Below are 51,365 nucleotides of genomic sequence, written 5' to 3' on the forward strand. Positions count from 1 at the left end.
ATCCAGCGGGTGACGCGTTGTGCAGCAGGCCATGTCGGCGAGCGGATTTTATGACCGGAATGGGGTCGATTCCAGAATGGCAGGAATTTTTCTCTAAGGGGGCAAAGCCGCCGTGCAGCTTTCAGGATCGCACAGCAGCCCCGCTCATGACCGAGAATGGGTGGTTTGCTGCCGGTTTGATCAAGCGTCGATCCTGCTTGATGGTTGCCGGATTAAGTTCTCCAGTGCATTGGAAATGCTTGCATAGGAGGTTGCCTGATGCGCCGGTCAACGAAGCTGGTTGTTGCGCTCGTCGTCTTCGTTGCTGCTGGCTGGGCTCTGGCCCTTCAGGCGGAGGAACAGCCGGTCGCTACGGGTGAACTGGACATCCGAGAGACCGCGGGCAGGGACGCGCAGGGTTCTTTCTATCTACGTTACTCTTTCCCAGAAGCCATCGGAGAGGGCGACACGATCTACTTGCCGGACCGCTGGGGCGAAGCCGATGGGCTCAGCGCATTGATCGCCTTAGATCAACGGCTTTCGTCGTCTTGGCGACGAATCTCGAATGAGCAGCTAAGAGCATTAAAAGCAACTCAGCGACTAAATTATATTATAGCACCCTCACCACTTTCGAAAGCTTCCGACTTCCGCGTTCCCGTTAGCGGAAAAAAATGGTCATTTGCGTTCGGTCCTGCGATTATTTTGCCGCAAGCGCCTGTAGGTCGCTATAAGGTCGTTGCTGATCCAGCGCTATTTTCAAACATCCTTCCAAGACGCTCGATCCTGATTGCGAATAATCAACTGTCTGACTCTTTCTTTTTGATCGGGGAAGGTCTTCACTATGAAGATACACGCCTGCCAAGCGGTCAGTTGGTTCGGACAGCATGGGCAACTGGCCTAACGCCAGCGCAGGTTTCCTCGTTCAAGATCATTGGCGAAGCGATCCAAGATATTATAGCTGTGACGGGAACATGGCCGGATGTTTACTCAGTTGCACTAGTTCCATTCATTCGGCCTGATCTCGCGTCAGCATTCCAAGGCACCGCCGTGAGGGACGGTATGGCAATAATGCTTTCTGGAGATAGCAAGCTAACGGACCATCGCCTAGCACTATACCATGAGGTCGCTCATCAAATCACTGGCTACGAGCTAGGCACGTTAGGAAGCAACGGCGTTTCTGAAGCAAATTACTGGTTCTACGAGGGCATAACCGATGCCATCGCTAGAATCGTTCTTTTCGAGAGGGGACGGATATCTGAGGGCGATTATCGCGAGGGTTGGACTAAAGTTCTGCAGTCGTTCGACGAGGCAAATGAAGAATTTGCAATTAATTCAGGTTCTGAACCCGGCGAACGAGGCGTAGTTCCGGCTTACTACCAGTATTGGCGTGGGGCACTAATCGGTCTGGATCTTCATTTTCGTATACAACAAACTCGGCAGCAAAAGGATGGCCTTCTTTTTGCAATTAGGCGAGCCGCCGAGATAAATCCCTCAAGATCACCGATAGAAAAATTTTATGAAGCGCTCGATGAGATCGATCCCTCGTTGAGGCTTACGGTAGACGGTGATTTGGCAGACGTTCGCCAATTGAACATCGTTGGTAATCCCGCCTTTTCCGGCTGTTTGAAGATCAACACTACTACCCAGCCTAAATATGAGCTGGGCTTTGAATTTAGCACACAATCTGACGGAACATTCCGCATCGAGAAGGTGTCCGACGGATCGGCTGCTAACAGGATGGGGCTACGTAAGGGGATGGTCGTCACCAAGATCTTGCAATCTTCAGGGGGGAACCCCAACAAACAGACGATTTTCGAGATCTCGAATGCTGGCAGGCCCACTGTCTTACAGTTCTATCCTCGCACGGAGAAGCAGTATGTTTCCCGCTATTTCGATTCATGTAGGGCGATATAGATATACAGGGGCGGGGTGCAGTCTTTTGGCAATTGTCGGCCTGTTCCCGCACCGGACTCTAGCATCCCCATCCATTCAAGTGCGTGCAATCGCGTGGGAGCTGAACCGCGCGATTGCCAGCAGGGCCAGAGGCAACGGGAAGTCGCACAAACAATTCGGAGATATGGTCGCCACGATCAGGCAGCGCTGGTCGGAAACATTTTTGCCAAAGGAAATTCGTCCAGAAAGGGGTCGGAACCTGAAGGGCAGAAATTTTTCAGGACGGAGGCGAAGCCGCCATGCCGGCTTCGGGATTGCGCATTTGCTCCGCTCACAGCCGTAGATGGGTGGAAAGGCGATTGGCCGCAATATCTACCCGATATGACCGCTGCGCACACACCTTCATGTCCGCCATCTGCATCGCCGCAACCGTCATCTTCTGGCTACCACAATGAGTCCTGAGCCTAGCAGAAGCGATGAGGGGTTATAGGCCTGCATGCGTATAACCTCTTGCAGGAGGAAGACGATGGATCTCGAAAACATTCTCTCGCGGCTGGTTGCTTTATCCGTGCCAGATTTGTCCGCAATCGACGGCGCTACCTTGGCCACGCAGGCGCGTGTTGAGGCACTCCAGTCGCGCAGGGCACTTGGGGCAGCGATGGTCGCCGCGCTTGGCATTGGAGTGGCCGGCGGGATGCAGATTCCTGCTCAGGCGGAAACGTCGCTGATTGCCTTTGGCCCGGCACCTTCGCTGACGCCTCTGATAGCGCTGGGCAAGCAATGACTTTACGCCGCCTATTGATCGCTGCCGTGTCGGTGGTCGCACTCGCGCTGGTGGGCGTGTGGATCGGACGCATAATGCAGCCTGCACCGCATCATGGCGGGGCAGAGTTGCATGCGCTGATGCATGATGGACTTGACCTTGATCCGGCGCAGGAACGGTCACTCGGCTTGCTGGAACGTGATTTCGCCGCCAAGCGCGAGGCCTTGGAAGCGCGTTTGAAAGCTGACAACTCCCGGCTTGCGGATGCTATTGCCGCTGAACACCAGTATGGTCCACGTGTGTCCGCAGCGGTTGATGCGTCCCACGTGGCGATGGGCGAACTGCAAAAGGCGACGCTGGAGCACGTCTTTGCGATGCGCGCGATCTTGCGCCCTGATCAGCAGGCCAAGTTCGATGCGGCAGTCGCTAAGAGCCTTGCGCAACCGGGCAAGTGAACAGCGATAATCCAGACGCGGCGCTGGTGCGCGGGGTGCTGGCCGCTGATGCGCAAGCGGCACGCGCGCTGGTGGAGCGGCACCGGGAGGCGGTCTACCGCCTCGCCCGCAGCGCGACGGGCGACCCAGAGGAAGCATTCGACATCACGCAAGAGGCCTTTGTCGCTGCCTTCGGCGCGTTGTCGCGCTACGATCCGGCGCGACCTTTCTGCGGGTGGATCGCGGCCATCGCGCTCAACAAGTGCCGCGACTGGGCACGGCGGCGCGCGGTGCGGCGATTTCTCGGCCTGCCGATGGCCGACAATGCGGCGGATTGGATCGCCGATGACGCTCCCTCGCCCGAGACGCATGCGGCAAGCCGGCAGGAACTTGTCGTCACCGCCCGCGCCCTTGCAGACCTGCCGTCTTCATTGAAAGACGTGCTGATCCTGCGCACGATCGAAGGTATGAGCCAGCAGGAAACCGCCGAAGCCCTTGGAATCAGCGCCAAGGCGGTAGAGACCCGGCTGTATCGCGCACGGCAGAAATTGTTGGAGATGGTGAGGGGTGAGCCGCGCTCCCGCGTATAAGAGACATGACCGCACCGCTTGTCACCCGTCGTCGCCTGCTTGCCGGAGCCGGTGCCGCTTCCGCTTTTGCCGCGTTGCCCGCTTGGGCGCAGGGCGATTCGATGCACAAGATACGCGGCGGCGCACCGATCCGCGTTGGCTTTGACGAGGTGTCGGGCGCGGTGATCGATCTTGCCGTGGGGCACGGCCCGCGCGTGGTTCAGGGTCGCAAAGGGCACGGCGTTGCGGTCAACGGGAGTGTGCCCGGCCCCCTGGTGAAAATGAAGGAAGGCACCAATGTCCGCCTCAATGTCACCAATCATCTTGACGAAGATACCTCAATCCACTGGCATGGGCTGCTCGTGCCGTTCCACATGGACGGTGTGCCGGGGATTAGCTTTCCCGGGATTAAGCCGGGACAGACCTTCACCTATGAATTCCCGGTCAGACAGGCGGGCACCCATTGGTATCACAGTCATTCGGGCTTGCAGGAACAGCAAGGGCATTACGGCCCGCTGATCATTGATCCGGCTGGCGATGAGCCGGCAGAATATGACCGCGACTTCATCCTGCTCCTGAGCGAGTTCACTCCGCTGCACCCGCACAAGGTCATGGACCGGCTGCGCAAAGGCGAAGGCTATTTCAACTACCAGCAGACCAGCTGGGCGGATGACTACCCGCTGACCGCTGAGGACCGGCGGATGTGGGCGCACATGCGCATGCCGGCGACCGATATCGCAGATGTGACAGGATCCACCTACACCTACCTAGCCAACGGGCGCGGGCCGAAGGAGGGGCTGGAATACCTGTTCAATCCGGGCGAACGCGTCCGCCTGCGTGTCATCAACGGCTCGGCCATGACCTTCTTCAACCTGCGCATCCCCGGCCTGCCGATGACGGTGATTGCCGCCGATGGCCAGAACGTGAAGCCGGTCGAAGTCGACGAATTCCAGATCGGCACAGCGGAAACCTACGATGTTATCATCGAGCCCCGCTCCGAGGCCTATACGATCGTCGCGGAAAGCATGGATCGTTCCGGAATGGCGCTCGCTACCCTAGCCAGCCGCCCCGGTGCGCGCGCCTCTATCCCGCCACCAAGGAAGCCACCGTTGCTCGACATGGGCGACATGGGGATGAACCACGGCGATATGGGTGGCAGTCACAGCATGGACGGCATGAAGATGCGTGACACGCTACTGCTGCCCCCCGATGTAAAGATCGGGCCCGGGATCGACATGGTTTCCATGGCGCCGGTAGACAAGCTCGGCGACCCCGGCCTGGGCCTGCGCGATGTGGATCACCGCGTTCTGAATTACCGGATGCTGTCGGCGCTTGAGCCCAACCGCGACACCCGCCGCCCGTCGCGTCTGCTCGAACTGCACCTGACCGGCAATATGGAACGCTACATGTGGTCGTTCGACGGCCAGATGTATTCCGCCGTCAGCGACGTGCCGATCCGCTTTGCATGGGACGAGCGGGTGCGGGTCAAACTCGTCAACAACACCATGATGGCGCACCCGATACATCTGCACGGGATGTTCTTCGAGCTGGTCAACGGCGAGGATGCCGCGCACCAGCCGCGCAAGAACGTCGTGATCGTCCAGCCCGGCGCAAGCGCACAGTTCGATCTGACCGCCAACGAGCCGGGCGACTGGGCGTTTCACTGCCATCTGCTGTATCACATGCACGGCGGGATGATGCAGACCGTGACCGTCATGGGGCCGGAGTAGGCCTCGTGAAGACCGCTCTGTCACTCGTCGCCCTGCTGGCGGCAGCGCCGCTCGCAGCGCAAGACCTGCACGCCGGTCATGACATGGACGGCATGGGTGAACCGGAGCAGCCAGCCTCTCCTGGCCCGGCGATGGAGATGCCCCCGCCGCCAGCCGCAGGCAGCGGACCCACGCGCGCAGCCGATGCCATCTGGGGCGCGGATGCCATGCAGGCCTCGCGCGAGGATCTGCGCCGCACCCACGGCGATTTCCCCGTGTTCTGGTTTCAGGGCGACCGGCTGGAAGCGCAGGTGCGCGAGGGTGAAGACGTCTATCTGTGGGACATTCAGGGCTATTACGGCGGCCCGACCGAACGGCTGTGGTTCAAGTCCGAAGGCGAAGGCACATTCGGCGAAAATCCCGAAGATGCCGAGGTGCAGGCACTTTATGCCAAGGCCTTCGCGCCCTTCTGGGACGTGCAGGCGGGCGTCCGGCACGACATCGGCGGGCCGGACACCACCCATGCGGTGCTCGGCGTGCAGGGCCTTGCGCCCTATCTGTTCGAGATCGACACCGCGCTGTTCCTGTCGCATCGCGGCGATCTTACGGCACGCCTTGAAGCCGAGATCGACCAGCGCATCACCCAGCGCCTGATCCTGCAGCCACGCATCGAGGTGAACCTTTCAGCGCAGACCATTCCCGAATTGGGCATCGGCGCCGGGCTTGACCAGATCGAGGCCGGCGCGCGGCTGCGTTACGAAATCCGCCGTGAATTCGCGCCCTATATCGGCATCGAGCAGTCATGGCGCACCGGGCGCAGCGCGACACTGGCCCGCGCTCGCGGCGAAGACCCGTCTGTCACCAGCTTTGTCGCCGGTATCCGTTTTTGGTTCTGATCACATCGAAGGACACATCACCCATGCGCATTCTTGCTTTTCTCGCTGGCATTGCCCTCTCGTCACTCGCTCCCACGGCTCTGTTGGCCCATGTCGAACTGACAGCGTCTACTCCGGCTGCAGGCACTGAAACGAAGGCCCCCAAGGAGATCACCCTGACCTTCAGCAAAGCCGTGGACCCGTCCAGCGCCGCTGTCAGTATCGTCATGACGGCTATGCCCGGTATGGCGAACCACGGTGAAATGGTGATCCGCAACTTCACCGCTAACTGGTCGGACGAGGGCAAGACCATGACCCTTGCGCTCAAGAAGCCACTGCCCACTGGCACCTACGAAGTCCGCTGGCAGGCCGCTGCTGCCGACGGCCATGGAATGAGCGGCACCGTCGTCTTCGACGTGAGGTAAGCGCCGCTGAACGAATGTGGAAGCGGCCAGCTGGAGGCTGGACCAGCGATATAAGTGGTATGGTTTCACCCCCCGTTCGCGCCCGCGGATCAGCGCCCTCCCCTGCCCGTATTCGGCCCTTGCAGCGGGATTCGTCGCGTGTCACCGCTGGTGCAAACGCCCCTACCGGCGTGTTCCAACCCGCGGTTTTCTGCGTTTTGCGGGTGAACGGAAAAGTGGACTCGCATCCTATCCTCTGAACCACGGCAAAGAGCGATGCCGTCGATCGTCACAACCTTCCCGCGCCTCTGAAAAAAGCGAGAAAGGTGCTCTACTCCCACGTCTGAAAAGGATAGCCCGTGCTCCGGCCGTCAGCGGGTTCCTTAGTAATCGCCTAACACACCCTACGCCTCAGGCCTGCTTGAGCGGCTTGGACGCCCTTGCCTTTCGCGGTGCACGCAAGCGGGCGGGAAGTAGCGTTACCGGGAAAGGATCGAGGTGGTCGGTAACGTTGGGGATCGCCTTGGCAGCCTTCCGCAGCAATGCCATATGCGCTTTCGAATAACGCCCCTCGGTTTCGCTCGACAGTTTGTGGCCAGCGAAGTCCGCTCTCAATTCAGGCATCACTTCGGCGCCCTTCATTGCGTTGATCACGGTGTGCCTGAAGGATTGCGTAGCCTGGCCCGATTTCAGGAACGGCAAAGCTCGCGCAATCTTTGTCCAGATCGTATTGTAGTAGGCATCTCCCAAGGCGCCCTTCCCGCTCTCTGGCATAAGTTCAGGGAACAGCATGGTTTCGCCTGCGTTGCGCAATGCTGTGACGTAATCCGGGAGACCTAGACGCATGAGTTCGCTCGCGAAAGGCAATCTGCGGGCCGAGGTGATCGTCTTGAGGCGCCGGATTTCTGTGGGCCTGACGTTGAACTGCCAATGGCCCTCGACCACCTCGATATCATCCAGCATGAGCCCGCAGATTTCCTCGCGCCGCATGCCGGTATACCAGCCGATCAGGGGAACAAAATACCACGCGCTGTGGACGATGAGGTCACCGGGCTGCATCCGGCGGGTCAGGGATTTGGATCCCGTCCAGGGCGGAAGGCTGAACAGCATCCGGCCCTGATCTTCGGTGTAAGCGTCGCGCTGGTCGCGGGCGTTGCGATCGTCGTTTTCGATGAATGCGCTGTAGTCGAGTGGGCTCAGGGGATGGTGCTTTTCGAACCAGGTGGTGAGCTGGCGCAGGAAGCCCCAATGGCGGTTGGTCGTGCTGAGGCCGAGCCCAAGCTGATCCCTTGTCAGCGCGCCGGTAGGCATCTCGACAGTCCCGCCTTGAGCCTTACGCTTCGCAGCCTTGCCAATGGCCGCCTCACCCTTCCTGACACGTTCCGCAGTTTCCTCCACGATCTGCCAGATCGTCATTTCGCGGTGCTTGGGCGATTTGCGGAACGAGGGGCCATGCAGCGCCTCGAAGCAGTTGTTGAGCTGGACGAGATGATCATGGGTGACGGAGACCAGGGGCTGGCCGTCCATAATTTGCTCGAGCAAGAGCGCAGGAAGCCTGAACTGCTCCCGGGTCTTGTTCGTCCAGGGTTCCCCGCTCTTCCGGCGGGACTTGCCATCCTTCCCGCCGGTGCGCGGGTTATGCTCGAAGAATTTCTCCACCGCTTCGGTTGGCCTCAATATCGACCATGGCCCCGCGACGATAGGTGCAGCAGGCGGTTGCGGAGGGTTCGGTGCCGCCGCGTATGAATGGGGATGCGCCGGCTGCTCGTAGCCCGCCACAGGAACCGGTGCGTAGGCGGCACCGGGATTGCTCAAAACCTTCCTGAACTCCCGGATCGCCTCGATGCGCGCCTGATTGACGACCTTACGGGCCATCACCTCGCGCAAGGCCGACTGTTCCACGCCGATCTCGGCAAGGCGAGCGATGGCGGCTTCCTCGGCGCCGTCCTGCGTGATCGAGGCAGCGAGATCCGACCACGCCATGACCACGATCGGCTCATCATCGGCATCGGGATCGACACGGGCGACGAGGAAATCCTCGACCCTGCCCTTGGTGGCTCCGTCCATTGCTGCCAGCTCGCTTGCGCCGAGCCGGAGCGAGAGCGCCTGGTCGATGTCCTCATGGTCCTGCGGCGGGAGGATATGGAGCTGGGCATGCATCACCTCGAGCCGATCGCGCTCGACCAGCATCTGGCGGCGGAAGATCTCCGCGCGCTGTGCGGCGGTCAGTCCGTCGGTCGCAATCTTGGCGGTCATGTTCATCGCGAGCCGTTCACAGATCAGGGTCATGGCCGGGGCGAGCAAAGCTGCCCGCTTCCGGCTCGTGGTCTTGAGCGAGAAGCGTAACCGAAAAGGCTTATCAGGGCCTAAACGTATGGATCTGCGGAAGTAATAGGTTCCCTGCTTGCGGGTAACGTTTTGAATGCGGCACATGGCCGTGGTCTCCTACCGTGGCACCCTGCCGTGGCACCCTGTCGTGGTGCTTTGGCCGGATTTGGTTGCAAGAAACTCGTATTTTCAGGTATTTGGATCATTCCTGGCTGGGGATCCTTCCGCCCCAGCCACGAATATCTTCAGATCCAAACAACATGACAGACATGGGGTTCTCTTCGAACGAGAACCTTTTGACGCCCTGTCTTGGCTGCGCTTCGGGCGCTGCGATGTCGGTATGCTCGACATTGCCGGATGCTTCGATCAAGGTCTGTCCGATGAAATCCTTGTCGCACACCCAGCCACGTCCTTGGCGCCTTCTGCCATGGCTGGCCGTTGCGCTGGGCGGGGTCGCTGCACCGGGTGTGGCCTTGCTGATGCTGGCGGATAAGGCTGCCCCTGCGCCGCTGGCATCGGTCGGCGGCCCGATTGTGGCTATCGGACTGATGGGGGCAGGGATGATCGCGGCGGCGGCTGCCGGACGGCTGTGGTTTGGCGTGCTGCTCGCTCTGCTGACCGGCGCTGGCCTCACCGTGAGTGCGATAGCGCTGGGCATGCCGGGCCCACCTGCCCTTCTTTCGACCGCACTTGCCGCAATCATCGCAGCCATCAGCTTCGCTGCGCGGGGCGCGCTGTTTGCCCGCAGCGCCGCTGGCAAAGGCTGGTGGGTCGCCGTGGCAGTGGTCGCGGGCGAGGCGGCGGTACTGGTCACCGCATCGGCCATGCCGGGTGCGTTGCCCGACTGGCTGCTGGCGCTGTTGCCCGCACAATGGGCCAGTGCCGCGATCCAGACGTCGCTCGCTGGCGGCGGCCCCGCGGCGGCAAATTCGGAACTCCTCGCTCTTGCTGGCACAGCGGCGGCAACGATGCTGGTGGCCCGGTTGTGGCCGCGCCGTTGGCCTTACCTGATCATGTTCAGCGTGTGGCTGGGCCTATCCGCGCTAGTCTGGCACAGCCCCGCCCCGGTTATGCCCAACGATGATGAGGTTATCTTCGGGGCCCAAGCTATCCCGCTGTCCCAACGGAAAGGCAGTTCGGTATGGACAGTGGCATGGCCCGGCTGATCCTGTTCAACAAACCTTTCGGTGTCCTGTCACAGTTCACCGATCGCGGTTCGGAGACGGTGCGGGCAACCCTGTCGGACTACATCGCTGCTAAGGGCGTTTATCCCGCTGGCCGGCTTGACCGCGACAGCGAAGGTCTGCTGTTGCTGTGCGACGACGGGAGGTTGCAGGCCCGGATTTCCGATCCGAAGTTCAAGCTGCCCAAAACCTATCTGGTGCAAGTCGAAGGCGATCCGCTGGAGCAGGATCTCGAACCCTTGCGCAGAGGGGTCCGCCTCAAGGATGGCATGACCCTACCTGCCGATGTCAGACGCATCGACGCGCCTGATCTTTGGCCGCGCAACCCGCCGATCCGCGAGCGCAAGTCCGTTCCCGATTGCTGGCTGAAAATCACTCTACGCGAAGGCCGCAACCGGCAGGTACGGCGGATGACGGCAGCGGTCGGCTTGCCCACCTTGCGGCTGGTCAGGTGGTCGATCGGGGACTGGGAAGTCGCGGGGATAGCGCCGGGCGCGTTCGAAGAAACCTCGGCCTAGTCCGCGTCAGCGTCTTCACAATCGAAGGCGAGGCTGCCTTCGTTGAACAGCGCAGTGATCAGTTCCAGCGTTGCGGGTGAAACCTCGGGAGCCGCATTCAATCCCGCTTCGGCGCAGATTGCCTGCGCGAAATCTGCTGCATCGTCGCTGCACAAGAAGCAGTGCCCGTCAGCGAACAGCATCACCGATGACGCTGTTTCGCGAACGAAAGAGAACCGGCTGGCAGGGTTGCGGATCAGTGGCCAGCCTGCTGCCAGCCACTGACGGATATGGTCGGTTTGCGCTGGCTCGTCGGGCCGCCAGTCAATTTCGGGGTTCTTGGGCGCGGTGTTGTATTGGCCGAACCAGCGTGCAAACCGGCTGCGGTCTTGCAGCATATCAGCGATCATGGCTTGCAGCCGCGTGAGCGCTTCCGCGCTGATTTCGCCGGGATTGTCCTGCTTGGCCAGATGCGGATCGGCATAGCGATCGCTGTCCGACAGATCGGCTGCCATGTCATCGGCCCAGGCCTCGATCAACTCGCTGCGCGAGGGTGCCCTAAAGCCGATCGAATAGGTCATGCAATCATCCCCGATTGCCGTGCCGCGATGAGCCACGCGCGGCGGCACATAGAGGATATCGCCGGGCTCGAGGATCCATTCATCGGTCGGCTGGAAATCAGCCAGCAGGCGCAGTCCGTCATGTGGCAGCAAGGCAGTGTCATCATCGCACAGAGCGCCGACTTCCCAGCGCCTCCGGCCCAGCCCCTGCACCAGAAACACATCATAGTGATCGAAATGCGCGCCAACCCCGCCGCCATCGACCGCATAGCTGACCATCACATCATCGACGCGCCAGTTGGGCACAAAGCGGAACTGGTCGAGCAACGCGGAAACTGTGGGAAGATGATGGTCGACCGATTGCACCAGCAGAGTCCAGGGATCGCGACCGGCAGCGGCAAAGCGGTTTTCCGCCACGGGGCCATGTTCCAGTTCCCACGCTTGTTCGCGGCGCGTGATGATGCGCGATTCGACTAGCGGTTCACACGCGAGCCCCGCCAGTTCGTCAGGCTCGACCGGGTTGACCCATGATGCCCACGCAGACCTGATCAGCAACGGCTTTTGCTGCCAGTAATCTTTCAGGAACGTCGCAATATCGAAGTTCTGAAGCTGCATCCCCGCAGATATCACTTGCGGTTTTTGCGCGCAGCATAACGCGCGTCGCGGGCAGCCTTTTTCTCTTCTTCGGTGCGTTCCGGCGGGGTCGCTTTTTCCAGTTCGCGCTTGGCCTCGGCCTTCTTTTCATCGGCCAGTCGCTGCTTTTCCTCACGCGCGGCGCGGGCCTTTGCCGCCTTGGCCTCGGCCTGTGCTTCGCGTTCCACCCGCCGCGCCGCACGCTCGGCCAGTTCGGCCGCGTCGGGCTGCGGCGCTGCCTTCAGCTTTGCCAGAGCCTTTTCCTTGGCCTGCAACGAAGCCGCTGCGCGGTCCTGAAAGCTCGGCGCCTTGTAGCCTTTCATGTGTAATTACTCCTGCCGGGGTGCGGTTCGCAGCGCGGCTTTTATTGTGTGATAGCCGGAAAACCTGCCGCAGCGGGTTTGTTGGGCCAAGGGGCGGCCGGTCACGCCCGCGCCTTTATCGGTCGCGGGTCAGGCTCATTCAGCAAGCCCCCTAGATTATTGCGGCGCCAATCAACAGACCCGATTTCACACCTGGGCACATTTGCGCGCTTTACGACCTTTCCGGACCGTCCTGATTGCAACGCCAAACCCGCTCGCGGCAACTACAGTTCGAGCGGGCCGTGCTGGATCTGCGGCAGCACATGGCGGGCAAACAGGTCGGCTTCCTGTGCGTGGGGGTAGCCTGACAGGATGAAGGCCTCGATCCCTTCGGCCTGATAGGCGCGCAGCTTGGCCAGCACCTGATCGGGCGTGCCAACGATAGCCGCGCCGCAGCCGGAACGCGCGCGGCCAATGCCGGTCCACAGGTTCTCTTCGACAAAACCGTCACCATCCGCCGCGCCGCGCAATTCCTGCTGGCGCTGGACGCCGTAGTTCTTGGCATCGAGCGATTTCTCGCGGATTGCCCGGCCGGCCTCGTCATCCAGCTTCGACAGCAAGCGATCGGCATAGGCGCGCGCCTCGTCCTCGGTTTCGCGCACGATCACGTGGGCGCGGTATCCGAACTTGAGCGAGCGTCCGTGATTGGCTGCCCGTGCCTTGAGGTCGGCGATATTGTCGCGCACCTTGTCCATCGTATCGGGCCACATCAGGTAAACATCCGCCGCCTCCGCCGCACATTCGCGGGCTTCGTGGCTGAGGCCGCCGAAGTAGAACGGCGGGCACTTGCCCGACAGGGTAGTGATGCGCGGCGGATCGAGCTTGAGCTTGTAGAACTCGCCATCGAAATCGAGATGCTCGCCATTGAGCAGCGTCCGCACGATCTTCATGATCTCGGTACCGCGCCGATAACGCGGACCGCTTTCGATTTTTTCACCGGGCATGTCGGATGAGATGATGTTGACGTTGAGACGCCCGCCCGTCCCCGCCGCGTTAGGCCCCAGGATGCGATCGAGCGTCGCGATCCGGCGCGCCAGCTGCGGCGGCCAGTCCTCGCCCATGCGGGTTGCCCACAGCAGCTTGATGCGCTTGACCTGCGTTGCCACGGCAGCGGCGAAGATCGTGGTATCGACGCCCAGTTGATAGCCCGAAGGCAGCAGGATATTGTCGAACCCGCCCTCCTCGGCGCGCATCACGATGTTGCGGCAATGCTCCCAGCTTGACGCCAGATAGGGATCGGGCACGCCGAGAAATTCGTAGTCATCGTCGCACAGCGCGGAGAACCACGCGATTTCGCATTGTTGCTGGTCAGTCATGGCTTCGTTCCCATCCCGATTTCCGTTCGCCCTGAGCTTGTCGAAGGGCTGTTCTTTCTTCTTCCCACCCGCGCATCCTTAAGAAGGACGGTAGTTGGTCTTTGGCCCGCTTCGCGTCCGACAAGCTCAGCACGAACAGGTGTTTTCCTTCACGGCAAGGGCACGCCCCGCGCGGCCACCAGCACCGCGTACCAATCCTGCCGCGTCCAGCGCACCTTGAGCGCCTGCGCCCCTTCCGCAATCCGGTCTGCGTTCTGCGAGCCGATGATCGGGACAATCCCGGCAGGATGCGCCATCAGCCAGCTGTAAGCGGCAACTGTGCGCGACACCCCCTGCGCTCCGGCGACGACATCCAGCGCGGCGGCTACGGCCTTGTCCCGCGCGGTCTCCGGCGCTGCGAGCCTGCCGCCACCCAAGGGCGACCATGCCATCGGTATCAGCCCCAACAGCATCGCCTGATCGAGCTCTCCGTTCTCGAAGCAGTCGATCCTGAGCGGGCTGATCTCCGGCTGGGTTGTCGCCAGCTTGGTGCCGAGAAAATGGTTCAGCGCCGCCGTCTGGGCCTGCGTGAAGTTCGACACGCCCAGCGTCCGCACCTTGCCGCTCGCGACCGCATCGTCGAGCACCCGCGCCACCTCTTGCGGATGGGCGAGGATGTCGGGACGATGGATCTGCCACAGATCAACACTGTCCACTTTCAGGCGGGCGAGCGAAGCGTCGATTGCCTTGCGCAGGTAATCCGCGCTCTGGTCATAAGGCAGCGGCGGCAGGATGCCGCCCTTGGTCGCCAGAACCATCCGGTCACGCAACGAAGCGTCAGCAGCCAGCACCTCACCAAGCAGCGCCTCGGCATCGCCGAACCCGCCCTGCCCGTCAAAGCCGTAGATATCGGCAGTATCGAGAAAGGTAATCCCGGCATCCAGCGCCGCGTGCACCAGATCGGCCGCATCGGCAGCGGTACGGCCATTTTCGGCCAACCGCCACATTCCCCAGGCCAGCGGCGATACAGCTATACCGCTTGCGCCCAGTGTGCGGGTAGCTGGCGGGAGGGGCAGTTCACTCATCAATTGTTCCTCTTCGGGGGGCTCTGTTGGGAGGGGCGACCGAGGCGCGCTCCACAAGGTCGTGGGGCAGGCGTTTGTGGGTGATGTCCCCGCCTGCGATCAGGATTTGGGTGGCTGTGCGCGCCAGATCGGCCATCGGCTGACGGATCGTGGTCAGCGGCGGCCAGACGGTGCGGGCAAGAGTGGTATCATCGAAACCCGCCACTGACAGTTCGGCGGGCACATTGATCCCGCGATCATGCGCCACTGCGAGCACGCCTGCGGCCATGTCATCATTCGAAGCGAAGATTGCAGTCGGGCGCCCGGGCTGGTCGAGCAGCGCCCGCGCGCCCGCCACGCCCGAATCGAAATCGAATTCGCCATCGACCACCATCTGCGGCTCGAACGGAATGCCTACCCGGTCGAGCGCGCGGCGGTATCCGAACAACCGGTCGTCCGACGCCATGTGGTTGGTGTGGCCCTTGATGAACCCGATCCGGCGGTGCCCGGCGTTGATCAGATGCGTTGTCATGTCATCGGCGGCCTGCGCGTCGTCCATGAACACGCTGGAGGTGAGCGCGTGGTTCGTACCCGGCGAGATGCGCACGAAAGGGACATCCATCCCCTCAAGCGCGCGCAGCACCGGGTCGCAATCGGTGACGGGGGAGGACAGGATGATGCCATCGACATGGGTCTCGCTCACCAGCCCCCGCACTTGGTCGCCAACGCGCGGATCAGCGACATCGACCGGCTGCGCCAGCAAGCGGATACCGTTTTCCTGGCACACCTCCCAGCAGCCCTTCTGGATCTGGAACATGTAATAGGGGCTGTGATTGTCGTAGATCAGCGCGATCTGGTTTGACTTTGCGCCCGACAGGATGCGCGCCGCGACCGAGGGGCGATAATCGAGATCGGCCATCGCCGCTTCGATCTTCTCGCGCAGTTCCTTGCTGACATAGGGGTGGCCATTGAGCACCCGGCTGACGGTTTTCACCGCAACCCCGGCGCGGGCGGCGACGTCCTTGATATTGGCGCGGCTCATGCAGCGAATTCCGCGAACAGGGGCGCAAAGGTGCTGTGAGCAAGGAAAAATACGGGCGGCTGGCCGACGGGCGCCGGGACATCATACCAGCCGGGGGCGTAATCTTGCCCGCTCCACATATGCCGCCACGCGCCTTGCGGCAAATAAACCCTGCGCATCACCGCCCCCGCTTCGATCACTGGTGCCACCATCACATCGGCACCATAGAGGTATTGATCCTGAATGGTGAAGGTCTCGCAGTCGTCCGGGTGGTGCAGGAACAATGCGCGCTGTGCCGGGAGACCGCTCACTTGCGCCTCGGTGACAAGATGCTTCACATAGGGTGCGAGCGCGGCGTAGACCCGGCTCCAGCGCACGAAACCGTCGATCAACTCGCTGGAGGAGTCGATCTGGAGGTTGTCGTCGGGCCGGTTGCCTTCGTGGGTGCGGAATACGGGGGAAAAGGCACCCAGTTCATACCAGCGCAGCAGCAGTTCGGGGGTGCGGATGTTGCCGAATAAACTCGTGTAGCCGCCCACGTCGGAGTGGCTGAAAGCATTGCCGACAAGGCCGGACGACAGCGCAGCGGTGATCACCGTGCCGATCCCGTCATGACGTGAAAAGTCCACCGACTGGTCTCCAGCCCACAAGAGCGGACAATGCGCCTGCACGCCCGTATGGCCCGCCCGCATGAACCACAGCACATCGCCCGTGCGGCCGCGCGAGGCGACGGCGCGCGCGTTGACCTCGGCCCAGCGCACTGGCCAGCGGTTGTGTTCCTGCATCGGATCGCCATCGAACAGTCGCAAATCGGTCGGCAGATATTCGCCGAAATCGGCCATCCACCCGTCGAGCCCGAAATCGAGCATCCGCTTGCCGATGACTTCCTCGGCGAACCAGTCGCAGGCATCGGGATTGGTGAAATCGACGACACCAGCGTGAAATTCGCCGAAATCGACAAGATAAGGGGTGTCGCTATCGGGGTTCTGGGCGAAATAACCCTGAGCCGCAGCCTCGGCGTACAGTGGGCCGTCCACCGCGAGGTAGGGGTTCACATATCCCAGAAACCGGATGCCTCGCGCCTTCAGGGCGGCAATGCGGCCGGGCAGATCGGGGTAGCGATCCGCGTTCCACTGCCAATCCCAGAACAAGCGACGGCCAAAGCTGGTTTCACGAATGCCGACCCAGTCTTCGCACCATATGGCCGAAACTGCCGCGCCGGCATCGATCAGCGCCTCCAGCCGGCCGAAACTGGCCTCTCCCTGCTTCAGGCCAACCACCGCCCCGCCAAACGCCCAATCAGGCAGTGCGGGGCGCGGGCCAAAGCGTTCTCCCAATTGGCGCGTCAGATCGGCAGGCGTGCCTTCGAACAGATCTATGGCGACGCAACCTGACCAGACATGCACTCGCAAACGCCCGGCTTCGGTTGCATCCAGTTCAACATATTCCGCATTGGCGAGACTGAGCGCCCAACCTGCAGAGCACAGCACGGTAGGCTCAGGGTAATTGGTGGTCCAGTAATCGCCGCCTGCAAATGATCCATCGGCGCTGGCCTGATCGGTGATCGGCGTGCCGGGGTCGCGCCCGACGCCCGGCTCGCTCGTCCAGATCGGGAATGTTCGGCCATTGAGCGCGATATAACTCATCTGCTCCCCGCCGCCCCACAGCACATCATCGGCGCCGAGTTGGAAGTCGATGGTGATGCGATTATGCGGCGGGTTGGTGGAAATTGAGAGCCCTTTGCCGTCGGATGAAACCCGCACATCGGCTCGCGCTGCGGCATTGTGGCTTGTCAGCACCACCTCTGTGCAATCCGTAAAACTGCAACCGGCCAAAGGCGGGGCCGCAGCGGTCTTGTCGGAAAGGCGGAAATTGCCGCGTGCCATCGTAACTTGCGGATCCCCACAAGCCAATGAAATTGCCGGGTAATCAGGTCGGTGAACAAGCAGAGGTTGCCCTGCCAGCAGCAGATCAAATCCCCCCTCGTTCGCAGTAACCTGCAACATCCAGACCCTATTCCCATCGGCCAGCACACCCACTGGCTTGTTCTGACACCGCTTGACATACCAAGGCAGAAAGCGCAACCCGACGGCTGAAAGATCGACCGCGCGGGCGATGATCTTACCCGTCGCCCGAAAGAGTTGATCACATAGCAGGGGAGAGAATCGCGATGTCCACCACCACCCGAATTGCGCGCCGTGTTGCGATCAGGGCGTTTGCCCTTTCCGCCAGTTCGCTGGCGCTGATGTACACCGCACCGGCCTTGGCACAGGTCGAAGAAATCATCGTAACTGCCCAGAAGGTCAAAGAAAATGTGCAGGATGTGCCGATTGCCATCACTGCCGTTTCGGGTGACCGGCTGGATCAGGCGGTGGTCTTCAGCCTCGAAAATATCAGCACTGTCATTCCTTCGGTGACCTTCCGCAAGGGCACCACCAGCGCCAACAGCGCAATCGTGATGCGCGGCGTCGGCACGATCACCTTCTCGGTCGCGGCAGAGCCCAGTGTGTCCACCGTTGTCGATGGGGTCGTTCTGTCGCGTTCAGGCCAGGCCTTCATGGATCTGGTCGATATCGAACGGCTCGAAGTGTTGCGCGGCCCGCAGGGCACGCTATTTGGCCGCAATGCTTCGGCAGGCTTGGTCAACATCGTGTCCAAGGGCGGCAGCGACACCCTCGAAGCCGAAGCCGGTGTGGACTATTTCGAAGGCGACGAAGTGCGCCTGCGCGCCGCCATTGCCGGCCCGTTGGCGGAAAACCTCGCGGCCCGCGTTACAGGCTTCTACGGCAGCTTTGATGGCAACATCACCAACATCAATGCCGGCAGGAATAACACCGTCAACGGTTACGAACGCTACGGCGTGCGCGGCATCCTCGATTACGACAATGGCGGCACCAGCCTGCGTTTCATCGCCGATTACTACAAAGCAAACGACGATTGCTGCGCCGATGTAACCGCGGTCAGCCGCGGCGCGGTGCTCGATGCCGAACTCGGCCTGCCCGGCGGTTCGGCGCAGGGCGAAGACCAGCGCTTCATCAACCACAACCTTGTTACCGAAACCCGTGATCGCCAGTGGAGCCTGACCGGTTCGGGCGATTTCGAGCTCTCCGACACCCACACCCTCAGCGTGGTTCTGGGTTATCGCAACTGGTTCAACCGCGAACTGCGCGAAGGCGATTTCCTGCCCCGCGCCATCGTGGGCACGGGCGAGTTGCACGATGACGGTGTCGTGCGCACCGAGCAATATTCGATCGAGGCCCGCATCTCGTCAGACCAGAGCGCGCCGTTCTTCTATCAGGCTGGCGTGTTTGCGTGGCAATCGGATAACACCCAGGTGTTCACCCGCCGCAACATCACCTGCGCCTCGTCCACCCTGCCGGTCGATCCGAGCACCGGCGGCCGGCCCTGCAACCTGAACGATACCGTCAACACCATCTTCCCCACCGCCACATCGTTCAGCGAAGTGACGTCGAAGAACTTTGCGGTGTTCACGCAGGCGACCTATCGCTTTAGCGAACAGCTCTCGCTGACTGGCGGATTGCGCTACACCTGGGATGATCTGGAATTCAGCCACACCCGCGCACCGGGCGTGAATGCCACCAACGGCGCGCCCGCAACCGGGCCGGGCGTTTCGGGCAATCCGGCCGGCGGCACCATCGCCAGCGGCGGAAACGGCACCAACACCTCGGCAGGATCGACCGACAATGGCAACCTGTCGGGCAAGGCGGTGCTGCAATTCTCGCCGACCGAGGACGTGATGCTCTATGGCAGCTATACCCGCGGCTATAAGGGCCCGGCGTTCAACGTGTTTTTCAACCACACCGCCCCCACCAACGCGATCCCGATTGACGAGGAGCTGTCCGATTCCTTCGAAATCGGCATCAAATCGCAGTTCCTTGATCGCCGGGTGCAGCTCAATCTTGCCGCCTTCTCGGTCGAGTATGACGGGTTCCAGGCCAACAACTTCGTGCTGCTCAATGGCGCGGTCGTGTCCAACCTGACCAATGCGGGCACGGTGAAGAGCGAAGGGTTCGAAGCCGATCTGGTGGTCGCACCAGCCTCTGGCCTCAACTTCCGCGCCAGCGCGGCCTATGCCGATGCGCGGGTCAAGGAGTTCAACCCCAACCCGCTGACCAATGCGCCCAGCGCGATCAATGGCACACAGCTGCCGCTCGCGCCCAAGTTCGTCTATACCATCGGCGGCGATTACACCGCCGATTTGGGCGATGTTGCGCGGATTTATCTCAACACCGATTACCGTCACACCAGTCGCCAGTTTTCCGATCTGGGCGAGGCCGGGCCGATTGATCCCTATGGCATGTGGAACGCCTCGATCGGGTTCTCCGATCCTGACGACAAGTATCGCCTGACCTTCCACGTCCGCAACATCACCGATGACAGTTACGTGTTGCTCAACGTGTCCGCCGGGCAGCGGCTGCAGATCCCGCGCGATGCCGATCGCTACTTCGGGGTTTCCCTGCGCGCCCGCATGTGATGGCGCACCTTCGGGTCGCATCATGACAGCAGGGCCGCCAGAGCGATCTGGCGGCCCTTGCCTTGTCAGGGGACTTCAATACGGCGGCGCTGACCGCGCCCCTTTCCAATTCGTCAGGATTCCGTGATGGCAGCACCCTCCCCGCCCCTTTCCACGCGATTGCGGTGGTCATTGTTCACTGTGTTGTGCGTGGCCGGGGTGTTCAACGCGATGGACCGGCCGATCATCGCGATCCTCAAGCCTGACATGATGGCCGATTTCGGCTGGAGCGACAGCGACTTCGGCGATCTCGCCGCAGTCACGCAGTTTTCCGCCGCTTTTGCTTTCCTGTTCACCGGCTGGCTGGTCGATCGGCTGGGCGTGCATCGTTCGATGCAGGTCGGCGCTTCGGCGTGGAGCCTCGCTGCGATGGCGCACGGCTGGGCGCTGACGACGTGGCAGGTAGTGGCCGCTCGTGTCGGGCTGGGTGTGACAGAAGCGGTGCAGACCCCGCTGACGATCAAGACCGTGGCCACACTGTTCCCGCCAGACCAACGCTCGCTCGCCTTCGGCTTTGCGACAATGCTGGCGGGGGCCGGAACGATTGCGATGCCTTTCGTGATCCCCGCGCTGGCGCTGACAGTGGGTTGGCGAGGGGCGCTGGTCGTGGGCGGGATCGGAGGGTTCATCTCGCTGATCGCATGGATGTGGCTGGCGCGCGGATTGTCGCAATTGCGCGAACGCACGGTTGATATGCCCGCGGCTGCCGATGGCAGCGATGGCAATGGTTACGGCGGCATGCTTTCCAACCGAAAAACCTGGGCCATCGTCGGTGCCAAGGCGCTGTCGGACATGACTTGGTGGTTTATCAATTTCTGGCTAGCAGATTATTACCGCAAGGAATTCGGCCTGACGACGTTGGAACTGGCCGTGCCGCTGGCAATTGCCTTTGCCGGATCGGGGCTTGGCGCGCTGCTGGCCGGATGGGCTTCGACCCGGCTGCTGGAACGCGGCGTCAGCGTCAACCGCGTGCGCAAGGGCGTGATGCTGGTTTCAGCCCTGCTGGTTGCGCCACTGCCGCTGGTGCTGGAGCTTGATTCCTTCTGGCCGGTCGCATGCATGATCGGTGTCGTAATGGCGGGCCATCAGGGCTTTTCGCTCTCGATCTTCTCGACCATCACCGATGTCGTCCCCCATGCCAAGGTCGGGCGCGTGACGGCTTTCGGCGCATTCATGGGCAATATGGGCGGGGTAGCGATTTCGTTGGTTACGGGCCGGGTGCTGGATGCCGGGCTCGGCTTTATCCCGCTGTTCATGTTTGCCGCATCGTCCTATCTGATTGCGCTGGCGTGGTTCCAGTGGCTGCTGCCGAACATCCGCCGCGACGACGGAGCCTTGGGGATGGCGGACTAGCTGAGCCGGTTGCAAAGCGAGGGGTCGCAGCTTAATGCTATGACACCGCAAGACAGAAGGGGTTGATGCAAAGGCGATGGGCAAGACCGAACCCCGATGAAACGCGCAGCCAGGCCCGAATTTGATGCTTATGCCGGCGATCTGTATGGCGAGATGGTGCTCGCCGATGCGGCCACCACTGCGCCCGCCGCGCGCAAACCCCTGTCACGCTTTGTGCCCGGTTTGGCAATTTGTGCGATTGCCAGCGCGGCGGCGGCATGGCTCAGCCAGAATTACGGCGTGCCGGTGATCCTTGCCGGATTGCTGCTGGGCCTCGCGCTCAACTTCGTGACCGGCGATCCGCGCACGCATGACGGGCTTGATGCCTCCTCACGCCACGGGCTGAGAGCGGGGATCGTGCTGCTCGGCTTTCAGGTCACAGTGATGCAGGTTGCCACGATGGGCGCGGTGCCGTTTCTGGGTCTGGCGCTGGTGATGGCTGCTGCGCTGATCGCGGCCCTGCTCGCCGCCCGCATGACGGGCCAAAGCGCCGCCGTGGGCGTGTTGGCGGGCGGATCAACTGCGATCTGCGGCGCATCGGCAGCGCTGGCGCTGTACGGCGCAATCGGGCGCGAAAGGATCGATCAGGCGCAATTCACGCTGACGCTGGTGATCCTTGCCGCTGCCAGCGCCATCGCGCTGACCACCTATCCCGCGCTCAGCCAGATGCTGGGCTTTACCGATGCGCAGGCGGGGTTCCTTGTCGGCGCTTCGATCCATGATGTGGCGCAAGCGATCGGCGCAGGCTTCGCCGTATCCGATGCAGCCGGCGCGCAAGCCACGGTGGTGAAGCTGACACGGGTTGCCATGCTCGCCCCGCTGGTCACGCTGGCCGCCTTGTGGATCGCGCGGGCGGAACCGCTGGCGCAAGGCAATGGCAAGGCGCGTGTGCCGCTGCTGCCGGGCTTCATTCTCGCATTCCTCGCGCTGGTGGGCGTCAATTCGCTGATCACCCTGCCTCCGGCGCTGGCCAGCAATGCACTGATCGCCTCAAAAACCTTGCTGCTGCTGGCCGTGACTGCCACCGCAATGCGCACCCGGACGGACTTGCTGCTGCAACTCGGCTGGCGTTCGGTGATGCCAGTGCTGGCCGCGACGATTGCGTCACTGGCCGTGGCGCTCGGCTTTGCGTGGTGGATGATCTGATGGGTGAGATTTTCGATCTGGCGGTGATTGGCGGCGGCGTGAACGGCGCCGGGATCGCCCGCGATGCCGCCGGTCGCGGGGCCAGAGTGCTGCTGCTGGAGCGCGGGGATCTGGCGGAAGGCACCTCGTCCAATTCGACCAAGCTGATCCACGGCGGCCTGAGATACCTGGAGCATTATGAGTTCTCTCTTGTTCGCGAGGCGCTGACAGAGCGCGAAGTGCTGTGGGGCATTGCGCCGCACATCATCTGGCCGCTGCGCTTCATCCTGCCGCACCGCCCCGGCCTGCGTCCGCGCTGGCTGCTGCGGCTGGGTCTGTTCCTTTATGACCATATCGGCGGGCGCAAATATCTACCGGCCACACAAAGCGTCGATCTGGCCACCCATCCCGCTGGCGCGCCGCTCAAGCCCGAATATACCCGCGGCTTCGCCTATTCGGATGGCTGGGTGGATGATGCCCGGCTGGTGGTGCTGAACGCGCGCGATGCGGCCGACAGGGGCGCCGAAGTGCGCACCCGCTGCGAAGTGACAGCGCTCACCCGGGAAGGCGGTTGCTGGCGCATCGCCGCAGGTGGTGAGGCCTTCCACGCCCGCGCTGTGGTAAACGCGGCAGGCCCGCGGGTGCTTGAACTGCTGGGCCGCGCGGGCGAGCCGTCCGCACAGCGGATGCGGCTGGTGCGCGGTTCGCATATCGTGGTGCGCAAACTGTTCGACCACGATTATGCCTATTTCTTCCAGCTGCCCGACGGCCGGATTTTCTTCGCCATCCCTTACGAAGGCGACTTTACGCTGATCGGCACGACCGATGTCGATCATGATGGCAGCCTTGACGATGTGCGCGCCAGTCCGGAGGAAATCGCCTATCTGTGTGAAGGCGCTTCGGAATATTTCCGCCAAGCTGTCACTCCTGCTGATGTGGTGTGGACCTATTCCGGCGTGCGACCGCTGATCGACGACGGGTCGGGCAAGCCAGAGGCTGCAACCCGCGGGTATAACTTCGAGATCGACGGGGCTGAAGGTGAAGCACCACTCTTGTCCGTGTTCGGCGGCAAGATCACCACCTACCGCGAACTCAGTGCCGAGGCGATCGGCCTGCTGGCGCCGTTCCTGCCCGTGCTCGAAGGGCCGGACTGGACCGGCTCAGCGCCCCTGCCCGGCGGGAATTTCGGGCGCCGCGAGGCGCTGGACAAGGTCAACGCCTTGGCCGCGCGCCATCTGTTCCTGACCCGCGAAAAGGCGCAGCGTCTGATCCGACTTTACGGCACACTGGCCGAGACGATCCTTGCCGATGCGACGAGCCCGGCTGACCTTGGCAAGGATTTCGGCCATGGCCTCACCGGCGCAGAGGTCGATTATCTCATCACCCGCGAATGGGCGCGCACCGCTGACGACATCCTGTGGCGGCGCACCAAGCTGGGACTGCATTTCACCCAGGAACAGACCGCAAGCCTTGCTGCCTATATCTCTGAAAGGATCACCTCCGCATGACCCGAATCGTAGCCCTTGGCGGCACGGTGAATCCCGGAAGCTCGACCGAGCAGGCGTTGCGTCTGGCCGCCAGCGTGGCGGCAGAGGCGGGGGCGGAAGTGATGGTGTTCGGCGGCGAATATCTCACCGCCCTGCCGCATTATCTGGGGCCGCTGCATGATCCTTCGCAGGGGGCCGAAATGGTCGCGGCAGTGCGCGCGGCGGATGGCTTGCTGGTGGCTGCCCCCGGTTATCACGGCACCATCTCCGGCGTGGTGAAAAACGCGCTCGATTACCTTGAAGACCTCAGCAAGGATGAACGCCCCTATCTTGATGGCCGCGCTGTCGGGCTGATTGCCACCGCGTTCGGCGATCAGGCGTCGATGTCGACGCTGCTTACGATGCGGGCGATCACCCATGCCCTGCGCGGCTGGCCCACCCCGATGGGGGCGACGATCCGCACCTATCGCGGGCTGTTTTCGCCTGATGGCGAGTGCCTTGATGAGCGCGCGCGGGGCCAGCTCGAACTGGTCGGCAAACAGGTGGTGCTGGGCGCGAAAAGCTTTGCCGCCGGAAGGGATCTGGCGTGAGCAGCCCGGCGCTGGATTATGCGCTGGCCGAGATTGCGGCAGGGCGCATCGTCGTCATTTCGGGCGACCGCCTGCGCGGCGGGGATATTGATCTGATGTGCGCGGCGCGGCACGCAACGCCCGAAGCGATCAATTTCATGGCGACCTTCGGGCGCGGGTTGATCTGTCTGGCGGTAACGCCTGAGCGTGCCGCGCAGCTTGGCCTCACCCTTGTCAATTCCGGAACGTCGCGCCAGACCGGGCGGCCTTTCGCCCGTTCGATCGAGGCGGGCAGCGGGGTGTCCACCGGCATCTCCGCCGCCGACCGGGCGCATACCGTGCGGGTGGCAATTGCCGAGGGCGCAAGCGCTGCGGATATCCACTCGCCCGGCCACGTTTTCCCCCTGATCGCGCAATCCGGCGGCGTTCTGGCAAGGCCTGCTGCGTGCGAGGCTTCGATCGACCTTGCGCAGTTGGCCCGCGCAGGCGATGCAGCGGTGATCTGTTCGATCATGCGCGATGACGGGGAAATGGCACGGATTGATGACATCGGCGATCTGCTGCGCGACCATGGCTTGGCCGTCGCGGAAATCGGCGACCTGATCGGGCGGTTGGAGCGGGAGAAGGTCTGACGATGGACGGGGGCAAACTCACCCGCCGCACACTGATTGCCGGCGCGGGCGGAGCGGCGCTGACTGCGCCGGTCCTGGGCCAGAAACTCGCAGGGCATCTGATCGATCTCGGCCTGCCCGGCGGGCCGAGCCTGCGCCCGCTTACCCCCGCCTTCCCCGGCAAGGGCGAAATGATCGTCCAGCGCATCCGGCCCCCGTTGCTCGAAGCGCCGATGAGCGTGTTCCGCGAAGGCGTGATCACCCCGAATGACCGGATGTTCGTGCGCTGGAACTGGGACATGCCGACCAGCGTGAAAGCCGCCGATCACCGCGTCGCGGTGGGCGGTGCGGTGAAGCATGCCGTGTCGCTGACGCTCGATGAAATCGCGTCTGCCGGAGAGCATGTCTCGGTCGTCGCGATCAACCAGTGCGCGGGCAACGGGCGCGGGCTTTCCGACCCGCGGGTGACCGGCACCCAATGGGGCAATGGCGCCATGGGCTGCGCGAAATGGACCGGCGTGCGGCTCAAGGATGTGCTCGCCAAGGCGGGTGTCGCCGACGGCGCGGCCCGCGTTCGCTTTGCCGGATTGGACGTGCCGCTGACCGACGGTGCGCCGCAATTTATCAAGTCTATCCCGATGGATATCGCCATGCGCGATGATGTGCTGGTCGCGTGGGGCATGAATGATGAACCCCTGCCGCTGCTCCACGGGTTCCCCTTGCGGATCGTGGTGCCGGGCTGGTTTTCAACCTATTGGGTCAAGATGCTCGCCACGATCGAGGTGCTGACCGGCGAGGATGACAGTTACTACGTCGCCAAGTCCTATCGCGTGCCCGCCGCCCCGATTACGCCGGACGAAAAGGACTTCGAAACGGTGGCGATCACCGCCATGCCGCCGCGCGCTTTCATCACCAGTCACGCCGATGGCGATGTGGTGGCCAAGGGCAAGCCGCTGGTGCTGGAAGGGATCGCGATGGGCGGCGAAGCGGCGCTTGCCAAGGTTGATCTGGTGGGCGAACGCGGGCTGGAAATCCCCTGCTCGCTCGGCCCGGATGAAGGCCCCTTTGCCTTCCGCCGCTGGCAGGTGACGATCCCCGAAGTCACCGGAAACCTTGCACAAATCGGCGTGCGTGCCGCCAACGTCAACGGCGCGGTGCAGCCCGAAAGCCTCGCCTGGAACCCCAGCGGCTATGCCCGCAATGTGATCGAACGCATCACCCTGAGGGCGCAATGAAGCGGCTCGCCTTTATCCTGCCCGCCTTGCTGCTGGCGTCCTGCGACAGCGCGCCGCAAGCCACCTTTGCCGATGCCAGCATCACGTTGCCCGACGATCCGCTCGACCTGCCCGATCTGCCCGGGCGCGATGCGGTGATCGGCAATTGCACCGCCTGCCATTCGCCCTCCACCATGCTGCAACAGCCCAAGGTGAGCCGCGAGAAGTGGGAGAAACAGGTCGCTAAGATGATCGAGATTTACAAGGCGCCGGTCGATCCTGCCGCGATCCCGCAGATTGTCGATTACATGGTCGCCGTTCAGGCAGAGCAGGCCGCAGCCGAACAGGGCAATGTTTCACGTGAAACATCGGGTCAAGCCGGGCCTAAAGGGGGGCTAGAGGGGGTCTAGCGGGGGCTAGGACGCATCTAAACGGATCAAGCGCGCAGCTGGCGCTGGTATCCGGCCCCTTCGGCCAGCATCCGGGCGACCGCGCTAGCTGCCACCGGCTTGGAAAACAGATAGCCCTGAATGTGGCGACAGCCTTCGCGTTCGAGCACTTCGAACTGCGAGACATCCTCCACCCCTTCGGCCAGCGTTTCCATTCCCAGCGCATCGGCCAGCGTGGTGATGGCGCGGATCACGGCGTGGGCATTGCTGCTGGTGCCAAGATCATCGATAAAGCTCTTGTCGATCTTGACCTTGTCGAACGGGAAGGATCGCAGATAGCTGAGCGAGGAATAGCCCGTCCCGAAATCATCGAGCGCGATCTTCACGCCAATGTTGCGCAAGCCGTGCAGCGTGGCAAGCGTGGCTTCGACATCGGCGATGAAGATGCTTTCGGTAATCTCCAGCTCCAGCCGCTGCGGGACAAGCCCGCTGGCAGACAAGGCCGAAAGCACCGTGCCCGAAAGCCCGCTTGACGTGAATTGCCGGGGCGACACATTGACTGCGACCGAAACGTCCTCCGGCCAGGTGGTGGCATGGTGGCACGCTTCGCGCAGCACCCATTCGCCAATCGGCACGATCAGCCCGGTTTCTTCGGCCAGGGGGATGAATTCGACCGGGTTGATCCGCCCGCGCGTGGGATGGTTCCAGCGCACCAGCGCCTCGAAACCGGTCAGGCGCCGTTCGACAATGCTGTAAAGCGGCTGGAAGTTCAGTTCGAAATCGCCGTCGCGGATGGCGCTGCGCAGGTCGAGCTCCATCTGGCGGCGGCGGCGCGCGGCTTCATCAAGGCCGGGTTCGAAGAAGTGGTAGGTCGCCTTGCCTTCGTGCTTGGCACGGTACAGCGCAAGATCGGCGTTCTTCAGCAGCGTGGTGCCGTCCACCCCGTCGCCCGGTGCCAGGGCGATCCCGATACTGGCCCCGCCCGGCGCATTCTGGCCATTGATCGTGATCGGCCGGGCAAAGCTGCGCTGCAACGCGTCGGCCAGTCCGCCAAGGCTGTCGGCTTCGGCGATCCCGTCGATCAGGATGGCAAACTCGTCCCCGCCCAGCCGCGCGATCAGCGCATCGGGCATGTCTTCGCGCAGGTGGTCGGCCACAATCCGAAGCATGGTATCGCCTGCCGGATGGCCGAGTGTGTCATTGACCATCTTGAAATCATCAAGATCGACATAGGCCACCATCACCTGTTCGCCCGGACGGCGGCGGGAGAGGACATTGGTGAGCTGTTCGGTAAACAGCTTGCGGTTGGGCAGCCCGGTCAGGCCATCGTGCAGGCCGACATGGATAATCTCGCGTTCGCGTTCTTCGATGGCGGCCACCATCTGGTTGAAACTGCCCGCCAGCCGCCCGATTTCGTCGTCCGTATCGATTGCCAGCGACACTTCGCGGCCCTGCCCGATCAGTCGCGTGGCTTCATCCAGCCGCTGGAGCGGTTCGGTCACACCGCGCGCCACGCGCCAGCTGATCCCCAGCACAAGCGCAAGGCCGACAGCCGCCAGAGCCACCAGCAACCATTTCAGTTCGGCATAGGCGGCCAGGGTTGCCTCAAGCGAATGGCGCAGCACCAGACGCGGGGCGATCCCGTCCTGAAGCACCGCGAGATCAGAGGTGTAGTACAGCGCATGCTGGCCCTCATGATGATCGACCACGGCGCCCGGCCGTTCGCCACGCAGCCATTGTGGCTGATCGCTGGCGTCCATCACTTTCGCTTCCAGCGCAATCGGGGCGAGTTCCACCAGCCGGTCAAGCTCGGCCCGGTTCAGCGGCTGGGCAATCACCAGCCAGCCGATCAGATCGGGGGCCTGGATCGGCGCGGCGGCGGCCAGTGCGAAGCCGCGGCCTGACCTGATGATCCCGCGGGAATGGCCTGCATCCAGACTGTTCCAAAGCGATTCCGGCGCGGCAACAGGGGCGCCGCCTGCGCCCAGCACGTCGCCGTCCAGCGTCAGAACAAAAGCCTTATCGCTGCCAGCGCGCGCTTCAAGATTGGCGATCGCACTGGCAATTGTGGGCGCATCGCCCGTTGCCACGGCTTCACGAAAGCCGAAATCGCGGGCCAGAACGCCAGCCTGATCGCCCATCTGCCCTGCACGGGTCGAAATGATCTCGTCAAACACACGGGCATTGGCGGCCAGATCACGCGCCGCGCTGGCATGGGCGAACTGCGAAAGGCCGCTGGATGCCAGCGCAACCACCACCGTCAGCACCAGCGCGAACGCCGAGGCATAGAGCACCGCAATGCGCATCCGCAGCGAACCGAAGCGGAGCAATGCCAAGCGTGCCAGCGCCCGCTGCGCTGACGAAAAGACCGCAGGAGAGTGGTTCAACGCAGATCGACCTTGAGCTTGTGCGTCTGCGAAGCGCCGTTGACGGAAAAAGCGGATTTTGTTTCGTTGGCGGGGCTGCGCAATTGCGGATGCCACACTGTCAGCCTGGAAGCGCCCGCGGGCATGCCTTCCAGCGTCACGTAGCCATTGTGATCGGTCTTGCCGGCAAACGGGGTATCCGTGACGCGGATATATCCGCGCATCTGGTCATGGATATTGCAGCCCAGCTTGACGCTGCCGGTGATCGGGAAGGTATGGGTGCGGGTCTGATCGCGGCCATAAAGTTCGATCTCAAACCGCGCAGGCTTGGAAAAACTGTAGATCGAATGGCGCACGGTATCGAGGTTCGGAAAGGCGACCGTGCTGCCTCTGGCGACCACCAGCGTGCCAGGCACGAATTGCTGGTTCCGTTGCGCCATCCCCATCTTCCACGGAAAGCGGATCGGCCCGCTACCGGCCTTGCTGCTGTGCAGTTCCACCACCGCGTCGCGCACCGGCAGGCCATTGGCATCGACCACCTGCACCCGCACGCTTGCCCCGCCCGCCGCCTGCACGGCAATCGCTCCGCCTGCCAGCATGGCAAGGGGCAGGGCGGCAACACAGGCACGCAGGCGAAGATCAGACAGGGTTCGCATATTCACCATCAGGCCTAATGGTAAACCCTTAAGAAACTCTCGCCTTCAAGTAAGATTACGTAAGGGCACCGGGTTAAGGTGCATGGCCATGTGCCCCGGGCCTGTTGCCTGCAATCAGGCGCGCAACTGGCGTTGGTAAGCCGCGCCGTCGGCCAGCAGCCCCGCAATCGCACTGGCGGCCACCGGCTTTGAGAACAGGTAGCCCTGAATGTGCCTGCACCCTTCCCTTGCGAGCACGTCGTATTGGGCCGCGTCCTCCACCCCTTCGGCCAGCGTTTCCATTCCCAGCGCATCGGCCAGCGTGGTGATGGCGCGGATCACAGCATGGCCGTTGCTGCTGGTGCCCAGCTCCTCGACGAAAGTTCTGTCGATCTTGACCTTGTCGAACGGGAATGACCGCAGATAATGCAACGTCGAATAACCGGTGCCGAAATCGTCGAGCGAAATGCGCAGGCCCAGATTGTGCAGGCTGCGCAAGATCGCCATCACCTTTTCGGTATCAGCCACGAAGATGTTTTCGGTCACCTCGATTTCGAACCTGTGCGCCGCCAGCCCGCTGTTGGTCAGCGCCTGCATGATCGTGTGGGGCAAGCCGCTGTAATTGAACTGCTTGGGCGTGATGTTGACCGATATGGTGATGTCGTCCGGCCACTGGCTGGCCTGATGGCAGGCTTCGCGGATCACCCAATTGCCGATCGGGATGATCAGCCCGGTTTCCTCGGCCAGACCGATAAATTCATCAGGTGGCACCAGCCCGCGTTCCGGGTGGTTCCAGCGGATCAGGGCTTCGAACCCGGTGATGCCTTGCTGCTGCACCGAATAGAGCGGGTGATAGGCCAGCTCGAACTCGCCCCGCTCGACCGCGCGGCGCATTTCGTGTTCCATCTGCCGCCGGGAACGCGCCTGCGCATCAAGCTCCGGCTCGAAGAAGTGGTAGGTCGCCTTGCCTTCGTGTTTGGCACGGTAGAGCGCCAGATCGGCGTGCTTCATCAGCTGGCTTACGTCGGTTCCATCTGCCGGGGCAACCGCAATGCCGATGCTGGCCGAACAATCGGCCTTCTGCCCTTCGATCGGGATCGACGCGATCAGGCATTGCTTCAGTCGTTCGGCAACCGCGGCGAGGTTCGTGTCGGGCTTGATCTGATCCATCATGATCGCGAATTCATCGCCGCCGAACCGCGAGATCAGCGCATCGGGATAATCGGCGCGCATCTGATCTGCCACCGCCTTCAGCAGCGCATCGCCCGCCGGATGGCCGAGCGTATCGTTGACGACCTTGAAGTTGTCGAGATCGATGAAGGCGAGCATCAGCTTGTCGCCGGGTCTGATCCGGGTGAGCGCTTGCCCCAGCTTTTCGACGAACAGCTTGCGCGAGGCGAGCCCTGTCAGGCTGTCGTGCAGGCCGATATAGATCTGGCGTTCGCGTTCCTCGATGGCTTCGGCCATGTTGACAAAACTGCGCGCCAGCCTGCCGATTTCGTCATCGGTGCCAATCGCCAGTGTCACTTCGCGCCCCTCGCCGATCAGGCGGGTAGCCTCGTCGAGCTGCTGGAGCGGTTCGGTCACGCTGCGTGCCACCCGCCAGCTGAGACCGAACACCAGAATGATCCCTGCCAGCGCCAACAGGCTGACCAGCCAGTTGATCCGCGAAAACTCCGCCAGTGTGGGGGCAAGCGCGTGGCGCAGCACCAGTCGCGGCGTGATCCCTTCCTGCAACACGGCCAGGTTGGCGGTATAATAAAGCGCGCGTTCCTGTTCCTCGCGGCTAAACACGGTGCCGGTGATTGCCGCACGCAGCCATTGCGGCTGATTGCGGGTGTCAATCACGCGGGCTTCCAGCGCAATCGGGGCCAGCCCGACCAGCTGGTCAAGCTCTGCCCGGTCAAGCGGCTGGGCCATGACCAGCCAACCGATCAGATCGGGCGCCTCGATCGGCGCGGCGGCAGCCAGCGCAAGGCCACTATCGGTCATGATAATCCCGCGGGTTCCGCCGGCATCAAGCCTGCTCAACAAGGGCATCGGATCGGGAATGCCAGTCTTGCCCGGCCGCAGCACGTCGCCTTCGAGCGTCAGAACGAAAGCAGATTCGCTGGCGGCGCGTTTTTCGAGGCTGGCAAGCGCGCTGGAAATGGTGGGCACATCACCGGTCGCCACCGCTTCGCGAAATCCGAAATCGCGCGCCAGCACATCGGCCTGCGTGCTGATCTGGTCTGCGCGCACATCGAGGATTTCATCGAACACACGGGCATTGGCCGCCAGATCGCGCGCCGCGCTGGCTTCGGCAAAGCGCGAAAGTCCGCCGGTTGTGATGATCACAATCAACGCCAGCACCACAGTGAACAGCGCGGCATAAAGCACCGCAATGCGAACCCGCAACGAACCGAATCGCAGGCCCAGCACCCGGCCAAAAAGCTGCCGTGCGTGGATCATCGCAGCGCAACCAGAGACGCACATGCGCATGCCCTGCCACCCCTTGCAGGGCGACAAAGTGCTTTCAGGAAGTGAGCGATTTCAAAGTTTGCAATCGATGCCATGATCAGACTGAAGCTTTAATTCCTACCCTTTAAGAAATCCCCCATTGCTGGTTTAGGTACAATTTACCTTATCACCCTAACCTTGCCGTCATGACCTTGCTTGCCCCCTGCCTGGCGGCGCTGTGTCAGGCCGCTGTGACCGCCAGCGTCCCTGCTGCTGCCGAGACCGTGCCGACCATCGCCTTTCAACCGGTGATTGATGCCGAACCTGTCATCGAACCCGTCATCGAAGCAGGCGCCGAATCTGGTTCAAACCCGCAACTTGCAGTCGCGCCCATGCCGCTCGATCATGCCCCCACCCGCCGCGCAATTGCTCCGCTGGACGAAACCAATGCGTTGGGCGGTGGCGGCCTGCGGATCGGCAAGGTGGACATGTTCAAGGGCGGCAAACTGCTGCTGACCAACGGGATCAGCACGGTCGAAGGATCATCCGGCGGCGGGATTGCGCGCTGGGCCACCATCGGCGGGCGGCAGATGCCCGGCGGGATCGGCATTTCCGGCCATGCCACCGCTGTCGAACTGCCCGATTTCGGCTGGCGATCTTACGGCGTGGCGGTGGGCTTTGGTGATCGGCTGGAACTGTCATACGCCCGCGCCAATTTCGACACACGCGATGTGGGCGCGCTGCTGGGCATCGGCCAGGGCTATACCTTCAATCAGGACATCTACGGCGCCAAGCTGCGGCTGGCGGGCGATGTGGTCTACGGGACAAGCTGGTTGCCGCAGATCGCCGTGGGGATCGAACACAAACGCAACCTTGATGGCGGGCTTGTGCAAGCGCTGGGCGCAGGCGACGACAGCGGCACCGATTACACCATCAGCGCCACCAAGCTGCTGCTGGCGCGCAGCGTGCTGGTCAACGCCACCTTGCGCTATACCGAGGCGAACCAGTTGGGCCTGCTCGGCTTCGGCAGCGCAGCGGGTGAAGAATACAAGCTGCAATTCGAAGGATCGCTGGGATACCAGCTTTCGCGCCGAGCAGTAATCGGCGCGGAATATCGCACCAAGCCGGACAATCTCGGCCTTGGCGAGGATGACTGGATGGATATTTTCGCGGCTTATGCGCTGACCGATAACCTCACGCTGGCCGCCGCCTATGTCGATCTCGGATCGATCGCCACCATCTCCGGTCAGCGCGGCGGCTTCCTGTCCGCGCAGATCGCATTTTGACCTGAAAATCCGGAAACCTGCCGATGATGATAACCGCCACCGCCACCGCTGCTGCCATGCTGATGCTGTTGCAACAGGCCCCCGCCGAAGGCACCGATTGGGACGCGGAATTCGGCGTCGAACAAAAGCAGCGCGATCCTGTGACGGGCGAACTTCCGGTCGATCCCTATGAACAGTCGAACGCCAATGCAGGCGCTGCCCCCTATGACAGCGCGAAACTCGTCGCCGATTTCGGCGGGCGCGAAGGCATTGCCCGGATCGCGGCGCGCACGGTCGATCTGAGCGAGGCCGATCCGCGCATCGCCGACATTTTCGCCGCGCATGATATGGTGCGGCTAAAACGCACGCTGGGCGAACAGTTCTGTTTTCTGCTGGGCGCAGGCTGCGATTACACCGGGCGCGACATGCGCAGCGCCCACGCTGAAATGGGCGTGACCAAAGCCGATTTGAACGCGCTGGTGGAAAACCTGCAACGCGCCATGGGCGAAGCGGGCGTGCCTTTTTCCTCACAATACCGCCTGTTGGCCAAGCTTGCCCCCATGTCGCGCGACGTGGTTGTGCGTTGAACGCAACATTGCGGAAAAAGATTGCGATCTTCGCGCTTGACGATTGGCGTCGGTAGGGGGACATTGCAACCGTCCCGGAGGATCGCAGGGCAACGTTCAAACAGGCAGACTGGCCACCAACCGCCAGCACCTTGAACGCAGCAAGGGATCCTTTGGGTTGAGACTTTGGCGGATGGGGATCGTCTGCTGGACCGCTCGGCGATGCTCTCCCGCGCCTTGATTTCCGCACGCCCTCGTCCCGTGAAGGGGTGGTATGTTGTGATGGGTGGAATCAATAGCCAAAACGGCTCAGCCGACTGGATTGCCTGCCTGACTTACAAAAGCACGGCGACGGCAACCCCCAGTGCGAGCGATCTCGACTTTCTCGTTGCCAAGGCGCGCGCCCGCAACAACCGCCTCGGCGTGACAGGGATGCTGCTGTTCGAGAACGGCTGCTTTCTCCAGACGCTCGAAGGGCCGCCGACCGCGCTCGAATCGCTGTGGTCTTCGATCCAGCGCGATGGCCGCCACAATCATATCGAAGTGCTGAGCGAACATATCGTCACCGCCCGGCTGTTTTCCGATTGGGACCTGCTGCTGGATGGCCGCATGGATGATCTGCCGCGTAAGCCGCATCCGGCGGCAATCGCCCCGCCCGCCATGGCCGAACATATTGACCGGCTGGTGGAATTGTCGCTGAACGGCGATGATCTCGGCCTCAATACGCTGGTGGCGGGCTTTGCCGATGATGGCTGGACAAGCGATGCGATCCTGTCGCTGCTGATAGAACCCGCTGCCCGCGCGATGGGCGATGCCTGGCTTGACGATCTGTGCAGCGAGATCGATCTGACCATCGGCCTCAGCATGCTGCAACTTGCAGGCCATGCGGTGCGGTATATCCCTTCGCCGCAGACCATCCGCAACAGCCATTACCGCGTGCTGCTGGCGACCGCGCCGGGCGAAGCGCACATGCTGGGCACCACGCTGCTGGCAGACCAGTTTCTTGATGCCGGTTGGCAGGTCGACATGGCCTTCCCGACAAGCGAAGAGGCGTTGACCAATCAGGTCAATGCCCAGCACCCCGATGCGCTGGATATCGGCCTGTCGGAAGCCCTGCCGCGCCAGCACGCGCTGGCCAGCCTGCGCACGACGATCGAACACAGCCGCCTTGTTGCCGCCGAACATCCCACGGTAATCTCCGTCGGCGGGCGGCTGTTTGCCGATGCCGTGGCCACCGCGCAATCGGTGGGCGCGGATCATGCCCGCAAGGGTGTGGCAGGCACCAGCATCCGGCTGGCCGAACTGGTGCAACAGAACCGCAAGCGCTAACGGCGCCCGCTGCCGTTTCAGCAGCCCAGCCGGTCCGCAAGATCGGCCAGGCTGGTGGCTGACCATTCCCACGCCTGCTCGTAATGGGCATCGGGCGCGGGCGCGCCGCCATATTCGTCCGGGCGATCGACATAAGCTGTCAGCAGCCCGCAGGCGCGTGCCCCGGCCAGGTCGCCGTGATGGGCGGCGACCAGACACAATTCATCCGCCGCGATGCCCAACACCTCTGCCGTGTGCAGGTAGGCGCGGGGATCGGGCTTGTAAGCGCCGCTGACTTCCGCCCCAAGGATCGCATCCCACGGCAGCCCGCCATGCCGCGCCATTGCCAGCAGCAGCGCGACATTGCCGTTCGACAGCGTGACAATCGGAAACTGCGTTTTCAGCCGCGTCAGCCCCGCCACCGCATCGGGCCACGGATCAAGCCGGTGCCATGCGCGGTTCCAGTCTGCCAGCAGCGCCTCGTCCAGACTGGCCGGATCGATGCCCCATTCGCGCAATGTGGCCTCCAGCATTTCGCGGTGCAGCACATCGAGCGGCACGAAGGCCCGCTCCGATTTCCGCATCCCGAACATCGCCGCGATATATTGCCCGCGCCACACATCAGCGAAGGCAGCAGCATCGCGATCCGCATGGCCGATCCGCTCCAGAAATACGGCAGATTCGCGCGCGATGCTGGTGCGCCAGTCGACCACGGTGCCGAACACATCGAAGGCAAGCGCTTTGGGAAGGGGCGGCGTGGACATGGCGGGAACGGCAACCTTTCGTGACGGCACAGTGCCACGCCGCGATACGCATGCGCGGCCGCAGGTGCAAATGCGCCAGCCCTTCAGATCGCGAGTTTGTAAGCCGTCAGGAAAATCAGTTCGCGTAGCTGCGCTTCATCGGGCAGGCCGCAGTCTGCCAGTTCGGCAATGCCAATGATCGCATCCTGACTGTCAGCGCGCGCCAGTTCGATGCGGTGCGGCACGATCCGCTCGCCCGTCTGGCGTGAGAAGAACGCCTGCACCACCGGACGGTTGGCATCGGCCGGATATTCATCGATCACCATTCCCACCTTGCCGCTGGCGAGTTCCACAAACGAACCTACCGGATACAGCCCGACCGATTCGATGAAGGCGCGTAGGATATCATCGTCGAACGCGCCCTCCATCTGCTTCAATCGCTGCACCGCCACCGCCGGATCAAGCGCGCCTGCGGAGTTTGATCGGGTCAGCAGGAAATCAAAGCTGTCGCATACCGCCGCCATACAGCCGATGGTGCTGATTTCGCCGCGCTTCAACCCTTTGGGAAAGCCGGTGCCATCCATGCGTTCGTGGTGTTCAAGGCAGGCCGCCAGCACGCTATCGGGCAGATTGCCGTCGTTCAACAGGGCGCGGTGGCCCAGCAGCACATGCTGCTGCCAGATCTTGGGATCAGCCGTGCGGATATCGCCACTGGCAGTCTCGGCGCTTTGGGGCAGGTAATTGGTGCCGATGTCCAGCAATAGTCCGGCCAGCCCGGCTTCATGCACTTCGGTGCTGGAAAGTTTCATGTGGCGGCCCAGTGCCACCATCAACGCGCTGACGGAAAGCGCGTGCTGATACACCGCCTCGTTCTTCAGCTTGCAGCGCATCAGGCCGCCAAAGGCCTGCGGATTGCGCCGCACCGAATCCATGATGTCGGCGACCACCGGCTGCACTGCTTTTACATTGATCGCCTTGCCCAGCCGGGCGGCGATGAAGGTGTTGTGGACGGTCTTCTGCGCCCGCATGGCAAGCGCCTGCGCAGTATGCACTTCGACATGGGTGGGCGTGGGATCGGTGGTGCTGGCGGCCCGCGCCGTCATCTTGCGGATGCGCGAATCGGGCCGGGGCGCGCTGTTGTTCACCTGCCCCGGACGGTGTCCTGCATCACGCGGGCCAGCCTCGCCCACATCCCTGCCTTTGTCGGTATCGATCACCACACCTTCAAGGCTACTAGAACGCAGCGTCGCCAGCTTTTCGCTGTCATCGATCAGGAACTTCGCCTTCCAGAACGGATGGGAAAACCAGCTTCCTTCCATCTTGTGCACGAACATGCCGATTTCGAGGTCTGAAACTGTGATACGCTTCAGCATGGTCAATGTGCTCTGGTCCCGCTCTTGTGTGATTTCTCCATAATCATGCACTTGCGGGATTTGCTTGGACGGCGCTTAGGGAAAAACCCCTACGTCGCTACTCGATGATGTAGCGCACCCGCAGCGTGAAGCTGCGCCCTGCGCCCAGCCCGCCGCCGGGCCGCACGCGGAAACTGGTGACATTGCTGTCGCAACCCTGCGCATCGGCGGCAGGCACGTGGTTCCAGCTGCCGCCGCTATTGCTGGAAAACTCCAGACTGTCCGTGGCTGATGCCAGAGAGGTGAAAGTGTAAGTGAGCCCTGATCCGCCCGGATCGGTGAATATCACCGGCCCGCCTGCGCGATTGATCTGGCACAGCTTGGCATCCGCCGGGCCGTTATCGATCACCACCACGCTGTTATTGTCAGTCGCCGCGGTGCCATTATTGGCGACCGAGATGAGATATTCGACCAGCGCGCCGGGGATCGCCTTGGGGTTGGTGCCAAGGTTTACCGGATCGGAAATCAGCGTGCTGACTTTGGTGACCGAAAGTTCGGCAAACGGGTTGCACACGATCAGATCGTGCAGGCTGATGCCCTGCTGGCCGGGATTCGCAGGCGCCGTGGTATGGTTGCCATAACGGATGGTGATGCTGTCGACCGGATCGCTGAAGGTCACCACCAGATTGCCGAACCCCTCGCCATCGGCTGACAGCACATCGCCGATCGCGATATTGCCCTGTACATAATTGGCATTGCCGTTGGTCAGCACCGGCATCACCTGATTGCCGCCGAGATTGCCCACCACCTCGACCCTGTCAGCGAACTGGTTGGCGAAGAAATCGATGTCGAAAATAGTGAACTGCACTCCGTTGAAGGATCGCGGCAGCGTAATCGTCATTTCGACTTCGCCAGACAGGCTCGACTGGTCGGCGATTACGGTCAGGCCGGGTTCTGATGGCGATAGTCCGCCGGTGATGCTGCTGTTTACGGTGGGCGATTGGCCGCCATAGGCGGGGATGTTCTGGTACACCCCGTCATTGTTCAGCTGGAAACGCACGTTGCCATAGCTGGCAAAGGCATAGGTGTTGTCGGTCGATCCCGGCGCCCACCCCGAAATCGCGCCCCAATCAAACACCGAAAAGCCCGCCGGGCAGGCCAGTTGCGGCGGAATGCCTGCCGCACGGCCTGATTGCACAACAAAGGAGGAAATGGCGTAGTCATCCTCTCCGGTCGCGCCATTGTTCACGGTCGAATCCGGATCGGGAAGACTGCTGGCAGTGATCTGCGCGGTGTTTGTAACAGTGGTGCCGGGGCTGGAAGAAACCGATCCGGTGATCGTGATCACCGCAACTTGGCCGGGCGCAAGCGTGCCGACATTCCAGTCGCCGGTGCCTGCGTTAAAGCTGCCGGTGCCGCTGGAACTGGCGAAGGTGAACCCGGCGGGCAAGTTATCGCGCACCACGATCCCGCTCGCCGTGCCGGTCGAGTTCGTGGCATTCGTCACCGTCAACCGCCATGAAGCGCTGCCGCCTGCGGTCGGCGGCGATCCGATCAGCTGCTTGGTCAGCGAAAGGTCAGCCGATTGCGGGGTGAGATACAACTCGGCATGGCGGAAGGTGCCATTGCCTGCGGCCGGGCGAATATCGCAAACCTCAAGCCGCCAGGTACCATTGGCCTGCCGCCCGTTAAACGCCGATAGCGCCGCGTTGGGACGGTACGTGTTTTGAAATGGCGGCGCAGTGATGGATTGGTTGCGGGTGTTGCCATCGGTGTTGACCAACTGCCCTGCACTATCATCCAACAGCACGTTGAGGTTGTCGCCAATGATCACGTTCCCGGGAACGCCGTCAACCAAGCGCACGCGAGTTCCGTCGGGTGCCTGCAATGTCACGCCAACATCGCCGCGCTGTCCATGCTGGACATAAACACCCAGATCGACATCGGCGATGACGAAATTGCCGGTCACGTTGAAATCGCGCACCAGCGGCGCGGTGCAGGTCTGCGAGGAGCCCACCACGCCATCGGTGGTGTTGACGACGGTGGTGACAGATTGCGCCGCCAGCGGCACGGCAAGGCTGCCGGCCACTACCGCGCCCAGTAGCCGCAGCCCGCTGCGCAGCTTGCCCCAACCCTTCAACACTCGGCTTTCCCGCTCCATGTCCCTGCCATAGGAAAACATGGTAAACAGACCGTTAGCCTTACCGGGCTGATGTGGGCTGATCACCGCTTACCTCCCCAGCCCGAGGAAGCTGAAGCTATCGGCATCGAAGGCCATCCGCACGGCGGCGAACACGCCCTTGTTCGTATTGCGCGCCGCGCTGAAATCACCGTCGCGGAAGCCTTCGATGTTGTAGCCTACGGTCAGCAGCATGCCCTTGGCAGGCACCACGCCGATGGTCGGGCCGTAGGCAAAGCTGGTGACGTTGTCGTTGAGGTTGCTGCGCACGGTGGCGCTGGCGCCCAGTTCGAACCGCTCGCCGATCCCGATCCGGCCATCCGCGCCCACCAGCACGCTGGTACCTGCAAAATCGATGCCTTCGAACTGGTCGAAATTGTGCCGCGCGCCAAGGAACAGCGAGACTTCGTGGCGGCGTACCTGCGCGTCATCATCACGCCCACGCGGGCTGTAATTGGTCGAAAGGCTGGCGATCAACCGGCGGGCGGTGGCATCGCCATCCACCACCAATGCGGTGCGCCCGGCCCCGCCCCCAATTCCGGCAGCGCCGCCCGCCTCGCCCGCCACGCCGCCGGTGATCCGGTCGCTGCGGAACTCGAGCCGTCCGAGCATCGCCAGCGGCGAGGCATCGGGGCGGTGGGCAAAGGCGATGCTGGCATCCATGATTTCGGTCGCAGCGCCATTGGCAGCCTTGGCGCGGGTCCAGGTGCCGCCTGATCCGACAAGGCTGCCCTCGCCCAGCTGGCGGATCGCGCCGAAGGTGAAGCCCTTGCGGTCAGCGGTCTCGCCCTCGCGAACTTCGCCGCGCGCGGTCACGCTCCAGCGATCCTTGCGCCATGCTGCGCCGAAGGTGGCGGCGGTGAAATCTTCGAACAGCAGGCCGCCGGTCAGCTGGCCGCCGCTGGCCACCGGCTGCGCGGGGTTGATCACGCCGCCAGCATTCTGCGCATTGGCCGCCGCGCCGCCCAGCGTGCGGTTGCCATCAATGGTGGCGTCGATCGTCAGCGTGGGGCTGACCTGAAGCGATTGCGAAAGGCCAAAGGCGGCAAAGCTGCGGGTGCCCTGTTCGCCGATGCTTTCCTGCCCCAGCGTGGTCACGACCTGTCCGCCCTGCCACGGCGAAACTTCGATCCCGCCGCGCAGTTGGCGCGCATTCAAGGTCTCGCCATCGGCGATTTCATAGGTACCGACCAACCGCACATCCTGCGTCACGGCATATCGCACGCCGAGGCGGTGGCGCGCGGGCAGATCAAGGCTTTCCGCCTTGCCCAGCGCCACAGCGGTGCCCGCGGAAAGTTCCAGCTTGTTGTCGAACAACCGCTGGGTCGCGCCCGCTTCCAGCACGGTTGATGCGGCATTGCCGCCAGCGGCCAGACGATCATCGAAATGGGTGATGCCGATGCGCAGATCGGTGCGCTGGCGGGTCAGCACCATCTGGCCTTGCGCAGCGCGGCGGCGAGCGGCATCGATCAGGTTTTCATCCTGCCAAAGCGAACCGACGAAGTTCAGCTCCTGGCTCAGCAGCACCCGGCCATCGACACCGATCTTGCGGCGGCCGCGCTCGGCTGCGTTCTGCTGGCCGATGCCATAATCGCCATCAATCTGGCGGGCATAGGCGAGCACATCCAGCTTGGCAGTCTGGTGCTGGGCTTCGACCAGCCAGCCGGTGGCATTGTCGCCCTCGCGGCGGCTGACACCAAGCTCGGCGCGGATTTCGGTGCCGTCACCAACGCGGGCAAGCAGATCGACCGCGCCCAGATCAGTGCGCCGGGCCTGGCCGCTGGCGCCCGTCAGCCCGGCATCGCTGATCGCGCTTGCCCCGATCCGCACTGCGCCATCGCCGCTGGTCCAGTCAGCGCGCACGCCGGCGTTCATTTCAGCCTTGCCGTTACCGTCAGTTTCAAATTCAATTACAATGGATTGTGGGTTTAAGTTCTCATCACGGCTTAAGATTGGCGCATTAAAGCTGATGGTGCCCGACAGCAGATCAATGTCGTAATCAGTAAAGCGGGTAAGTTCGCGCACAGAAACAATGAGTTCAGGGCGGAACCTATCACGCACTTCCAACGTCACCCGCTCGGAATTGGCGAGGATGCGGCGGCTGGCGAGGCTGTAGGGGCCGCTGATGCCCTGCCCCTGGATTTCCTGACGCTGGAACCGGCTGGCGATTTCGGCGGCAAAGCCCTGCGCCTTGATCGCACCCAGTCGTGCTTCAGCCTTCACCCCGGTGGCGGTGCGGTTGTAGTTGGCCAGACGGGTCTGGTTAAAGGCGGTCTGGAAATCGCCGTACAGCGCATAAAAGGTTGCGGTTTCGATGCGGACATAAAGCTTTTCACGGCTGGCAGCATCGAACTGGCGGGCCGAAGCATCACCGAAGACGGTGTAATAGGCCTGCGGATCGATCGCGCCCAGCACGCGCTGGTCATCGCGCTGCTTGGCGCTGTCATAGGCCAGCGTCAGCAGGTATTTGCCCAGCACCCGGCCCTTGGCATAGAGCGCAACCCGCGCATCATCGCCCAGATCGCTGTCGAACTGCCCGGCGCGCTCCATGTTGTCGGCAACCGAACGGGCGCCGACAGTGCCTTCGGCCAAGCCAACGATGGTCCATTCAATGTCGCCCGGCTCGATCCACGCTTCCAGTTCCTGACGGCGCACGATGTTGCCATCGTCAAAGGCGAAGGCGAGCCGCAGCGAGCCGCTGACCATAGTAGGTGCGAGTTCGATCCGGGCGATGCCATCGGTGCCTTCGACCACCCAGCGCGCCGCGGTGGGTGCGGTGCCGGTCAGCTGGTTGATCTGCTGGCGATCCATCTGTTCGGCGCTCTGGTAAGGCGCATTGAGCGTGAAATTGCCCGACAGGCCTTCGCGCAGGGGGCGGCCGTTGCGGTCAAGCACGCGCACCGCGATCACCGGGCGCGTGCGGCCATCGGCAATCATCTGCGATTGTTCGGGCAGGAATTCGACCTTGGCAGGCACGCGGGTGAAGAACACGTCGCGAGTGAAGCTTTTGGAGACTTCGCCAAAGCTGTTGACGATGCGCGCTTCGATCACGGTGCGTTCGTTGATCAGCGGCACACCGCGCCATTGGCTGACAGCGAATTTGCCGCGCTCGGGCTTTTGCGTGCCATCGAAAGCGAGCGGATCGACCGGCTTGCCATCGACGAAAAGCTGCACGCTCTGGCCGCGGCGGTGGCGGATGGCGACGCGGATCGCAGGCGCACGCGGGTTGGCATCGGCGGTGGGGGCCAGAAAGCCGTCCTCGCCATCGCCCAGCGCGATGTAATCGACTGCCGCAGGGGCAGGCGCAGCAGCGACAGGTGCGCCCACCGCAGCTACGGGAACGGTTGCCGCTGCGGCGTTTTCGGGCACGATCGCATGGAAATCGGCGACCACCAGGCTTCCGCCCTGCCCGATCGCAAAGCGCGAGGAGGCACTGCCGGCATTGCGGGTGGAGCGCTGGCAATCGACCAGTTTTGCGCCTTCCGGCAGCGTCATCTGCGCTACCTGCACCACATGGGTGCCGGGCACGACGCCTTCGAAGTGATAGCGCCCGTCGGCATCGGAGATGGCGAAGCTGCCATCTTCCAGCATGATACGAATGCCAGCAATTCCAGCGCGTTGCGCCTCATCCAGAGTGCATGGCCCAGCGGTGATCCGGCCGATGATGGTCATCCGGTCGGCAATCCCCTGGCGCACCAGATCCACCGCCGCGCTGGCACGCGTTGTCCGGCCAAGTCCGTCGCGTGCAATGGCATCGTTGAGCACCCGGCCCGCAGGCGCATCGGGGCGCACGGTCATGGCATAGGTCACCCGCGCCGATGCGCCGCCATCCAGATCGCCCAGAGCAATCGTCAGCACCCGGCCATCGGGCGTGACTGTGACAGCTTCAGGCGCGGCAACGCCGTTGATGCGGATGGTATCCCGGCGCAGGCGCAGCCATCGTGACGGGGTATCGGTCAGCGTCACGGCACGCTTGACCCGGCTCGGGTCAGTGTTGCGCAGCGTCAGCGTGTAGAAAACAGCATCGCCCGGCGCCGCATTGACCCGCGAGGCCGTTTTGCCAAGCGCCAGGTTGAGGCTGGGCCGGTCAAGCGGGATATCCACTTCGAACGGCACCGGATTATCGAGCACGAAAGCATCGCCGAACGATCCTTCGCGGATGACAAAGGCACGGCCATCGGGACGGGTCAGCCGGGCCAGCACCTCACGCGGGGCGGCAGAGGGCGCGGTATAGGGCGCTGGCGGTTCAACCAACAGGCGATACCGGCCCTGCGAAGTCAGCGGAAACCAGAATTCGCCCGGCCCCATCGGCACCACGCGGCCGCTGCCATCAGTGACCGCCTGACCTGAAATAACTGTTGATGGCCATGAAGTTACGCCATCTTCTGCAAAAACGGTGGCAACAACGCCGGTGATCGCATCGACCAGCGAAACGCGCGCGCCATCAACCGCTTCGCCGGTTTCGCTGTCGAACACCACGCCGAACGGGTCGACCAGCACTTCGACGTCTGCCACGACCAGCACAGCGCCGGTTTCGGGATGCAGAGCTGTCACAACGATCTGGGAATCCACGCCAACGCTGAGCTGGCAATCTTCCTGCACCAACGCAGGAGGGATGCGCAATGTATTGATAACGCCTGAAAAAATACCGCTATTTGGTGCCGTTTCGAACACCGTCATGGTTTCGCGGTCGCCTTCGGTCGAGCTGATGGTCACCGTCAGGCTTTCGATCGCTTCAGGGTCGCGGTTGGCGGCGGCTGCGGTGATTTCAAAAAACAGTGGTTCGCCGCCGCGCAGGGTGCTGACCGGTTGCACGCGCGCGGTCGACATCGTCGCTGCGCTGGCTGTGCTGGCGGTGCTGGCGGTGCTGGCGGTTCGCAAGCTGCTGGCTTGCACGGGATTTGACCCGACGGTGCAATCAGGCTGGCGGTAAACCAGATCGGAACCTTCCCCCGGCGACCGGCGGAACACCCGGATCGAAGGTGGCGGTGGGGGGGCGGCGCTGACGTCGAATATGACCGGATTGCTGCTCGTCCTGCCACGCGTACCGTCAGCGTCCCATGATGCTTCGGCGATGTTGGTGATCGTGCGCACCAACAGGCCATCATCGGTCTGCGCGCTGGCCCCCTCTTGCGGCACGACGAATGGCAGCAGCACTATGGAAAGTGCCGCTGCCACGCGCCGCAAAGAGGGGGTTACACGCAAAGTCTAAGTCCGGCCGAGCTTAGTTGATTTCGACGCGGAAATAGAGCGAGCGGGTTTCGCCGGCGGCCACATCGCTGAGGTCGCCCGTCACCTGATCTTCGCCCAAAGGACCAGATCCGGTGCTGAAGGCTCCGCCAGCAACGCCGCTTTCGCAGGTTGCGTTGCCATCGACGAAGATGCCGAAACCGGCATCATAGGTAACATCGAACGGCAGGTCATCGACCACGTCCACATTGGTGGCCGTTGCCGCGCCCGAAGCGTTGGATACGGTGATGCAATATTCAACCGTTGCGCCAGGGATCGCCTTGGCGTTGGGGTTGGCCGCACCGCCCGGGCCTGCCAGATTGACCGGATCAGCAATGATCCGGCTGGTCTTGGCCACTGCAACAATCGCGCCGGCAACGGTGTATTCACCGGTGTCGGAGAAATCGCCCTCGTTTGCCAGATCGGTCGCGCCCGCGCCGTCAGCCAGCACGGTGTCAATGCCAGCGGTGTTGGCACCGGCAGTGTCGACCAGTTCGGCGCCCAACGCACCTGCGCCGCCGCCCTCGTGGGCATCTGCGGTCAGAGTGACGTTGAAGTCATCGCCGTTGGCAGCGGTAAGGGCGATATCGGCCACCACAAACACGCGAACGGTTTCATCTTCGATGACTTCATCGAGATAGGTCACCAGCGCATCGCCTGCGTCGAACACACCATTGCCGTTCGTGTCGCGATAGATCTGGAAGTTGGCGATGTTGCCAGCCGTCCCGGCCGTCAGCGCGGCAGCGAGATCGAGGTCAATCGTGTCGTTGGACAGGTTGGTGACATCGAACGCAATGACGGCATCCTGCTGGCCAGGCGAAACCGAAGTTGCCGGGCCGATGTATTCGACGTTGACGTTGACCTTGCGGTCGACCGTAAAGCTATTGCTTGCTTCTACTGCGGTCTGGGTAACGCCGCCGACGTCAAACGTAACGTTGACGTTGTTGGTTATGGTCGATCCTGCACTGGTCCCTTCGGCCAATGCAGGGGCGCTGGACATCGCGACGAGCGCAAACGCACTCACCGCGCCCAGCAACTGGGTGGTGGTCTTCATGACAATGGTCCTATGCGTGTGCCCCGCGTGATGTGATCCGCCCGCAGGACGTGGCGGTTACCTTTCGCTGGTCAGCGAATGATGGCTGGGTAGGTGAGCCTCCCTGAGGCGCCGGGCGCGATGCTCGCCAGCACCCAGCGGACATGGGTCACATCCGCATGGGCAGCGGGACGTGTCGTCCCGTCGGAATCGGTGATCGAAAGCGCGGAAAGCGCGCCCCAGGTCTTGCCGCCGTCAACTGACACATGGAGCGCCGGGTCGGCATCGGGCGCCAGACGCACCGCTGCGGGAAGCGGGTTGGTGACGACAAAGTTGCTCACCGCATCGCTGCCGCTGTTGGCGTAATCGGTGCCGAAAATCAGCCGGTCACCCGGAACGATGGTGGTCGGGGGCACCATTTCGCGGGTTTCGCTGCCGTCGGGCGCTGTGATAACCTTTTCTGCCATGACATCGCCCTTCAGCACGACCGGACTGGCGGCATCTTGCGCGGCGAGCGGCATGGCAGGCAGAGCCATGGCGATGGCGGACATTGCGATCATGATCTTGTTGAGTTTTTTCATGATAATGGACCCCTTTTTTAAGGATTTTTTGAAGTCTGGAGTCAGTCGATCACTACGTCGAAGGTGACTGTGCTGGTGGAACCGGCGGAAACATTGCCGAGGTTGACCGCGATCCCGGCAGCGTCCGAACCTGTCCCGGCATCGCCATCGGCTGCGTCGGTCAGCGTTGCACCACCCAGCGCCAGTGTGCCCGGGGCGTAGGTGGTGCCTTCGGGGATCGCGTCGGTGACGGTGAGATCGTTGATTGTACCGGTGCCGGTGACACGGGCTTCGATGGTGAAGGTGGCGACAGTGCCGGGCACCGCGCCCGTCCCGCCGAACGGATCGCGCAAGACGACCGATTTGATCAGCTGCACGCTGACCATGCCCGCCACCATTCCGCCCCGTGCCGTCGCAAGTGCGCCGGTGGTGCCGACAATCGCGTCGCCGCCATCAACGCCCGCACCCGCGAACACCGAGCCGGGCGCACCGCTGCCGGTGACAGCTTCGGCGGTCAGTTCGACATTGCTGGTCTGGGTATCGCTGGCACCCTCGGGAACCGTGACGAGCACGAACAGCGTCAGCACCGCATCAGCTGCCAGAAGGTCTGTGGTTTCCGGCGCGGTCAGGATCTGGTCGATCCCTTCGTCATATACGCCGTTGCCGTTGCTATCTTTTGCAATCGCGCGAACCGTAACATCGAAATCATTGCCGGCCACCGCAGGGTTGGCGACCAGCCGGAAGGCTTCAGGGCCATTGCCCTGATTTGTCAGTTCGAAGGCCAGCACCGCGTCACCCGGGCGCGCGGTGATCGGGCCGGGATCGAGCGAGGTCAGCGTCACATCCAGCAATTCGTCCACCCGCACAGTGACGGTGTTCGAATTGATCGTGCGCGGGCCGGCGCCGTCATCATAGCTGGCAACAGCGGTGTTCTCGATCAGCGTGCCAGCGGTCACGCCGCCAGCCTGGGCCGAGGTTGCAAACAACAATCCGCTGAGCGCTGCTGCGCCGCAGATCGTGGTTAAGGCGAAGTTGATGCGTGTATCTGTGGTCATGCGACGGTGAATTACGCAGGAATGGTTATTTTTTCGTTAGGGACGCCAACTAACCATCGGCCAAATTAACCATCGGGCCGACGCGTTCTTGCCCCTTCCGCTTGACCTCCTTCGCATCATGTCATAGCTACAAGTCTGCAAAAATTCGCAGGCGTTAAGGCTGCGAAGGTTTGCATGTTCGCAACCGGAGGAGGGTTAATGCCGAGCAGAATCATCGTTTCGCGCGACCTTGCCGAACTGCTTAAATTGCTGGCCCACCCCGATCGTCTGCGCATGATCGAAGAGCTGCGTAACGGTGAACTCGATGTATCCGGCATTGCCGAAGCGCTGATGCTGCCCGCTACCCGCGTTTCCCAGCACCTTGCCCAGATGCGCGCGCACCGGCTGGTTGAAGAGCGGCGCGATGGCCGCAACCACTATTACCGCCTTTCCCACCCTCATCTGGCCGAATGGGTGGTCGACGCGCTGCAGTTCGTCGACATCCGCAACCGGCTGGATGAGGCCGAGCACATAGACACCGCCCGCGCGCTGTGGAGCGCCGGTGCGAAGACCCCATCCCACTGAAAGGATTGAAGCATGCCCCATTTCGCCAAAGGCGTCGTGAAGTTCCGTCGCGATGTATACCCCGGCAAGGCAGAACTGTTCGAAAAGCTCAGCACCGGCCAGAGCCCCGAAGCGCTTTTCATCACCTGCTCGGACAGCCGGATCGAGACAGCTATGCTGACCCAGACCGATCCGGGCGAGCTGTTCATCTGCCGCAACGCGGGCAACATCGTTCCGCCGCACACCAACCAGACCGGCGGCATGACCGCGTCGATCGAATTTGCGATCGGTGCGCTCAAGATTCCGCATATCGTGATCTGCGGGCATACCGAATGCGGCGCGATGAAGGGCGCGATGAACCGCGCTGGCCTGACCTCCCTGCCCCACGTGCGCGAATGGCTCGGCTATTCGCAGGGCGCGGTCGATATTGTGGAGGCACTTGGCGCGGATCTGGATGACGAGGCCCGGATGCGGATGCTGCTCGAACAGAATGTCATCCTGCAATTGCAGCATCTCAAAACCCACCCCACCGTCGCGGTCGCGCTGGCGCAGGGCGCGGTGACGCTGCACGGTTGGGTCTATGACATCAAGACCGGCGAAGTTTCCGCCTATGACGATGAGACCGGTACCTGGATTGCGGTCGAAGAACGCTATGCCGGAGAACTGATCGAATTGATGGACGATCAGCACGCCTGCTGATCGGCACAATACCCCCGGTTCCTCTCCTCTCTATACCCGGAGCACTTCTCCCTATGAGCTCAGCGACATCAGATAGCCTCACCCCGGCTGTGGTCGGACGAGATTTTCTCGCTTCGATCGTCGTCTTCCTTGTCGCCCTGCCCCTGTGCATGGGCGTTGCCATTGCATCGGGCGCGCCTCCTGCACTCGGCCTTATAACCGGCATTGTCGGGGGGCTGGTCGTGGGAACGATCGCCGGTTCGCCGCTGCAAGTCAGCGGGCCGGCAGCGGGCATGGCGGTGCTTGTGTTCCAGCTGGTGCAGGAACACGGGCTGATCATGCTGGGCGTGGTCGGGCTGATTGCAGGCGCGCTGCAATTGCTGGCGGGGGTGTTCAAGCTGGGCCAGTGGTTCCGGGCAATTTCGCCTTCGGTGATCCACGGGATGCTGGCAGGCATCGGCGTGCTGATCTTCGTATCGCAGCTGCACGTGATGCTGGATGATGCGCCGCGCTCCAACGGCCTCGAAAACATCGCCGCCATCCCCGAAGCAGTCATGAAGATCTTTCCGATGGATGGATCGGTGCATCACCTTGCCGCAATGGCCGGGATCGTCACGATCGTGTCAATCGTGCTGTGGAACCAGTTCAGGCCCAAGGGTCTGGCGCTGATCCCCGGCCCCCTGCTCGGCGTCATCATCGGCACGATCTTCGCGATCGCCTTTGCGCTGCCGATTACGCTGGTCGAACTGCCTGCAACGCTGGCAAGCGGTCTCAACATCCCCACCGGCGACGCATTGGCCGGGTTCACCAACCCCGATATCCTGACGCTGGGTCTGGTCTTCGCTTTCGTTGCCAGCGCGGAAACACTGCTGTGCGCCACTGCGGTGGACAAGATGCACATCGGCACGCGCACCGATTACGACAAGGAATTGCGCGCGCAGGGCGTCGGCAACATGATCTGCGGCGGCCTTGGCGCCCTGCCGATGACCGGAGTGATCGTGCGCTCGGCCGCCAATGTCGAAGCGGGTGCCACCACGCGGATTTCGGCAATCATGCACGGCGGCTGGCTGCTGCTGGCGGTGGTGGCCTTCCCCTTCGTGCTGAACGAGATTCCCACCTCGGTGCTCGCCGCGATCCTCGTTTACACCGGCTACAAGCTGGTCAACGTGGCGCAGATCAAAAAGATTGCCGAATTCGGCCGGCAGGAACTGGTGATCTATTTTGCCACTCTGATCGGGGTGGTGGCGATCGACCTGCTGACCGGCGTGATCCTCGGCTTTGTGCTGGCGACGCTGAAGCTGGTCTACACCTTCTCGCACCTCGAAATCCGCCGCGAGTCCGATACCACGCTCAACCGGGTCGATCTTTGGATGAAAGGTTCGGCCACCTTCTTCTCGATCCCCCAGCTCAGCAAGGCGCTGGAAAGCTCGCCCTTCGGATCGGAAGTTCACGTGCACGTCGAAAACCTCGATTACATCGATCATGCGTGCCTCGAAATGTTGTCTTCGTGGGAAAAGCTGCACCAGAGCACCGGCGGAACGCTGGTCGTGGAATGGCACGAACTGGTCGAACGTTATAACCGGCGTGCGGAAGAATCGAACAAGTCCGAAATCCCGGGTCTGATGACCCGCCCCGCCGCCTGAACCGGCGCCTGAACAAGCTTGGGCGGCAGGGGCTGTCAGATGACAGTCTCTGCCGCCTGGAGCATTGGCAGAAAATTCAAACGCTCCTCGCAACCGCTCTGCCTATTCAATGATGGCAATTGCCGCGCTGCGTCGCCTGCCCCCGCACTTGCAACCGCACGGCTGCACGGGCATCACCCACGCAAGGGACACAGAGCCCGGGGGAATGAGGGGACAAATTCATGACTTTCGTGAAGATCGGCGCAGTCGCTGTGGCAGCGGCTCTGGCAGCCTATCCGGGCATGGCACAAAACGCGGCGAGCGAGCCGACCCGGGCAGCGCAGGCAGCGGCAGCCGCAAATCTGCCGGACGAAGGCACCCGCGATGCCGACTTCTCCATGCGCGGCTTCCTTGCCACGCGCAGCGAACCGGTAATCACGGGTGCGGGCGGAAAGCCGGTCTGGAACCTTGCCGCCTATGCCTTCGTGGATGGCCCTGCCCCCGCCACCGTCCATCCCAGCCTGTGGCGGCACATGCGGCACCTGAAGCATCACGGGCTTTACCGCGTCACCGATAATGTCTGGCAGGTGCGCGGGTTTGATCTGTCGAACATGACAATCGTGCGCGGCGCCACCGGATGGATCGTGATCGATCCTCTCACCAGTGTCGAAACCGCGCAGGCGGCGATGGAGCTGGTCAACGCCACGCTGGGCCAGCGCCCCGTCAGCGCGGTGATCTATTCGCACAGCCATGCCGATCATTTCGGCGGGGTGCGCGGCGTGGTTGATCCGACCGAAGTGGCCGCCGGACGCACGCAGGTGATCGCACCCCACGGCTTCATGGAAGAAGCTACATCGGAAAACGTCATGGCAGGCGGCGCGATGATGCGCCGCGCCGCCTA

At 62.6% G+C, this 51,365-nt stretch carries 42 protein-coding genes and 1 pseudogene; 25 read left to right on the forward strand and 18 right to left on the reverse strand.

Going from position 1 to position 51,365, the window contains the following annotated elements:
- The first annotated feature begins 258 nt into the window (after positions 1 to 258).
- The 8 genes and pseudogenes from IP79_RS14915 (at position 259) to IP79_RS14945 (ending at position 6,647) form a co-directional block, all read left to right on the forward strand.
- Positions 259 to 1,893 (forward strand): hypothetical protein, encoded by a 1,635-nt coding sequence (locus IP79_RS14915; RefSeq protein ID WP_054120108.1) that lies wholly within the window; start codon positions 259 to 261, stop codon positions 1,891 to 1,893.
- Positions 1,894 to 2,189: 296 nt separating this feature from the next.
- Positions 2,190 to 2,327, forward strand: a pseudogene (locus IP79_RS15925) (IS5/IS1182 family transposase); the annotation flags it as partial.
- 71 nt (positions 2,328 to 2,398) lie between these two features.
- Positions 2,399 to 2,656 (forward strand): hypothetical protein, encoded by a 258-nt coding sequence (locus IP79_RS14920; RefSeq protein ID WP_054120109.1) that lies wholly within the window; start codon positions 2,399 to 2,401, stop codon positions 2,654 to 2,656.
- On the forward strand, positions 2,653 to 3,090 hold the full coding sequence (locus IP79_RS14925) for a Spy/CpxP family protein refolding chaperone (RefSeq protein ID WP_054120110.1): 438 nt from the start codon (positions 2,653 to 2,655) through the stop codon (positions 3,088 to 3,090). The genes IP79_RS14920 and IP79_RS14925 overlap by 4 nt, the downstream gene beginning before the upstream one ends.
- Positions 3,087 to 3,659, forward strand: coding sequence for an RNA polymerase sigma factor (locus tag IP79_RS14930; protein ID WP_054120111.1), 573 nt, complete (start codon positions 3,087 to 3,089; stop codon positions 3,657 to 3,659). Before IP79_RS14925 ends, IP79_RS14930 begins: the two co-directional genes overlap by 4 nt.
- A gap of 5 nt (positions 3,660 to 3,664) precedes the next feature.
- Entirely contained in the window at positions 3,665 to 5,368 is a 1,704-nt protein-coding gene (locus tag IP79_RS14935) for a copper resistance system multicopper oxidase (protein WP_082337264.1), read from the forward strand.
- Between the two features lie 5 nt (positions 5,369 to 5,373).
- Positions 5,374 to 6,243 carry a copper resistance protein B gene (locus tag IP79_RS14940; RefSeq protein ID WP_054120112.1) on the forward strand — a complete coding sequence of 290 codons (870 nt, stop codon included), beginning with the start codon at positions 5,374 to 5,376 and terminating at the stop codon, positions 6,241 to 6,243.
- Between the two features lie 23 nt (positions 6,244 to 6,266).
- Positions 6,267 to 6,647 (forward strand): copper resistance protein CopC, encoded by a 381-nt coding sequence (locus tag IP79_RS14945; protein ID WP_054120113.1) that lies wholly within the window; start codon positions 6,267 to 6,269, stop codon positions 6,645 to 6,647.
- 390 nt (positions 6,648 to 7,037) lie between these two features.
- Here the strand turns inward: IP79_RS14945 and IP79_RS14950 are convergent, their stop codons facing one another.
- Complete coding sequence (locus IP79_RS14950) at positions 7,038 to 9,059, reverse strand: site-specific integrase (protein ID WP_054120114.1); 2,022 nt, start codon at positions 9,057 to 9,059, stop codon at positions 7,038 to 7,040.
- A 97-nt stretch (positions 9,060 to 9,156) separates the two neighbouring features.
- The gene (locus IP79_RS15600) at positions 9,157 to 9,354 is read right to left on the reverse strand and encodes a hypothetical protein (RefSeq protein WP_054120115.1); all 198 of its coding nucleotides are present in this window, start codon (positions 9,352 to 9,354) and stop codon (positions 9,157 to 9,159) included.
- On the opposite strand from IP79_RS15600, the gene IP79_RS14960 reads away from it, so the two are divergent.
- Together IP79_RS14960 and IP79_RS14965 are read left to right on the forward strand one after the other, a co-directional pair.
- Positions 9,335 to 10,120, forward strand: a complete 786-nt coding sequence (locus tag IP79_RS14960; RefSeq protein WP_420705633.1) for a hypothetical protein — start codon at positions 9,335 to 9,337, stop codon at positions 10,118 to 10,120. The genes IP79_RS15600 and IP79_RS14960 overlap by 20 nt on opposite strands.
- On the forward strand, positions 10,108 to 10,656 hold the full coding sequence (locus IP79_RS14965) for a pseudouridine synthase (RefSeq protein ID WP_054120116.1): 549 nt from the start codon (positions 10,108 to 10,110) through the stop codon (positions 10,654 to 10,656). Before IP79_RS14960 ends, IP79_RS14965 begins: the two co-directional genes overlap by 13 nt.
- Here IP79_RS14965 and IP79_RS14970 read toward each other — a convergent pair.
- From IP79_RS14970 to IP79_RS14995, 6 genes are all read right to left on the reverse strand, one after another.
- Positions 10,653 to 11,810 carry a cupin domain-containing protein gene (locus IP79_RS14970; RefSeq protein WP_054120117.1) on the reverse strand — a complete coding sequence of 386 codons (1,158 nt, stop codon included), beginning with the start codon at positions 11,808 to 11,810 and terminating at the stop codon, positions 10,653 to 10,655. The genes IP79_RS14965 and IP79_RS14970 overlap by 4 nt on opposite strands.
- 11 nt (positions 11,811 to 11,821) lie before the next feature.
- Complete coding sequence (locus IP79_RS14975; protein WP_054120118.1) at positions 11,822 to 12,151, reverse strand: DUF6481 family protein; 330 nt, start codon at positions 12,149 to 12,151, stop codon at positions 11,822 to 11,824.
- A 263-nt stretch (positions 12,152 to 12,414) separates the two neighbouring features.
- A complete protein-coding gene (locus IP79_RS14980) occupies positions 12,415 to 13,506 on the reverse strand; it encodes an LLM class flavin-dependent oxidoreductase (protein WP_054120119.1) in 1,092 nt (363 codons plus the stop codon).
- 149 nt (positions 13,507 to 13,655) lie between these two features.
- The gene (locus IP79_RS14985) at positions 13,656 to 14,570 is read right to left on the reverse strand and encodes an aldo/keto reductase (protein WP_054120120.1); all 915 of its coding nucleotides are present in this window, start codon (positions 14,568 to 14,570) and stop codon (positions 13,656 to 13,658) included.
- Positions 14,563 to 15,591: a LacI family DNA-binding transcriptional regulator gene (locus tag IP79_RS14990; protein ID WP_054120121.1), complete on the reverse strand. Its 1,029-nt coding sequence runs from the start codon at positions 15,589 to 15,591 to the stop codon at positions 14,563 to 14,565. The genes IP79_RS14985 and IP79_RS14990 overlap by 8 nt, the downstream gene beginning before the upstream one ends.
- A complete protein-coding gene (locus tag IP79_RS14995) occupies positions 15,588 to 17,576 on the reverse strand; it encodes an alpha-glucosidase (RefSeq protein ID WP_054120122.1) in 1,989 nt (662 codons plus the stop codon). The genes IP79_RS14990 and IP79_RS14995 overlap by 4 nt, the downstream gene beginning before the upstream one ends.
- 164 nt (positions 17,577 to 17,740) lie before the next feature.
- Between IP79_RS14995 and IP79_RS15000 the strand changes: the two genes are divergently transcribed.
- From IP79_RS15000 to IP79_RS15035, 8 genes are all read left to right on the forward strand, one after another.
- Positions 17,741 to 20,065, forward strand: coding sequence for a TonB-dependent receptor (locus tag IP79_RS15000; RefSeq protein WP_054120123.1), 2,325 nt, complete (start codon positions 17,741 to 17,743; stop codon positions 20,063 to 20,065).
- A 126-nt stretch (positions 20,066 to 20,191) separates the two neighbouring features.
- Positions 20,192 to 21,457 carry an MFS transporter gene (locus tag IP79_RS15005; RefSeq protein ID WP_082337265.1) on the forward strand — a complete coding sequence of 422 codons (1,266 nt, stop codon included), beginning with the start codon at positions 20,192 to 20,194 and terminating at the stop codon, positions 21,455 to 21,457.
- Between the two features lie 96 nt (positions 21,458 to 21,553).
- Positions 21,554 to 22,642: a YeiH family protein gene (locus IP79_RS15010; protein ID WP_054120125.1), complete on the forward strand. Its 1,089-nt coding sequence runs from the start codon at positions 21,554 to 21,556 to the stop codon at positions 22,640 to 22,642.
- Positions 22,642 to 24,129: a glycerol-3-phosphate dehydrogenase gene (locus tag IP79_RS15015; protein ID WP_054120143.1), complete on the forward strand. Its 1,488-nt coding sequence runs from the start codon at positions 22,642 to 22,644 to the stop codon at positions 24,127 to 24,129. Before IP79_RS15010 ends, IP79_RS15015 begins: the two co-directional genes overlap by 1 nt.
- Complete coding sequence (locus IP79_RS15020; protein ID WP_054120126.1) at positions 24,126 to 24,698, forward strand: NADPH-dependent FMN reductase; 573 nt, start codon at positions 24,126 to 24,128, stop codon at positions 24,696 to 24,698. The genes IP79_RS15015 and IP79_RS15020 overlap by 4 nt, the downstream gene beginning before the upstream one ends.
- Positions 24,695 to 25,309 (forward strand): 3,4-dihydroxy-2-butanone-4-phosphate synthase, encoded by a 615-nt coding sequence (locus tag IP79_RS15025; RefSeq protein ID WP_054120127.1) that lies wholly within the window; start codon positions 24,695 to 24,697, stop codon positions 25,307 to 25,309. Before IP79_RS15020 ends, IP79_RS15025 begins: the two co-directional genes overlap by 4 nt.
- A 2-nt stretch (positions 25,310 to 25,311) precedes the next feature.
- On the forward strand, positions 25,312 to 26,523 hold the full coding sequence (locus IP79_RS15030; protein WP_054120128.1) for a molybdopterin-dependent oxidoreductase: 1,212 nt from the start codon (positions 25,312 to 25,314) through the stop codon (positions 26,521 to 26,523).
- Entirely contained in the window at positions 26,520 to 26,912 is a 393-nt protein-coding gene (locus IP79_RS15035) for a hypothetical protein (RefSeq protein WP_054120129.1), read from the forward strand. Before IP79_RS15030 ends, IP79_RS15035 begins: the two co-directional genes overlap by 4 nt.
- Positions 26,913 to 26,938: 26 nt before the next feature.
- On the opposite strand, the gene IP79_RS15040 is transcribed toward IP79_RS15035, so the two are convergent.
- The 3 genes from IP79_RS15040 to IP79_RS15050 all read right to left on the reverse strand — a co-directional run bounded on the left by IP79_RS15040 (position 26,939) and on the right by IP79_RS15050 (position 32,343).
- Positions 26,939 to 29,227, reverse strand: a complete 2,289-nt coding sequence (locus IP79_RS15040) for a putative bifunctional diguanylate cyclase/phosphodiesterase (RefSeq protein ID WP_054120130.1) — start codon at positions 29,225 to 29,227, stop codon at positions 26,939 to 26,941.
- Positions 29,228 to 29,274: 47 nt separating this feature from the next.
- Entirely contained in the window at positions 29,275 to 29,922 is a 648-nt protein-coding gene (locus tag IP79_RS15045; protein ID WP_233994250.1) for a methylamine utilization protein, read from the reverse strand.
- A 105-nt stretch (positions 29,923 to 30,027) separates the two neighbouring features.
- Positions 30,028 to 32,343, reverse strand: a complete 2,316-nt coding sequence (locus tag IP79_RS15050; protein ID WP_054120131.1) for a putative bifunctional diguanylate cyclase/phosphodiesterase — start codon at positions 32,341 to 32,343, stop codon at positions 30,028 to 30,030.
- Between the two features lie 194 nt (positions 32,344 to 32,537).
- Here IP79_RS15050 and IP79_RS15055 point away from each other — a divergent pair, with 194 nt between their 5' ends.
- From IP79_RS15055 to IP79_RS15065, 3 genes are all read left to right on the forward strand, one after another.
- Positions 32,538 to 33,617, forward strand: a complete 1,080-nt coding sequence (locus tag IP79_RS15055) for a DUF3034 family protein (RefSeq protein ID WP_233994251.1) — start codon at positions 32,538 to 32,540, stop codon at positions 33,615 to 33,617.
- Positions 33,618 to 33,640: 23 nt separating this feature from the next.
- Positions 33,641 to 34,183 carry a group I truncated hemoglobin gene (locus IP79_RS15060; protein WP_082337267.1) on the forward strand — a complete coding sequence of 181 codons (543 nt, stop codon included), beginning with the start codon at positions 33,641 to 33,643 and terminating at the stop codon, positions 34,181 to 34,183.
- A gap of 261 nt (positions 34,184 to 34,444) precedes the next feature.
- Positions 34,445 to 35,491: a BLUF domain-containing protein gene (locus IP79_RS15065; RefSeq protein ID WP_197273844.1), complete on the forward strand. Its 1,047-nt coding sequence runs from the start codon at positions 34,445 to 34,447 to the stop codon at positions 35,489 to 35,491.
- A 17-nt stretch (positions 35,492 to 35,508) separates the two neighbouring features.
- Here the strand turns inward: IP79_RS15065 and IP79_RS15070 are convergent, their stop codons facing one another.
- From IP79_RS15070 to IP79_RS15100, 7 genes are all read right to left on the reverse strand, one after another.
- A complete protein-coding gene (locus tag IP79_RS15070) occupies positions 35,509 to 36,234 on the reverse strand; it encodes a haloacid dehalogenase type II (protein WP_054120133.1) in 726 nt (241 codons plus the stop codon).
- A gap of 83 nt (positions 36,235 to 36,317) precedes the next feature.
- Positions 36,318 to 37,586: an HD-GYP domain-containing protein gene (locus tag IP79_RS15075; protein WP_054120134.1), complete on the reverse strand. Its 1,269-nt coding sequence runs from the start codon at positions 37,584 to 37,586 to the stop codon at positions 36,318 to 36,320.
- A gap of 97 nt (positions 37,587 to 37,683) precedes the next feature.
- A complete protein-coding gene (locus tag IP79_RS15080; RefSeq protein WP_197273845.1) occupies positions 37,684 to 39,792 on the reverse strand; it encodes a proprotein convertase P-domain-containing protein in 2,109 nt (702 codons plus the stop codon).
- Between the two features lie 3 nt (positions 39,793 to 39,795).
- The gene (locus IP79_RS15085; protein ID WP_233994253.1) at positions 39,796 to 44,922 is read right to left on the reverse strand and encodes a hypothetical protein; all 5,127 of its coding nucleotides are present in this window, start codon (positions 44,920 to 44,922) and stop codon (positions 39,796 to 39,798) included.
- Between the two features lie 46 nt (positions 44,923 to 44,968).
- Entirely contained in the window at positions 44,969 to 46,027 is a 1,059-nt protein-coding gene (locus IP79_RS15090; protein ID WP_054120136.1) for a DUF11 domain-containing protein, read from the reverse strand.
- Between the two features lie 71 nt (positions 46,028 to 46,098).
- The gene (locus IP79_RS15095; protein WP_054120137.1) at positions 46,099 to 46,587 is read right to left on the reverse strand and encodes a hypothetical protein; all 489 of its coding nucleotides are present in this window, start codon (positions 46,585 to 46,587) and stop codon (positions 46,099 to 46,101) included.
- 41 nt (positions 46,588 to 46,628) lie between these two features.
- Positions 46,629 to 47,621: a DUF11 domain-containing protein gene (locus IP79_RS15100; RefSeq protein ID WP_054120138.1), complete on the reverse strand. Its 993-nt coding sequence runs from the start codon at positions 47,619 to 47,621 to the stop codon at positions 46,629 to 46,631.
- A 198-nt stretch (positions 47,622 to 47,819) separates the two neighbouring features.
- On the opposite strand from IP79_RS15100, the gene IP79_RS15105 reads away from it, so the two are divergent.
- The 4 genes from IP79_RS15105 to IP79_RS15120 form a co-directional block, all read left to right on the forward strand.
- Positions 47,820 to 48,185 (forward strand): ArsR/SmtB family transcription factor, encoded by a 366-nt coding sequence (locus IP79_RS15105; RefSeq protein ID WP_054120139.1) that lies wholly within the window; start codon positions 47,820 to 47,822, stop codon positions 48,183 to 48,185.
- A gap of 12 nt (positions 48,186 to 48,197) precedes the next feature.
- Complete coding sequence (locus tag IP79_RS15110; RefSeq protein WP_054120140.1) at positions 48,198 to 48,863, forward strand: carbonic anhydrase; 666 nt, start codon at positions 48,198 to 48,200, stop codon at positions 48,861 to 48,863.
- A gap of 53 nt (positions 48,864 to 48,916) precedes the next feature.
- Complete coding sequence (locus IP79_RS15115; protein ID WP_054120141.1) at positions 48,917 to 50,485, forward strand: SulP family inorganic anion transporter; 1,569 nt, start codon at positions 48,917 to 48,919, stop codon at positions 50,483 to 50,485.
- 221 nt (positions 50,486 to 50,706) lie between these two features.
- Positions 50,707 to 51,365: MBL fold metallo-hydrolase (locus IP79_RS15120; RefSeq protein WP_197273846.1), on the forward strand; the 659-nt coding region annotated here is incomplete at its 3' end.

Source organism: Porphyrobacter sp. AAP60 (assembly GCF_001296025.1).
In the GTDB taxonomy this organism is placed as follows: domain Bacteria; phylum Pseudomonadota; class Alphaproteobacteria; order Sphingomonadales; family Sphingomonadaceae; genus Erythrobacter.

Bases quoted from the DNA above. Each gene is read 5' to 3' on its own strand.
- IP79_RS14915 (WP_054120108.1), top strand. From the start codon at position 259: ATGCGCCGGTCAACGAAGCTGGTTGTTGCGCTCGTCGTCTTCGTTGCT.
- IP79_RS14920 (WP_054120109.1), top strand. From the start codon at position 2,399: ATGGATCTCGAAAACATTCTCTCGCGGCTGGTTGCTTTATCCGTGCCA.
- IP79_RS14925 (WP_054120110.1), top strand. From the start codon at position 2,653: ATGACTTTACGCCGCCTATTGATCGCTGCCGTGTCGGTGGTCGCACTC.
- IP79_RS14935 (WP_082337264.1), top strand. From the start codon at position 3,665: ATGACCGCACCGCTTGTCACCCGTCGTCGCCTGCTTGCCGGAGCCGGT.
- IP79_RS14945 (WP_054120113.1), top strand. From the start codon at position 6,267: ATGCGCATTCTTGCTTTTCTCGCTGGCATTGCCCTCTCGTCACTCGCT.
- IP79_RS14950 (WP_054120114.1), bottom strand. From the start codon at position 9,059: ATGTGCCGCATTCAAAACGTTACCCGCAAGCAGGGAACCTATTACTTC.
- IP79_RS14960 (WP_420705633.1), top strand. From the start codon at position 9,335: ATGAAATCCTTGTCGCACACCCAGCCACGTCCTTGGCGCCTTCTGCCA.
- IP79_RS14965 (WP_054120116.1), top strand. From the start codon at position 10,108: ATGGCCCGGCTGATCCTGTTCAACAAACCTTTCGGTGTCCTGTCACAG.
- IP79_RS14970 (WP_054120117.1), bottom strand. From the start codon at position 11,810: ATGCAGCTTCAGAACTTCGATATTGCGACGTTCCTGAAAGATTACTGG.
- IP79_RS14975 (WP_054120118.1), bottom strand. From the start codon at position 12,151: ATGAAAGGCTACAAGGCGCCGAGCTTTCAGGACCGCGCAGCGGCTTCG.
- IP79_RS14980 (WP_054120119.1), bottom strand. From the start codon at position 13,506: ATGACTGACCAGCAACAATGCGAAATCGCGTGGTTCTCCGCGCTGTGC.
- IP79_RS14985 (WP_054120120.1), bottom strand. From the start codon at position 14,570: ATGAGTGAACTGCCCCTCCCGCCAGCTACCCGCACACTGGGCGCAAGC.
- IP79_RS14990 (WP_054120121.1), bottom strand. From the start codon at position 15,591: ATGAGCCGCGCCAATATCAAGGACGTCGCCGCCCGCGCCGGGGTTGCG.
- IP79_RS14995 (WP_054120122.1), bottom strand. From the start codon at position 17,576: ATGTTGCAGGTTACTGCGAACGAGGGGGGATTTGATCTGCTGCTGGCA.
- IP79_RS15000 (WP_054120123.1), top strand. From the start codon at position 17,741: ATGTCCACCACCACCCGAATTGCGCGCCGTGTTGCGATCAGGGCGTTT.
- IP79_RS15005 (WP_082337265.1), top strand. From the start codon at position 20,192: ATGGCAGCACCCTCCCCGCCCCTTTCCACGCGATTGCGGTGGTCATTG.
- IP79_RS15010 (WP_054120125.1), top strand. From the start codon at position 21,554: ATGAAACGCGCAGCCAGGCCCGAATTTGATGCTTATGCCGGCGATCTG.
- IP79_RS15015 (WP_054120143.1), top strand. From the start codon at position 22,642: ATGGGTGAGATTTTCGATCTGGCGGTGATTGGCGGCGGCGTGAACGGC.
- IP79_RS15020 (WP_054120126.1), top strand. From the start codon at position 24,126: ATGACCCGAATCGTAGCCCTTGGCGGCACGGTGAATCCCGGAAGCTCG.
- IP79_RS15030 (WP_054120128.1), top strand. From the start codon at position 25,312: ATGGACGGGGGCAAACTCACCCGCCGCACACTGATTGCCGGCGCGGGC.
- IP79_RS15035 (WP_054120129.1), top strand. From the start codon at position 26,520: ATGAAGCGGCTCGCCTTTATCCTGCCCGCCTTGCTGCTGGCGTCCTGC.
- IP79_RS15045 (WP_233994250.1), bottom strand. From the start codon at position 29,922: ATGGTGAATATGCGAACCCTGTCTGATCTTCGCCTGCGTGCCTGTGTT.
- IP79_RS15050 (WP_054120131.1), bottom strand. From the start codon at position 32,343: ATGATCCACGCACGGCAGCTTTTTGGCCGGGTGCTGGGCCTGCGATTC.
- IP79_RS15055 (WP_233994251.1), top strand. From the start codon at position 32,538: ATGACCTTGCTTGCCCCCTGCCTGGCGGCGCTGTGTCAGGCCGCTGTG.
- IP79_RS15060 (WP_082337267.1), top strand. From the start codon at position 33,641: ATGATGATAACCGCCACCGCCACCGCTGCTGCCATGCTGATGCTGTTG.
- IP79_RS15065 (WP_197273844.1), top strand. From the start codon at position 34,445: ATGGGTGGAATCAATAGCCAAAACGGCTCAGCCGACTGGATTGCCTGC.
- IP79_RS15070 (WP_054120133.1), bottom strand. From the start codon at position 36,234: ATGTCCACGCCGCCCCTTCCCAAAGCGCTTGCCTTCGATGTGTTCGGC.
- IP79_RS15075 (WP_054120134.1), bottom strand. From the start codon at position 37,586: ATGCTGAAGCGTATCACAGTTTCAGACCTCGAAATCGGCATGTTCGTG.
- IP79_RS15090 (WP_054120136.1), bottom strand. From the start codon at position 46,027: ATGAAGACCACCACCCAGTTGCTGGGCGCGGTGAGTGCGTTTGCGCTC.
- IP79_RS15095 (WP_054120137.1), bottom strand. From the start codon at position 46,587: ATGAAAAAACTCAACAAGATCATGATCGCAATGTCCGCCATCGCCATG.
- IP79_RS15100 (WP_054120138.1), bottom strand. From the start codon at position 47,621: ATGACCACAGATACACGCATCAACTTCGCCTTAACCACGATCTGCGGC.
- IP79_RS15105 (WP_054120139.1), top strand. From the start codon at position 47,820: ATGCCGAGCAGAATCATCGTTTCGCGCGACCTTGCCGAACTGCTTAAA.
- IP79_RS15110 (WP_054120140.1), top strand. From the start codon at position 48,198: ATGCCCCATTTCGCCAAAGGCGTCGTGAAGTTCCGTCGCGATGTATAC.
- IP79_RS15115 (WP_054120141.1), top strand. From the start codon at position 48,917: ATGAGCTCAGCGACATCAGATAGCCTCACCCCGGCTGTGGTCGGACGA.